Here is a 54,927-nt window from a genome sequence, read left to right on the forward strand (position 1 = left end):
GTCACCTATGAGTGTGAACCTTACCGTCGGTTTTTCTTTGGTTACTTTCTTTTGCTGAAACAAAAGAAAGTGACTCACCGTTAGGTGAACTCTTTGCTAGACGGACTAGCGGCCAAGGTAAAAATGATTCAGCAAAAGCCAGCAAGAGCCAGCAAGAGCCAGCAGAGGCCAGCAGAACCTGCATAAAAATCACTCCAAAAAATCCCGCCGGGTCAGCTGATACTTAGCCATTTTGTCGTATAAGGTTTTGCGGGCGAGACCGAGTTCCTGCATCACGTCTTTGATCGAACCGTGGTGCTGATTCAGCGCCTCTTCGATCAGACTTTTTTCGTAAGCTTCGACCCGTTGTTGTAGCGACATCAGGCTGCTGATGCCATCGCTCGGCGCGTCGGTTTTACCAAAACAGACGGCGGGGCCAAGCAGCACATAACGTTCAGCCATATTACGCAGTTCGCGTACGTTGCCGGGCCAGTCGTGTTGTTGTAGTTGCTGCACTTGGGCAGGTGTCAGTGGTTGATATTCTTTGTGGAAACGCGCGGCAGCGACCAAAGCAAAATGACTGAATAGCAACATCAGGTCGTCGCGCCGGTCGCGTAATGGCGGCAGGCGGACTTCAACCAGGCTTAAGCGGTAATACAAATCGGCACGAAAAGCGCCGCTGGCGGCCAGCTGTTTTAAGTTGGTTTTGGTGGCGGCGATAATACGCAGGTCCAGCGCCACCGGCTGATTGGAGCCAAGCCGGGTAACACGACGCTCTTCCAGTACGCGTAATAACTTCACCTGCAGTGACAGCGGCGTGCTTTCGATTTCATCGAGAAACAAGGTGCCGCCGTTAGCGAATTCAAATTTGCCGGCGCGTTTTTTCTCGGCGCCGGTATAAGCGCCGGCGTCGGTACCAAACAGTTCGCTTTCGATTAATTGCTCCGGAATAGCACCGCAGTTGATGGCGACAAAATTATGCTCGCGCCGGCTGCTTTGTTCATGCAAATACCGCGCGACCAGCTCTTTGCCACAGCCGGTTTCACCAAAAATCAGCACGTCGGCCGGCGCGTCCAGCACGGCATCGAGCACACTGCGCAGCTGCACCATCGCCGGGCTTTGACCCAAAATACGCATGCCGGGTTGCTGCGCGCGGGCGACCGAAGCTTTTAAGGCGCGGTTTTCCAGCACCAGCGCACGTTTTTCTAAAGCACGCTGCGCTACTTCCAGTAAATGGCTGTTATCAAATGGTTTTTCTAGAAAGTCATAAGCGCCTTGCTGTAGCGCTTTGACCGCGAGCGACACAGCACCATAACCGGTCAGTACCACCACCGGAATTTCGGCATCGATGGCGTGAATGGCCTGCAGCAAATCCAGCCCGTGCATCGCCGGCATATGGATGTCGGTAATGACGATTCCGGCAAAATCCGCCGTTAATTGTTTTAACAGCGCACCCGGGTTGGCCGTGGTACTGCACTGCAGCCCCTCGAGGCGAAACAGCTGCTCGACGACGGTGCGGATCTCCGCTTCATCATCGATAAACAGAATTTGCGGCATAGCTTCAGTGGCAAAGTGAGTAGCAGGGTGCGGCATTAGCAGGTTTCCATCGGTAACAGCGGCAAGGTGACACACAACTCAGCGCCGCCTTGCGGGTGATTGCGCACTTCCAGTTTGCCGGCAAAGGACTGGATAATACGCTGCGAAATCGACAGGCCAAGCCCTAAGCCGTCGCGTTGTTTGGTGGTGAAAAAGGCTTCAAAAATCCGTTCCAGATGATGCGGTTCAATGCCAGGGCCCTGATCTTTTAACAGAATTTGCACCTGTCCGGCCGCGGTCTTGACCGCGACCGCCATTGCGGCGTCGCTTTGTTGTTGCATCGCCTGTAGCGCATTGGTCAGCAGATTAACCAACACTTGCTCGAGCTGGATAGGGTCGCCCAGCACCTGCGGTGCCAGGTCCGGTAGCTGCAGCCGCACTTTCACACCCTGGCGCTGACACTGATGATGCACCAACCCGACCGCGTCCAGCACCAGTTTGTTCACATCGACCGGCTGGTTTTTACCGGCGCTTTTGCGGCTGAAATCTTTAAACTGCGCGACGATATTGCCAAGCCTGGCAATCAGTTGCTGCATCGCCTGCAGGTTTTGTTTGGCCTCGCTGTACATGGCTTTATCGAGCATTTTGGCGGTGGTCTGGCTGTAGCTCGACAGCGCCGTCAGCGGCTGATTCAGCTCGTGGTTCAGCGACGCTGACAAACTGCCGATGGTGGCGAGTTTCGCCGCCTGCACCAATTCCTGTTCAGTGTGCGCCAGCGCGGTTTCGGTTTGTTCACGCTGCTGAATTTGCGCCACCAGTTGCTGATTGCTGGCGGCCAGGTCAGCAGTGCGGGCAATCACACGTTGTTCCAGTTGTCTGGCATGTAATTCCAGCTGCGCCGTGCGTTTTTGCCGCTCGCGTTGCAGACGCCAGCCGAGCAGCAAAATCACAAACAACAGGGAAGTCAAAAGCAGGGCGGCACTGAGTTGCTGATAAGCGTCTGTGGCCGGTGTCAGCACCGTTAATTGCCAGCCGAATTCGCTGAGTTGTTGCGACTGCGCCAGATAATTCTGCCGGTTGGCGCCAAGTGGCATTTGCCACAGTTGCTGCCAGGGCGTCAGCAGCGCCCGGCGTTCGGTCTGGCCGAGCGGTGTGATGGCTTTGGTCAGATAACGTGGCTGTTCTGTGCTGCTCAGTGGTGCGTCATCGAGTTTGGTCAGACGCCAGGCTGGCACATCGGAGAGGAAAATTTCATTGCTCTGGCCTGTGACAATAAAGTGGCTGCCTTTGAGGCCGGCGATTTGTTGTTGCTGCAGTTCCAGTGGTTCTAAGTCGACTTTTGCCACCAGCACAGCGCGTACCGGGCTGGCCGGATCCGTCGCTTCTTGGCGCAGTGGTGCGCTGTAATACACGCCGCGCATGCCGCTGGTATGACCCAGCGCATAATAAAACCCGCTGTTGCCGGCGAGCGCCGCCTGTACATAAGGCCGAAAGCCAAAATCACGGCCAACATAAGAAGTGGTGTCCTGACTGTTGCTGCTCGCCAGCACCAAGCCATCATTGCCGACCAGATACAGATCCGCCACCCCGGCGCTTTGTTGCAGTTCAGCCAGATATTGATTCAGCGCTGCGATATCAGACTGTGCCAGCCACTGCTGCAGCAATGGGCTTTGGCCGAGTGTTGCCGGTAATGTGGCGTGGCGGCCAATGCTGTAGCGCAAAAATGCCGCCAGATTATTGCTCTGACTGACCGCCTGGGCGCGCAAATCCTGATAAATCCAATGCTGGCAGGCTGCTGCGGTCAGCAATAACAGCAACAGATAACACAGCAGCATTGCCGGGCGGGGCATTCGGAGCACAATGAGTTCCTGAAATCAACGTGAGACCAACAGTGTAAGGGCAAGCGGCGCAGGCGGCAATTACGGCTCGGACACGGCCAGAGTCACTGCGCCTTGTTATTTCCAGCGAAACCAGCTAAGCCTGAAGACTCAGATCTGCGTAGTGCACAGGCCGGATAGTCCTGCCTGCAGCTGACAGGTTTCACTTAAGCTCAGGGGGCTGGCGATGGATCTGCTGTTAATTTTTCATGTGGCGGTCAGTGTGATCGCATTGTTGTGGGGCGGGTTGTTCAGCCTGCAGATATTACAAAACGGGCTGACAGAAGCCCGGACCAGAATCTTTTTGTTGCTGACGCTACTCACCAGTATCAGCGGTGTTGTATTACCGGCCGACAAATTATTACCGTCGCATCTGTTTGTCGCTCTGACACTGTTGTTACTGGCCGTTGCGCTCTATGCCCGTTACTCTGCCGGGTTACAGGGACGCTGGCGGCCGATCTTTCTGATCAGCAGCTTACTGACGTTTTATCTGAATGCATTTGTTGCGGTGGTGCAGGCCTTTATGAAGATCCCGGTGTTGCAGCCGCTGGCTCCTACCCAGACTGAACTGCCGTTTATCATCGCGCAATTGTTGCTGTTGCTGGCCTTTGGCTGGTTAATTTTTCGTTCTTGCCGGCCCGGTCCAACACAATCCTGACCCACCATCCGCTGTTCCAGACCGGCGCAGTCATGCGCCGTGCTGTTACTTGCCCGTAATTCCTGTTAATTTCAGTAATATCCCACGCATTAGTCGCCTTTCGCCGGGACTTGGCCGCATCTGCTGATCGCGACCGACCTTTCCCGCGTTTTGCTTGGGCAGAATAGCGGCATTATTTGACAAGAGTCAGCCGCGTCGCAACTTTTCGGGAGTACTTTCATGCAATTATCTCTGGTCTTATTGGCCACCCTCGGGCTGCTTGCTACCTTGAACTCTGCGACGGCTCAGCAACAACCGCAAGCGGGTGTCCCTGTGGTGGTTGCTACGGTGACCATACAAGATGTGCCGGTCTGGCTGCGCGGTATTGGTCAGGTCAAGCCACAACAAAGCGTCGAGATTAGGCCTCAGGTCGATGGTTTATTGCAGCAAGTGCTGGTGCGCGAAGGCGAGATGGTCGCAGCCGGTCAATTATTAGCGACGCTGGACGACCGTGCGATCAAAGCCGCACTGGCACAGGCCAAAGCGCAGCGCGCTGTGGTCGAAGCCAAACTGAATGTGGCAAAACGCGATTTACAGCGTTACCAGAATTTAAGCCAAAGCCAGGCGATTTCGGCGCAGCAAAAAGACCAGCAGCAAGCCAATGTGCAGCAACTGCAGGCCGAACTGCAAAGTGTCGATGCGCAAATCAATGCCCAGCAGGTGCAATTATCCTTCACCCAAATTCATGCGCCTATCAGCGGTCAGGTTGGTATTCGCAATGTCGACGCCGGCAACTATGTGCGGCCGTCTGATACACAAGGCTTGTTTTCCGTGGTGCAGCTTGACCCGATCAGCATCGAAATGGCATTGCCGCAGGCGCACTTACCACAATTGCAGCAACTGATGCAGCAAGTGCGGCGGCAGCAGGCGGTGCCGGTGGATGCTTTTGTGCAGGATGGCGGCGAAAAACTGGCGAGCGGCACTTTGGCGGTAGTGGATAACAAAGTCAGCGCCGGCAGCGGCACCATCCGGATCAAAGCTGATTTTGCTAACCCGACTCAGGCGCTGTGGCCAGCGCAAACTGTAGTGGTGGCGCTTCGCAGCAAATTATTAGCGCAGGCGCTGACCATTCCGGTCAAAGCGCTGCAACAAGGCCCGCAGGGTGCTTTTGTCTGGACTGTCGATGGCGACAAAGCCAAAGTGCAACCAGTGCAGGTGCTGGAAAGCACTGAGACTGTGGTTGTCGTCAGTGGCGTCAGTGCCGGCCAGCAAGTTGTCGTGGACGGCCAAAGCCGGTTGCGGCCCGGTGCCACTGTGCTGATTAAAACTGCCGCCGAACAGGCGCAAGCGGCTAAAGCGAAGAAACAAGCCAAGCAAGCCGCGGCGGAGCATGCAGCATGAATAGCCGCAGTATTTTTGCCTGGTGTATGCAGCACCCGATCGGCACAGTGCTGCTGACCTGTGCCTTAGTATTGATGGGTATTCTGGCTTTTCCGCGCCTGTCGATTGCGCCTTTACCAGAAGCCGAATTCCCGACCATTGAAGTCAGCGCGCGGTTACCCGGCGCCAGCGCTGAAACTATGGCCTCCGCCGTCGCCACGCCGTTAGAAGTTGCGCTTAGTTCAGTACCCGGCATCACCGAAATGACCTCCAGCAGCGCGCTGGGTTCGGTCAATATCACGCTGCAATTTGTACTGGAAAAAGACATAGACGCCGCCGCGCAGGAAGTGCAGGCCGCGCTGAATCAGGCCGCCGGCCGCTTGCCGGATATGCCGAATCAGCCGACCTGGCGCAAAGCCAACCCGTCGGACAGCCCAATTTTAATCATTGGCGTCACGTCAGAAACCCTGTCGCGCACGCAAATCAGCGACATGGCCGAAACCGTGCTGGCGCGCCAGCTCAGTCAGATTTATGGTGTTGGCGAGGTGTTTATCGGTGGCCAGCAAAAGCCGGCCATTCGCATTCAGGCGCGGCCGGAAGTGCTGGCGGCGAATAATCTGACACTTGCAGATATCCGCGCTGTGGTGCAAAAAGCCAGTGTCAATCAGCCCAAAGGCGCGTTATTTGGTGCCAACCGGGTGTCAACATTGGCGGTCAACGACCAAATCTTTAGTGCTGGAGAATATGGCCAGCTGATTGTGAAATACGACAACGGCAACCCGGTGTATCTGCGCGATGTGGCGAATGTGGTGGCCGGCGCCGAAAACGACTTTTTGCAGATTTGGCCCAATGGTGAATCCGGTGTCGCACTGATTATCCGCCGTCAGCCGGGCGCCAATATTGTCGCCACTGCCGATGCCATTCAGGCGGCGTTGCCGCAGCTGGTGTCGGCGCTGCCGGCCGATATTAAAGTTGAAGTCTTTAACGACCGTACCCGCACTATTCGTGCATCGCTGGCCGAAGTGGAGCTGACGCTGGCGATTGCTGTGGTGCTGGTGATTGCGGTGATGGCGGCATTTTTAAAGCAGTGGTCGGCGACTTTAATAGTCACGGCTGTGCTGTTGGTGTCGCTGATTGCCACTTGTGCTTTTATGTACGTCGCCGGCTTTAGCCTGAATAACTTAACCTTGGTGGCGATTGTGATTGCCGTTGGCTTTATTGTCGACGATGCCATAGTCGTGATTGAAAATATCCATCGGTATCTCGAACTTGGCCTCAGTAAAACCGAAGCGGCACTGAAAGGCGCACAAGAGATTGGTTTTACAGTGATTTCTATTTCAGTGTCGCTGATCGCGGCTTTTATTCCGCTGCTGTTTATGGGCGGCATTATCGGCCGGTTGTTTTTGGAATTTTCGCTGACCGCTGCCGCCGCTATTCTGATTTCAGTAGTGGTGTGTCTGACATTGGCGCCGACGCTGGCGTCGATTTTTATGGATAAAGCGCCACATCACGACCCGAATCATCCGGGGCTGTTTGACCGGCTGGCGCGGCGTTATGACCGCGTGTTGACCTGGGCCTTAGCGCATCAGCGTGTGATGCTGACTGTGTTTGGCTTGACGCTGGCCGGCAGTGTGCTGAGTTTTATCGCCATCCCCAAAGGCTTTTTCCCGCTGCAGGACACCGGTTTTGTCATTGGCTCTACTCAGGCGGCGTCGGACATTTCTTATCAGGACATGGTCGCCAAACATAAACAGCTGGAAGAGATTTTACGCAAAGACCCGGATATCACCGGCTTTAACCACGCAGTCGGTGGCAATAACTCCAGTGGCTCGGGCCGGATCTGGATAGTGCTGAGCGACCCGGATGACCGCGATGCCAGCGCCAGCGAAATTATCGACCGGTTACGGCCGCAGTTTGCGCAAATCCCTGGTTTACAGGTGTTTTTACGTGCCTCGCAGGACATTAACCTCGGCGCTAACCAGGGCCGCGCGCAGTATCAATATGTGTTAAAAGCGCTCGACAGCGACGAGCTGGCCAGCTGGACCAATCAGCTCACGGCAAAACTTCGACAAAACCCGTTGTTCACCGATTTGTCGAACGACCTGCAGTGGGACGCCAATATTATCCGGCTGGAACTGGACCGCCAGGCCGCGGCCCGGCTTGGTTTTACCGCAGCCGACCTGGATCAGGCTCTGTATGACGCTTTTGGCCAGCGCCAAATCAGCGAATATCAGACCGAAACCAATCAATATAATGTGATTCTGGAAGTCAGCCCCGAGCAACGCGGCCGCGCAGAGAGCCTGAATTATTTTTACCTGCGCTCGCCACTGACCGGCGACATGGTGCCGCTGCTGAGCTTTGCCAAAGTGCTGCCAGCGCAAAGTGGCCCTGTGGTGATTGCGCACCACGGCATGCAGCCGGCGGCGAATATTTCCTTTAACCTCGCAGCTGGCGTGGCGCTTGGCGATGCGGTTAAAGCGCTGGAACAGGCGCGGGTTGAGCTGAATATGCCTCCGGCGGTGCTGGGCACCTTCCTGGGCGCGGCGCAGGCGTTTCAGGATTCGCTCGCCAGTCAGCCGTTGCTGATCTTAACCGCCTTGCTGGCGGTCTATATCATCCTTGGTGTGTTGTACGAGAGTTTTGTCCACCCGCTGACGATTTTGTCGACGCTGCCGTCGGCGGCGATTGGTGCTATCGGTTTGCTGTGGTTGTGGGGGCTGGATTTCTCCATTATGGCGCTGATTGGCATCATTTTGCTAATTGGTATCGTGAAGAAAAACGGCATTCTGATGGTCGATTTTGCGCTGCAGGCGCAGCGTGAGCAGGGTTTAAGCGCGCGCGATGCCATTCATCAGGCCTGTCTGGTGCGGTTCCGCCCCATCATGATGACGACGCTGGCGGCGATTTTAGGCGCAGTGCCGCTGCTGCTTGGTTTTGGTACTGGCTCAGAGCTACGGGTGCCGCTGGGTGTGGCGATTGTGGGTGGCCTGGCGTTTAGCCAAATCCTCACTTTGCTGACTACGCCTGTGGTGTTTCTGACTTTGGATAAACTGTTTTTGCAAAAACGCCGGCAGGCTTAATTGGTTTGCCGGGTCATCTGCTGTGATACAGCACATTATGTTTTTTCATGATGTGCTGTAGCCGGCGCGACTTCGCTTGACAAGTTTCGCTGTCCCCAATCATGCTGTGTAAAGCTTTTCTGCGGCCGGCTTCTCTGACAAACCCGACGCTGAAAAGCCACATCTGATTCCACCAGCAGTGTTATCAAATCGCGTTTTATCCGGTCTCATCAGCAGAAGGCAGGGGCGATTTATGCTGTATCCAATCATGCATGCAGTCGGCAGCACCGTGTATTTCATGTTGTTTCTGCTGTTTTTATGCGCCCGGCTGGTGCCGCGCACTAACCCCGGGATCACCTTTTGGGCTTTTGCCGCCCTTGCTGCCTGTTGTGCCCGCCTTGCGATGTTATTGCTGCCGACTGAACCCGACGCGGCGAGCGGTTTGCTGTGGTATGCCGGTTTTATCGCGCTGGAAAAATTGCTGCTATTGCTGGGGGCCTTTCGTTTTTTTGGTGCTGTGCTGTTACCCAGCGGACGGATGGTGACAGACCGCTGGTTATACGCCGCTGTGGTGTTATTGCTTTGCTGGATTGCGGCTTATGGCGGATTGTTATTGCCCAGAGTGGCTTATGACATCGGCCTTGCCACCTTTAACGTACTGGCGTTGCTGTTGCTGGCCAGCGCCGTCTATCGTAGCCGCATCCGGCTGCCGCAGTGGATCAGGCGGGCTTTTGTCAGCGTGGTGTTATTGTTGACGCTGCACTGGAGCCTGATTGTGCCGCTGTATATCTGGCTGCTGCCGGACTGGCGCCAGCAGGGGTTTGTGTTTGGTACTGTGCTGGCGCTACTGCAATATTTGTTGCTGTTAACGGCGGTGATCATGCTGTTCTGTCGCCGGCTGACCGAATCTGAGGCCAAAGCGCTGGAACTGGCGTATCAGGACCCGTTGACCGGATTGAGTAATAAGCGTTATGTCGATGTGTTATTCGGTCAGGCGCTGCAGCTGGCGAACCGGCCGCACCAGGCGCTGGCGGTGTTTTATATTGACCTCGATAAATTCAAACCCATTAACGACAACGCCGGGCATAAAACCGGTGATTTAGTGCTGCAGGAAGTGGCGCGCCGGCTCAAAGCCAGCCTGCGCAGTACCGACATCTGCGCCCGCATCGGTGGCGACGAATTTGTCGTGATCGCAACTCAAATCGAGCAGGAGCAGTACGTGCAGGAGATCGCCGCCAAGCTGCTGAAACAAATGCAACAACCGGTCGAGATTGACGGCCACAGCTATGAACTCGGCGCCAGCATCGGCGTCAGCCTGCACCCGCGCCACGGCCTGGAACTGGCCGAACTGCTGGAAAAAGCCGACAGCGCCATGTATCAGGTGAAACAACAGGGCCGCAACGGTTACCGGCTCTACAGCGGCGAAGAACGGCGGGGATGAACCCCGCTTGCTCCGCCGGTCAATGCCGCATAAGCTGCGCTTATCACTGCTACCAAACAAAACCTGATGATCGCGTCAACCCAGCAAATCCAGACCTTACTACAACCGCAACTACAGCAATCGTTGCCAGGTTTTTCGCAGCGTGCCGCCTGCCATCAATTGCAGCCCTGGGTACAGCTGTACTGGTCTTTGTCTATTCCACCGGACAGCGGCGAGGTGCCAAGCCATGCCTTGTACCCGGATGGTGGCAGCAATCTGACTTTTGAATGGATACCGGGCCAGTTACCCAAAGCCTGGTTGCAGTATGACCCGAAACTGACCCACAGCCAGTTTCGCGCCGGCCAGCGTTTATTCAGTGTGCGTTTTCAGCCGACCGGCGCTTTTCAGCTGCTCGGCATCAGTCCGGCGGAATTAACCGCACCGCAGCTTGATTTGCAACTGGCGAATGTACCGGGGCTGCACCAGTTATTGGACCTGTTAGCAGGCCAAACCGATGCCAGTGCGCAAATGAACGCCGTCGAATGCTGGTTATTGGCGTTGGCCGAAAACAACATCTCAGGCCAGCAGCTGGTGCAACAAAGCCTGCAATTGCTGCAACAACCGGCGGCAGATTTACAGCATTTGTATGAGCAGTTGCCAAAAAGCCGGCGCCAGTATGAGCGGCGTTTTAAACTCGAAACCGGTTTGTCACCGGCGCAATTGCAACTGATGCTGAAGGTGCGGCTGGCGCGTTTTATCCTCAGTCAAAACCCGGCCTGTGACCTCGCCAGCGTGGCGCAGCAAGCCGGCTTTTACGACCAGGCCCATCTGCATCTGCATTTCAGTCGCCTGACCGGCCAGACGCCTGGCCAGTATAAAAAACGCAAAATGTCGCAAATCTCCAAGGCCGGGCGTTAGCGTATTCATACACTGGGCACCTCAACTATTGGAGGTGTTTATGTCAGAACGTATCAGCCGGACCCAAGTCTATAAAATGCAGCCGGCGCTGCTGCAACATCTGGTCGCCTTAGCCAAAGCGGCTGAAGCATCAGGCCTGCCGCACAGTCTTATCCACCTAATCAAAATCCGCGCGTCGCAATTAAACGGCTGTGCTTTTTGCCAGCATATGCACGCCAATGAGGCGCGTAAAGACGGCGAAAAACAACAGCGGCTGGACGTTTTGCCGGCCTGGCGGGAAGTAGGCGCGGTGTTCACGCCGGCCGAACAAGCCGCTTTGCGCTGGACCGAAGCGCTGACTTTGGTAGCGCAACAAGGTGTGTCGGATGCAGATTATGCCGCAGTAGCAGCAGAATACAGCGAAGCACAGATCCTTGATTTAAGCGTGTTAATCGTCACAATCAACAGCTGGAACCGCATCGCCGTGGCCTTTCATTTTCAGCCGGATTTTTAACACAGGGGATTTTCGATGAAGCACATAACGACTTACATCACAGCGGCCGGATGGCGTGCGCTCTGCGTTTTAATGCTGCTGACGCTGTCAGGCTTGGCCAGCGCCGCAGTGCCGGCCTATCGCACAGTGCCGCTGCAGGCTTTTCCCGGCGAGCAAATCAGTAACCTCAGCAGTTTAGATACCAGTAAACCCGTTTATATCAAGATGTGGGCGACCTGGTGCCAGCCGTGCATGCAGCAAATGCCGCATTTTCAGAAGCTGTATCAACAGTTTGGCGACAAGGTGAATTTTGTCGCGGTGAATATCGATATCAACGAAGCGCCTCAGGACATCCAGCAAGTCGTCAGCAAGTTCGGTCTGACTATGCCGGTGTGGCGCGATGTCGAAGGCAAACTGGCGGTGCAGCTGGGCTTAGTCGGCACGCCATTTTCCGTGCTGTTGAACACTGCCGGTGAGCAGGTTTACAGTACCCATGAGTCAGACCAGGCGCTGGATGGTTTTCTCGCCCGTTTAGCGCAAGGCCAGCAGTTACCACCGGCGTCCAGTGAAGCGCTGACTGCAGCAGCGCAACAACAGCGATTAAAACCGTTTTTAACCGGCGAACATCTGCTGTTTATCAGCGCCACCTGGTGCGACTGGTATTTAAAAGAATCCCGCCCGGCCATGTCGGCGCAGTGCCAGCAGGCGCAGCAGCAATTAAACACGCTGGCCGCCAAATTACCCAAAGCGCGCTGGACCGGTATCGTCAATCATCTGTGGACCGACGACAAAGCCTTAGCCGAATTTAACGCGCTGTACAAGATGCAGGTGCCATTTCAAATTGACCACAATGGCGTGTTATTTCAACACTTTAACGTGCGACAAATTCCGGTATTGTTAAAGGTATCGAATGGCAAAGTGCTGCAGGAAATCACCGATTTCAGCAACCCGGCACAAGTGCTGAGTCAGCTGGCGCAAGGTGCAAAAGGCTAAGACGCCAGGTATGTGAATAAGCGGCAGGTAACTAAGTGACAGGCGAACAAGGAGAATTTCAGATGTACACAATCACCGGAACCTGCCTGTGTGGTCGCTGCTTTTGTGGAGCAGTATCTTGTGAAATTCAGCTGTCACAACCCGCAGCGGCCTGTGCCCCACGCCGCTGCGATTGCGACTTCTGCACCAGCCGTAACCTGCAGTATCTGTCCGACCCCAAAGGCCAGCTACGCATCCAAAGCCCCCAGCCGCTACAGCGGCTGCAACAAGGCTCAGCCCAGGCCGAATTCCTCGCCTGCAGCCAATGCCAAACCGTCGTCGCCGTCTGCTATCGCGAAGCAGAGATCTGCGTCGGCGCCATTAACGCTTCACTGCTGCAGCCGCTAAATCAGTTCGCCGAGGCTGTGACAGTGCAGCCACGATTATTAGCCGCAGACACCAAAACCGAACGCTGGAAACAACTGTGGACACCGCTGGTGGTGGAAGAGGGAAGTGCCTGAGGGGAATGGGTGAGGTGAATAGAGGGTTTATTCGCCTCATTTGGTGAGTAGATTAGTGTCGGGTCTTCAATCACGTCAGCCTTGACCAAATGCTACTGCGCAAACACATGTTGATGGTGATAAGCGAGATAAGGCAGATGCGCTTCGCGCAGTTTTAACTGCATATTAGTACGAATACCCAAGACATCAGGTTGCTCCAGCAGTGGGGACAAAATAATGTCGCCGCTCTGAGCGAAGCTGATAAAACCTTTGTCAAAAGCTTTGTCGAGATTTGCCAGCAGCAATAAGCCGTTATTCGGGTCCAGACGTTCCAGATTATTGGCGGCTCGCCAGGGTTTGATATGCGAAGCGATTAGCATCGCCGGCATTGGATAGCCAGTGACAGCGCAACCTTGCCATTGCTGGAGCAGGTGTTCACGAAAACGGCCCTGACCTAAACGTGTGTTCATCAACACGGTTTTTTCGGTGGGTGACAAACTTGGGGATGCCATTATTTCGTCCACATCTGCTGCGACGTCCACCTGGCCTAAGTCTGCTAAAAACTCGCCATAACTTTTTAAGGCGCTGCTGTACATCTTTTTGCCACGTTCATCCTGAGCTTTAAACTCTGCCAGTTCGCGCAATGGCGTAGTGGTGCGCTGATATTGGTGGAATGAGCCAAGGTCTGTGAGATTTCTGTCGATCAGGCCATGTGCTTTGGCCATTTTGCTCAGATTACCTTGCACTGCTTGCAGGTAATTGCTGACGGTTTTTTCCGATTTACCCAGGCTCTGCGCCCAGCGCTGATAAAGCTCCGGCAAACGTGTCAGATTCATCGTCAGCGCTAAACGCAGGTCACTGCAAATAATACTGCTTTTGAAAAATTCAAAAAGCTCAGCATCAAGGCTGGTGTAAGCGATTTTGCTTTTACTGAAACGGTCGACAGTACTGGCATCAACACCGGGTTGATAATTCAGATGCCAGAAGCCGTCTGAGCGTAAATGGAAAAATGGGTTTTCCGGCGTGTCAGCATCATTTCCTGCCCGCAACCTCTGAAAATGGCTGCTGAAACAGTGCTTTAAGGCGTCATTGAATTCAATTTTGTTTTGATGGATAGCGCCGATACTGATTAAATCCATCACTGCCAGTAACATACAGACTTTATGTGGTTTGCTGTGGCCGTTTTGCCGGAGTGTATTCAGGTCTTGAAATTTCTGCAGGTAAAACTCGAGACTCATCCGTGGCTGACCTATTTATCCCTTTTTCAGGACCACAGTCTGCCATGCAATATCGCTGCGGCCAAGGGCGTCGCTGACTAAATCACTGACAAAGACCGATGTCAGTGCCAGCTGATGCTGTTGTACCAGCGCGAGAATTTCAGCGCTGGTTACCGGATAACTTAGACGGCCGTCATTAAAACTGCCGTGGCGCAGTGTCAGGACCAGCAAGCCGTCGTGCGCTAATAAACTACATAACACTGGCAGAGCCTGATGCCGTTCGTCAGGCGACAGATGCATCCAGACTGCAGAAAGCAATACTAAATCAAACTGTTGATGCAGAGTCTGTACTTTAGTCAAGCCAGGCAATAAATCCGACAACCATTGAATAGGTAGCTGTTGCGAGAGTTTTTGTGCCTGTTCACGCAGTGCATCAGCTGGTTCAACTGCAGTAACAGCAAAACCCAGGCCAGCCAAAAAACGTGCATCCCGGCCTGAACCCGCACCAACATCAAGGGCGTTACCGGGCTTGATGTTATTCAGCAACGCTAACCAGTGCTGATGCACTTCTTCTGCGTTGACCGACTCATATTGATGGACAAATTCTTTTGCTTTGTCGTGGTATAGGCTCATGTAAGCATCACTGTATGGTCTCGGTTTTTGTATGGGCTGAACTGCAAATAACTAATAATCAATAGTTTAACTGTTGTATTTGTATTCATATTATTAGTATTTGCCAGTTTGCCCACGGCATAAAAATAAGCCTTTCTTACTCAATAAGGTTCCAATCAAGCCGTCGGCCACACTGGACGTTGTCAGAGTATCAGTTTTTGCTGCTCAACCAGACAAAAAGTAAGTTTGCATTTAATAACCAAATAAGTATTGTTTTGTGCACTAATTGTTTGTCTGTAGATTGCTATAGGTCTACAATTTATAACTTAAAAAGTTATTTTGTGTGCACAAATGAAAAAGACCGATCAGTTACTGTTCGTTTTTGCCAATGCCGTGAAAGCCGGCGGTGGTATTCATAATGCTGCCGAGCTTGCCTTTATGCTGGAACAACCCTGTACGCCGGCGTTTATCAAGTTTCTGGCTGATCGGGTCAAAAGCGGGCAGCTCAGACGTGTGGTGAAGGGCTTGTATGAGAGCGCCCTGACACCACCGGAGCCAAACACTGCTATTTATAAGATCATCAAAAAGTTGCGTAGTGATGTGCTCAGCTACATCAGCCTTGAGAGTCAGTTAAGCCATACCGGTGATATTTCGCAGGTGCTGATGGATAGAGTCACTGTCGTGACTAAAGGCCGTAGTGGCACTTTTAACACGCCTTATGGTGTCATTGAATTAACCCACACGAAAAAGCCGGTTGGGCAGATTATGCCTAACCTGTATTTTGACTCTGAGATCAACATGTATCGCGCCAACACCGAACAAGCCCTGACCGATCTGAAACACTGTCAACGCAACCTGCATATGCTGGAACAATAACCGGAGAAATTGCTGGATGTTGAAACAACAAATTCGTCAAATTGTGCAAGCGAATCCAGACTATGCCGCTATCACCCCGGTGATTGAGAAGGAGATTTTGCACCACGACATCATGGCGGTGCTGATCAAGCAAGGCGCCATGCAACGGCTGACCTTCATCGGCGGCACCTCTTTACGGATGTGTTTTAACAGTGCCCGTTTGTCAGAAGATCTCGATTTTAATGCCGGCCATCACTTTAAACCGACGGATTTTGCTGGCCTGGAAACAGATATTCAGCAGTATCTGCAGGACAAATATGAAACCGAGGTATGGGTGAATAAACCCGCCGAAGAGACTCAGGGCGACACAGTATCGTGGAAAATCAGTATTGTGAAAGAGGCTAACCGGCCGGATTTACCACGGCAAAAAATGCATATCGATATTTGTGCTATTCCTTCGTTTGACGTCGAAAAAAGAGCACTGCTCAACCACTACAACATCGTGGTACCCACCGAGGGTATTTTGGTGCCGGTACAATCACTGCAAGAGACGCTGGCGGATAAATTTATTGCCGTGGCTTACCGCGCCAGAAGAATTAAACCTCGTGATATTTGGGACATTGTCTGGATCAAGCAGCGTGGGGTTTCACTTTCAAATGAACTGGTCGGGAAAAAGTTAGCGGCCAGAAACAAACCACAAGACGATTTTAAAGCTGCCCTGGCGTTGCAGTTAGACAAATTACAACAGGATGACGAAGTTCGAACTGATTTTAACGCAGAAATGAGCCGGTTTATTCCCAGTCAACTCAAACAGCGAACGCTTGATAACCCGGAATACTGGGCTTATGTGCAGGCCGAGGTGAGTGAGATGGCGGTCGCGTTACTGCAAAACCCCGTGCCGAAAAACAAATTTAATATGGGGATTTGAGGCGGATTTATTTGCCCCTGCGATGGTCGTCTGATTGAGGTAAATAGATGTACTATTCACCTCAATCAGCAGAAGTTCTGCTAATGTGATGCTGACAACTGGTGCGCCGCCGGAACCATCACTCCACGTTTTGGATCTGCTCCCGCATCTGCTCAATCAACACCTTCAACTCTACCGCGGTATTGGTGATCTCCGTCGAAATCGCTTTTGACGACAAGGTATTCGATTCGCGGTTAAATTCCTGCATCATAAAGTCGAGACGACGGCCGATGGCGCCGCCTTGTTTTAGGTGATGGCGGGTTTCTTTGATGTGGGCGTCGAGGCGGTCGAGCTCTTCAGCGACGTCGGATTTTTGTGCCAGGAAGGCCATTTCCTGCTCGAGGCGGTTTTGGTCCATCTCGGCTTTGATTTCCTGCAGGCGTGTCAGCATTTTGTCGCGTTGCCACTGCAGTGCTTGTGGCAGATGCACACGTAAGTTGGCAACGTGTGTGGAGATTTGGTCGAGGCGGTCGCGGATCAGCTGTTCAATCGCCACGCCTTCGCGGCCGCGGCCGGCGAGGAAATCTTTCATGGCGATGTCAAAACCAGCCAGCAGTTCGGCCTGCACGGAATCCATGTCTTCTTCTTGTGTTTCCATCACGCCGGGCCAGCGCAGGATGTCGGCGATATTCAGCTGGGCTTGCGGGCTTTGCGCGGCCAAAGCGCTGGCGGCTTTCATTAGCTGGCCGGCAAAGGTTTCGTTAATTTTTAAATCGCTGCTTTGCTGCGCCGCGTTATAACGCAGGTTCACTTCCACTTTGCCGCGTTGCAGGCTCTGGCGCAGTTTGTCGCGCAGCAGGCTTTCCAAACCCCGGAATTGCTCAGGTAACCGAAAATAACTCTCGAGATATCTTTGGTTAACGGAGCGGATCTCCCAAACGGCGTTGCCCCAGGTCGTTTTAATTTCGTGACGGGCAAAAGCGGTCATGCTGTGGATCATGCGATTATCCTTGTGTACATCAAAAAACATGGAAAAACCGAGTATACCCACAAAGCCGCGCAGAAGGCCAATCCGCCGTCTGCACGAAAAAAGCCGGCTGTGGCAGAGATGGCGGTATGGCGGTGAAAGCCCTATAATGCCGGCATCATTTTTCGCCAAATCAATGGCCATCGAGGTTTCCCATGCGTCCAAGCGGCAGAACAGCCAGTCAGATCCGTCCTATCAGTTTCACCCGTCAATTTACTGCCCACGCCGAAGGTTCGGTGCTGGTGGAGTTTGGCAACACTAAAGTGCTGTGCACTGCGTCTGTTGAAGAAGGCGTGCCGCGTTTTATGAAAGGCCAGGGCAAGGGCTGGATCACCGCTGAATACGGCATGCTGCCGCGGGCCACGCACACCCGCAACGACCGTGAAGCTGCCAAAGGCAAACAGGCCGGCCGCACTATGGAAATCCAGCGTTTAATCGGTCGCGCGCTGCGCGCCGCGGTTGATTTAAAACTGCTTGGTGAAAATACTATTACTTTTGACTGCGACGTGATCCAGGCCGACGGTGGTACCCGCACCGCAGCCATCACCGGTGCTTGCGTGGCTTTATGCGATGCGCTCAATTTCATGCGTGCCAAAGGCCTGATCAAAACCAACCCGCTGAAATATATGGTCGCTGCCGTGTCTGTTGGTGTTTATAAAGGTGAACCTATCGCCGATTTGGAATATGTCGAAGATTCCGCTGCCGACACTGACATGAATGTAGTGATGACCGAAACCGGCAAACTGATTGAAATTCAGGGCACTGCTGAAGCTGAGCCATTCAGCTTTGAAGAAATGCAGGCGATGCTGGCGCTGGCGAAAGACGCAATTCGCGAAATCGTCGACGAACAAAAACGTGTATTGGCATAACAAATCTGTCTTTAAGGTCTTCCGATGAAAGCTTTTCAACAAGAATTTATTGAATTTGCCCTGTCGCGTCAGGTGCTGAAATTTGGTTCATTTACGCTGAAATCCGGCCGCACCAGCCCGTATTTCTTCAACGCCGGTTTGTTTAATACTGGCGGTGACCTGGCGAAATTAGGCCGCTTTTACGCGGCGGCGCTGGTCGATGCCGGTATTGATTTCGACGTGTTATTTGGCCCGGCTTATAAAGGTATTCCAATTGCCACCACCACAGCTGTGGCGCTGGCAGAACATCACAACCGCGACGTGCCTTATTGCTTTAACCGCAAAGAAGCCAAAACCCATGGCGAAGGCGGCAGTCTGGTTGGCTCGCCACTCAAAGGCCGCATTATGCTGGTTGATGACGTGATCACGGCGGGCACTGCGATTCGGGAATCGATGGAAATCATTCAGGCGCAAGGTGCGGCACTGGCGGGCGTATTGATTGCGCTGGACCGGCAGGAACGCGGCAAAGGCGAACTGTCGGCCATTCAGGAAGTGGAACGTGATTTTGGCACCAAAGTGGTGTCGATCATTGGCCTGAAAGACCTTATCCAATACCTGGAAGGCAAACCAGAACTGGCGCAGCATCTGGATGCAGTCAAAGCATACCGTGCCGAGTTTGGTGTTTAAGGCAACGGGTTGTCTTCAGGAATTGTTAAGTTTAAGCTGCGATAACTACATCCCTTCTTTCAGCTTTGAAGGCCAGCGTTGCTGGCCTGCTTGTTTTTAGCGGAGTCTGTGTTGATCAACAAACCAAATGGCAGCGGTTTTGGCCGTATTCTCAAAGCCACTGAATGTTCGCGTAAAGGTTTTGTCGCCGCCTGGCGTTTTGAAGCGGCGTTTCGGCAGGAAGCTGTGCTGGCCATGCTGATGTTCCCGCTGTCGTTTGTACTGGCCGAATCAGTTGGCCATTGGGCGTTGCTGGTGGGTGTGTTACTGCTGGTGCTGATTGTTGAACTACTCAATTCCGCCATTGAAGCGCTGACCGACCGCGTCAGCCTCGAGCGCCATGAACTGTCTGGCCGTGCCAAAGACATGGGCTCAGCGGCTGTGACTTTAAGCCTGACTATTGTCGCGCTGGTGTGGGGCGCCGCAATCTGGCAACTGCTGCAATAACCTGAAGTTCGCCTGCATTAGGAAATGCTGATGCGGGAAAGCGCACCGCTGTGCTATGGTGATATTTTCCTTCATCAGGAACTGTCCATTTTATGGTTTGGCGCAGTGTGCTATTCGTTTTCTGTCTGTTACATCTGCCCGGTTTTGCGGCAGAAACCTTTTGTTATGACACGCCGGGTAATAGCGCCGACCAGCCAGTGATTGTTGCCGGGCAGCGTATTTATGGTCAGCATACAGCGCGGATCGCCGGTTGGGTGTTGCAGCAAATACCACAAGCCACTTTTGTCCATTTACCGTGGCAGCGCTGCCTCAGTCAGGTCCGCGAAGGCCGAATCACCGGTATCTTGTCGATTGGCTGGACAGCAGAGCGGGCGCAGTGGTATCAGTTTCCTTTGGCAGATGATAAACCGGATCCAGCCATGGCATTGTACGAGGTGCCCTATCATATTTATGTGCACCGCGACAGCAAGGTGCAGTGGGATGGCCAGCGTTTTATCGGTCTGCAATATGGCCTGATCACTTTTAAAGGTTATCTGACGGAACAGCGCCTGCGCGAACTGCAGGCCTTGTCGCCGCTTGATTTGGATATCAATCAGGCAGTTGATTTAGTGCTGAACCATCGCATTGACGGGTATGTGATCCCGCCCGGTACAACCTATCAGCAATTTTCGCAACATGCAGGGTTTGCCAAAGTTCGCCGGCTACAGCCGCCGTTATTGACGATCCCACTGTACTTCGCGTTTTCTAAAAAATATTGTCAGGACAACATCAAAGGCTGCCAGCAGGTCTGGCACCATCTGGCGGCACAGCGCCAAAACTGGGAAGCCGCACAGCAGCAGGCGCCCACCAATCCTCAATAAGTCTTCAGTTGCCAGCGCTGCGGTAACAGCGGCAATCCCTCTGCGGTATACAGTGTCAACATGGGCATCGGCATCAGGCCATACACCAGCTGTCGTGCATGCTGCGGTAACTGTGTCGAAATCGGTTCTGGCAATTGGAGCAGTAACTGGCGGCGGTCGGCGCTGAATCTTGCCGGCACTGCTATCCAGCCGTTATTGCCATCATCTGTGTAAAAACCTGCGATGGGCGCATCTTTTTCGCTGGGTTCTGACTCGGGCCTGCTGTGCCAATCCGCGGTGGGCAACTGCAACACCAGCTCACGCCGTGGTGACGTGAGGGAATTTGGCTGCAATTGAGCCAGCAATAAACCGTTGCTTTGATGGCGCATACAAAGCGCCAGCCGGCGCGCCAGTTCGGCCTTAAACGGTGGATGAATATCATTTGCCGCACCTAAATCGGCGGCGCTGACCAGCATGCAATGCGGGTTTGAGGCGGCAACTTGCTGCTGCGCCAGCCGTACCTGCACAAAACCCTGTTGCGGCGCTGGCAAATCGCCACGACCAAAACCGGCGATTTGCACTAACAACAGTGGAAACTCCCAGCAGGCCACCTGGCGGCAACTGTGCAGCCAGTGCTGCAGCTTGCCGGCATAGCGGGCGACGTCTTTGCCCATCGCATCCTGTTCACCCTGATACCACACCAGTGCGCTGAAAGGCTGCTGCAACCAGGGCCTGAGCCGGGCCGCAAACAAAGCGCCGGGTTGCCAGGCTTGACTGGCGCTTGCGCCGTCAACGTGTTTAGTCCAGGCGTCGATGGCAGAACCAGGCCAGCTGAGCTCGACCAGCCCCAGCATCACGTCGGCTTCTGCCGGTTGATAACACTGACTGAAGTGATACAGCAGCGCCGGCCAGCGGGCACAGTGTTCTGGGCTCAGCGCCAGCCATTGGCCATGCGCCTGAAAATCAGTGTGGTCACTTTGATGGCAACGCAGCCGTTGCCGATTTTGCAGCTGTGCCATGGCGGCTGACAGTTGTTCAGGATAACGCGCCAGCGGCCAGCCAACATTAGATTGGCCGGCAAAAAGCAGCAGTTCGCCAAACCACAGATCGTCCAGCTGCAGCAGGTGATTGTCAGTAATAATGCGCAGCGTCCAAGGGCCGGATGGCGGCTGCGCGTCGATGGCGATAGCAAAAGCTCCGGCAGCGTCGCTGTGGCCACTGAAGGTGATACGGACCTGATCATGTTGTAGCTGCACAGTCAGTGGCACGTTGGCGGTTGTCTGACCGTAAAGCCGCAGCGTTTTGCTGTGTTGCAATACCGCGCCGGATGACCAGGGCTGTGACAGTCGGATCACTGTTAATCCTGTGCAAACAGGGCCGCTTTTAATGCAGGCCACTGGCTGGCGAAACTCAGATGAGGGGCTTCTTTAAAACCGCTACGCACATACTGGTGCAGCCGGCCTTCGATAAAGGCCAGCAGCAAATTGGCCACCGCTGCTTCGTCGCCATGACGTTTGCCGGTACCGAGTTTGCGATCGCGCAGGCATTGTTTCAGCTGTTTTTCCAGACTATCGAGTAACAAAGTGACGCGTTCGCGCAGCCGTTCCTGCTCGCCCTGTAAGGCTTCGCTGGTCAGCAGCCGGCACAAGCCGGGCCTGCGCCCGGCAAATTGCAGCAAGGCTTCCAGCATCAGCTGAACGCGTGCTTCGGCTTGTTTGTGGGTTTGGAAAATAACGCGGAATTCCTGTTGTAGCTCTTGCTCCATCAAATCGAGCAGGCCTTCAAACATCCGCGCTTTACTGGGGAAATGACGGTATAACGCCGCTTCGGTGACACCCACCTGCGTCGCAAGCGCGGCGGTGGTAATACGCTGACCGGGGCTTTTTTCCAGCATCACGGCCAGCGCATCCAGAATTTCCGCTTTGCGGTTGCTGCTTCTGGGCGTCGACATCAGCTGTTATGACCGGCCTGAATGGCCAAAACCACCTTCGCCGCGCTCAGAGGTATCAAATTCTTCGACGAGTTCAAATTGCGCCTGTACCACTGGCATAAACACCAGTTGAGCGATGCGGTCGCCCGGTTGGATGGTGAAGGCGTTTTGGCCGCGGTTCCAGGTGGAAATCATCAGCTGGCCCTGATAATCCGAATCGATGAGGCCTACCAGATTGCCTAATACGATGCCGTTTTTATGGCCCATTCCAGAGCGCGGCAGAATGGTCGCACATAAGTTCGCATCACCAATATGAATGGCGAGGCCCGTCGGGATCAGTTCAGTCTGGCCCGGCAATAAAGTCAGCGGCGCATCTAATAAAGCGCGTAAATCTAAACCGGCCGAACCTGGCGTAGCGTATTCTGGTAGCGGATATTCAGTGCCAATGCGCCGGTCGAGAATTTTCAGTTCAATGCTTTTTTTCATCTTGGTATTGCTCATAAATCAGGGAAATTAAGGCTTGGGCCAGCTCGGTTTTACTGCGCTGCCCCAGTGGGAATTCGCTTGTTTTGCTGTAAACCGTGATGGCGTTTTGTTCGCTGTTAAAGCCAAGCGCCGGATCAGACACGTCATTGGCACAAATCAGGTCGAGGTTTTTCTTCTGCAGTTTTTGACGGGCATAGTCGGCGACTTTTTCCGTTTCGGCGGCAAAACCAACGGTAAAAGGCCGTTGGATAGTGAGCGCCGCGACGCTGGCGATAATGTCCGGGTTTTTCACTAACTGCAGCGTCAGGCCGTCATGGTCGGCAGTTTTTTTGATTTTCTGTGACGCCAGGGTCGCCACGCGAAAATCAGCCACTGCGGCACAACCGATAAAAATGTCGCTCTGTGGCGCTTGTTGCAGGCTGCTGACATACATCTGTTCTGCCGTGGTGACATCAATTCGCGTTACACCGGTTGTCGTGGCGAGTTGCACCGGGCCGCTGATCAGCGTCACGTCAGCACCCAGCCCGGCAGCTGCAGCGGCGAGGGCGTAACCCATCTTGCCGGAACTGTGGTTGCTGATGTAGCGCACCGGGTCAATCGCTTCACGCGTTGGCCCGGCAGTAATGGTCACCTTCACGCCTTGCAGTGGTTGTTGCGCCGGTGCTGCCAGCACGCCAATCACGGCATCGACCAGCTGCAGCGGTTCCAACATCCGGCCCGGGCCGACATCGCCACACGCCTGCTCACCGGCATTAGGTCCAAATATGTAAATATTTCGTGAAATTAAAGTTGATAAATTGGCTTGGGTCGCTATGTTTTTATACATCTGCTGATTCATCGCCGGCGCGATGGCCAGCGGTGCGCTGCTCGCCAGAATGCAGGTGGTCAGCAAATCGTTAGCCAGGCCATGGGTGATGCGGGCGATAACATCGGCCGAAGCTGGCGCCACTAAAATGAAGTCGGCCCATTTCGCCAGTTCGATATGGCCCATGGCAGCTTCGGCCGCCGGGTCCAACAATGACTGACCAACCGGATGGCCGGATAACGCCTGCAGCGTCAGTGGGGTAATAAATTCCGCCGCTGCCGGGGTTAAAATCACCCGGACTTCGGCGCCACGCTCTTTCAGGCGGCGAACTAAATCGGCAGATTTGTAAGCAGCGATGCCACCGCTGATCCCAAGCAGGATCTTTTTGCCAGCAAGGATGTTGTGCATAAGAAAACCATCAGCCAGAAACTGGCCGATAAGATACCACGAACTCAAGGACGAGTGATCATGACCATCAAGCATTGGCCGGCGGCCGAACAACCCCGCGAGAAATTATTAAGTTATGGTGCCGGCGCTTTGTCCGACGGTGAATTGCTGGCGATTTTTCTTGGCCATGGCTGTGCTGGCCTCGACGCCGTGGCGATGTCACGCCAGCTGCTGCAGGATTTTGGTGGCGTGCGGGCGTTTTTCGCCGCGCCACGCGGCCAGTTCTGCCGCCATAAGGGCCTTGGGGTACATCGGTATGTGAAAACTCAGGCGGTGCTGGAGCTGTGTAAACGCTGTTTATACCAGCATCTGCAACGCGATACGGTATTTTCCGACCCTGGTATGGTGAAACATTATCTGCAGTACAGCATCGGTTTGGAAACGCGCGAAGTCTTTATGACTTTGTATTTAGACAGCCAGCATCGGCTGATTAAAGCCGAACCGCTGTTTTATGGCACGATTGATGCGTCTCCGGTCTATCCGCGTATTGTAGTTCAGAGCGCTTTAGCGCATAATGCCGCCGCCGTTATTTTGGCTCACAATCATCCATCCGGAGTTGCTGAGCCGAGTCGTGCTGACAGAGCAATAACGGAACGCCTGACCCAAGCTATGGCTTTGGTCGACATCAAGTTATTGGATCACTTTGTGGTCGGCGACGCGGAGGTAATATCCTTTGCGGAACGCGGCTGGCTTTAAGATCTGACAGGATCAACACGATCTTCGTTTAAACCTCGGGCGGAATCGCTTGAGTTTTGCCGGCTTATCGTGTATAAATTGCGCCCTTTCAGAAATCCGGGGCATTCTTCTTGGCCGGAAGGATGACGATAGCTCGAGCTGAAGTAATTTTGGAGATACATTGACATGTCTAGAGTGTGCCAAATCACTGGCAAAGGTCCGATGGTAGGTAACCGTCGTTCACACGCCAACAACGCAACAAAGCGCCGTTTCCTGCCTAACCTGCAAACTCACCGTTTCTGGGTTGAAAGCGAAAACCGTTTCGTCACGCTGCGCCTGACAACCAAGGCTATGCGTATCATCGATAAAAATGGTATCGATGCCGTTTTAGCTGATCTGCGTAAGCAAGGTCAAAAGGTTTAAGGAATTAGCAAATGCGCGATAAGATCCGTTTAGTTTCTTCTGCTGGTACTGGCTTTTTCTATACAACTGATAAGAACAAGCGCACCATGCCAGAAAAAATGGAAATCAAAAAATTCGATCCAAAAGTGCGTAAGCACGTGATTTTCAAAGAAGCGAAAATCAAATAATCGGATTTATTTCCAAAAGCAAAACCCGGTCCTGTACCGGGTTTTGTTTTTTCTGCAACCGCTAAAAGTAAAATCGCTGATACTGTGCCGGTTTGGTTTGAATATAACCGCCGCTACCGAACAGAAATTGGCGGAAGCAAAGCTATCCGTTACACTGCCGGACATTCGTTCCTGACACCTTAACCTTATGCTGCGATTATCCCGTCAATCCTGGAACAATCTGATTATTTTCGGCGTGCTGGCGCTGTTTTTCCTGTTTTATATTGCGCCCAGCCATCTGGCTTTTATGTTAAACCGCGATGCTGCAGTGACGATGTTGGCGCCGGGACAGCGCATTTTGCAGTTGCAGTTTCCGCAAGCCACATTAAAACAAGCCGGGCCTGTCTGGCGTTTTGAACCACAGCACAGTGCCATAGCGCCAGATACGCTGTTACAGCAGTGGCAGCAGTTTGTGTTGCCGGCGCCGCAACAGGCCGGCAATCAGATTCTGGCGCAGGTCTGTCAGGTGCGACTCTTCCAAAGTGGAGAGGCAGAACCAACACTGTGGGAATTTGTACTGGACCAACAGCAATGGTATCTGCAGACTCAGCAGTGGTTATTCCCTGTCACTAAGGCCACTGCAGACCAACTGTGCCCGCCGTCTTTACGTTAATCTGGAGTTGTTATGCCTGAATTACCAGAAGTTGAAGTCTCCCGGTTAGGCATCACGCCGCACTTAAGCAACAGAACTATCCGCCGTATTGATGTGCGTCAGCCGATGCTGCGCTGGCCGGTGCCAGCTGAAGTGATCACACTGACCAATACGCCTGTGCTCAGTGTCAGCCGCCGCGCTAAATACCTGCTGATTGCGGTGCCGGGCGGCAGCATTATTTTGCACTTGGGGATGTCCGGTAACCTGAAGATTTTGAGTGCTGATACACCGGCCGGCAAACATGACCATGTTGATATTGTGTTGGATAACAATACCTTATTACGCCTGAACGATACCCGTCGTTTTGGTGCTGTGCTGTGGCAGGCGAGTGGTACTGAGCATCCGTTATTAACCACTTTGGGGCCGGAGCCGCTGACATCGGCGTTTCACGCTGAGCAGTTGTTCGCGCAGTGCCAAAAACGCGGCAGCGCTATCAAACTGGTGCTGATGGACAATCATGTCGTGGTTGGCGTCGGCAACATATACGCCAATGAATCTTTGTTTAAAGCCGGCATTTTGCCGACCAAACCGGCCAATCAGTTAACCATGGCGCAGTGCGCCGTGTTGGTGGAAGTGGTGAAACAAATCCTGGCGCAGGCGATTACCCAAGGCGGCACCACGTTAAAAGACTTCAGTCAGGCCGACGGTAAACCCGGTTATTTTAAGCAGGAACTGCTGGTGTATGGCCGTGGCGGTCAGGCTTGTGTCGGTTGTGACAGCATGCTTGAAGAAATTCGTTTAGGCCAGCGCAGCACCGTGTTTTGCCGGCACTGTCAAGCCTGAAACTAAAACGGCCGTTTGGCAATTAAGCGCCAACGCCAGCCGGATAATTCCGGGTTGTCACTGACCGGTTTGGCTAAATCGATGCTGATCACACTGCCACGGCTGGAGTGGCTGGGTAACAGCCGGATACCGATGCCGTAACCGGCCAGGTTTTGTTCATCATCAGGCCCGGCCGGGCGCTGTGGATTGTCCCAGGCACGGCCGGCGTCGACAAAACCAGCCAGCGCCACATCCAGCAGCTGCCAAACGTGCCAGTGCGTGATGTAGCGATATTCCAGTGACGCTATCGCGGCTTTATCGCCGGTTTGGTAGTAGAGCGGAAAAGCACGCATGCCTTCGTCACCGCCTATGGTCATGCGCTGGTCACGAAACAGGTTTTTGCCGACTGACCATTGCAGCTGCGCGATCAGCACTTGCTGGTCCGACAAATGTCGCACATAACGCAGCTCACTTTGAAAAAGTTGCTGTTCCTGCAATTGATTGCGGTGTAACTGCGAATAACTCAGCCGGCTGACCAGCCAGCTGATGTCATTGATCTCAAAGTTCTTTTGTACACTGGCCTGCCAATGCCAGCCACCCTGATCGGCACCGATACTTTCCAGCAAACGGCCAAGTCGCAGCGAAGCCTGCCAGCCGAAATTGACGTCTTCGACCCGGTTCCATAAAAAAAAGTTGGTCAGCTCACGGTAATCCGATTGCAGAAACTCCCAGCTAAGCCAAACCTGAGATAAATCACGGTTGTCCGGTGGCGCCTGGGTACTGTCGTTGTTGCGGTCAAATTTGCGTTCATCCAACGTCACACCAGTATTCAGGTGCTGTACGCTGTCTTTGTCGCGCCAAAAACTCCAGCCACTGCTCAGTTCGATCAGCTGCTGATTACTTTTGTATTCGTTATAGACATCGCCGCGGGCATATTCACTGATATCTTTGATTTCTTTGAAGATATCCAAGTTGTAGGCGCGTTCGGACGACAGCCGGTAAAAGGGTTTTGCCAGATTGAGCCGGTAACTTTCACCATCCGAAGTGTCGGCATATTGCATGGTGGTTTGCCAGTGGCTGCCACTGATATTCGGGCTTTGAAACTGCAGCTTGTAGCCGTCGCGCTCGCTGTCAGTGAAATATTCAATCTGCGCCTGATTGCCGGTGCCCCACAGATTGTCTTCCGCCAGACCCAGATTAGCTTTGGTCGCTCCACCGGTATGACCCAGTGAAATACGCGGTAGTAACGACCAGTTGTCCCAGCTGCGTACTGTCACTTCCACGGTTTGACTGGCTGGGCAATATGCCGAAACAACGATATCGGCATGGCGCAAATACCGGCGGGAACGCAGCAACCGCTCAGTTTCGGCCAAAACGCTGAGATTCAGTGGTTCACCTTCGCTGAATAACAAATCCTCGCGTAGGGCGGTTTCGGTGGTGATGACGTGGTAATCGTTGGCAAAGCGGTGAAACCAGACGCTGTGTTTGCTGCTGAGGTCAAAAATGTCATTACGTTCAAAACGGATCTGGCCGATGTTCCAGTGCTGGACGTTTTTGGGTAATGCTTCTGTGGTTTTGAGCGGCACACAGGCTTCTGCTGCCTGCAGCTGGCTTGTGCTCAGAGACAGTAGTAATCCTAAGTAGCTACAGAATAAGGCTTTTGCCGATCGGATCCGTCGCACCACAGCTTCCTTTTGTTCCGGAACGATGCGGCTCAGTTAAAGTGGTTTGGCCAAGAAATGCAAGAGGGAAGTGTAATTGTCACGCTTGAGAACACAGCTCTGCCGGCTGGCAGAGCTGTGGTGGCGGCTTACATTTTGCCGTCTTTTTTCTTCAGTGATTTTAATAAAGCGACCTGGCTTGGTGATAATTTAATCACGCTGCCCGGATATGCGCGGCCGGCGGGATAATCCCACTCGCGTGGACGGGATTCTTCGACAATTTTCTTGAAGTTGGCGCAGACAGTATTGGTTGGTTTGGCGCCCAGTTTTTTGGCATAGGCTTTCAGATATTCATCTGAGGCGCCTTCATTGGATAATAAACAATACCCTTCGGTTGAGTACATAACCTCTTCTGCTTCTTCCGCAAAAGCGATGTTGCTGGTCAGAGCCCCGGCTGCCAGCAGGATGATAAGACTTTTTTTCATAGTTTTCCTCTTGTTATAACTGCACGTCAAAAATGACGTTCTGTTTAACCCTAGCTGCTCAGATTTATTTTGCCAGCTTGTACCCAGATGAATTTTTCTGATTTCTTGCGGCTGTATAGAAAAGCCGCTAAACTGCCGGCCAAACCAAGGGGTGCAATCGCTGAGATGCCGCAAGGCAAACCCTTAGAACCTGATCCGGGTCATACCGGCGGAGGGATGGTGTGAACACTTCCAGCTGCGCGCGCGTGATCCCGGTCTTTACCGGAGTAAGTTGATGTTACGTGCATTCTCGCCTTTTTCTGTCGGTTCTTTTTCTTCTGTAAATCTGCAGCGTTCGCCGTTTTTACCGGCGTTATCGGTCGTTGCCTTGTTTGTGTCTGGTGCTTTACATGCTGAAGAACAGGCTGTTTCTGTGCAGGATGTTGAACGGATTGAAGTGCGTGGTGATTTCCGTCAAACCAATCTGCAAAAATTACCAGGCAGCGTCGTGGTATTGGGCGATAGCGATATCAAGCGCCAGTCGGCGCAACATCTTGATGATTTACTTGCCAATATTGCCAACTTAAATGCCTCCGCCGGTGCATCGCGCAGCCGGTTTTTGCAGATGCGTGGTGTCGGCGAACGTAGTGAGTTTGTCGACAACATCAATCCTTCAGTAGGTCTGTTGGTTGATGGCATCGATTATTCTGCGCTCGGGTTGTTATCACTGGCCGACACGGCGCAGCTCGAAGTATTCCGCGGCCCTGAAGCAACCCGCTTTGGGGCTAATGCGCTGGCCGGGATGCTGAACCTGCAAACAGCGGATCCGGTGTTCGCCAGCGAAGGCCGGCTGCAACTGACTACGGCGAATTACGACAGCTGGCAAGCCAACGTGATGTTAAATCAGGCACTGAACGAGCAATTGGCTGTGCGTCTGGTCGCCGACCGGCAAAAATCAGACGGCTTTATCCGCAATGATTTCCTTAAGCGTGAAGATACCAACGGCATCGATGAAACCACCTTCCGGCTGAAAACCCGTTACCAGCCGACTCAGGATCTGACGCTGGACTGGTTATGGAACCACCATGATATTGACAACGGCTACGATGCATTTTCACTGGACCGCAACCGCACCACGCTGTCAGACCAGCCAGGCCAGGACAAACAAGATGTCGATGCCAGCGCACTGAGACTGCAGTATCAGGGTTTTGCCAGCGTGGATAGCCTGACACAGCTTAGTGTGCTTAAGGCGGACACTGATTATGGTTACGACGAAGACTGGGGTTATGTTGGTCTGCATCCGGACGAATATTCCTCAACTGACCAATATCTGCGTGAGCGTGATTTCCTCAGTCTGGAACAACGTTTCATCAGTAAAAATCAACCAGGCCACAACTGGGTGGCAGGTTTGTATGCCAGCCAGCAAACAATTGATTTAACCCGTTTATACACCTGGCTTGATCAGAATTTTATCAGTGATTTTGAACGGCAGAACCTGGCCCTGTATGCCGAAAATCAACAGCAACTGGCGCCGGATTTAACCCTGACTTATGGCGGCCGTGTTGAGCAATACCAGGATGAATACAACGACAATAATGGCATCGCTACCGACGGCGATGACCAGATGTGGGGCGGTAAACTGAGCCTCGCTTATCAGGTCAGCCCACTGAGTCAGATTTATGGCTTAGTCTCAAAAGGTTATAAAGTGGGTGGCGTCAATGGTGAAGCCCTGGCAGAAACACTGAATCCAAAACTGACCGGGTTAAAAGATTTTTTACTGAGCAAAGCGACTTTTGCACCAGAACAGCTGATTAATGCGGAGTTTGGTGTCAAAGGCCAAAATGCTGATCACAGCCTGGTGAGCAGGGTTTCAGCATTTTATATGTGGCGTGATGACATGCAGCTCAAAGCCTGGATTAACCAGGGCACCAAGTTTGTCGGCTACATCGATAATGCCTTCAGCGGGCGCAACTATGGTCTGGAAACCGAAAACCGCTGGCAGCTCATGCCCGCGCTGGTTCTGCATTTCAGTGGTGCAGTGCTTAAATCTGAGATCCGTGGTTTTGTCACCAAAGGTGGCCTCGATATGAGTGGCCGCGCACAGGCCCAGGCGCCGGAGTATCAGTTCAGTGTGGGGGCGGATTGGTCGCCAATGGAAGCACTGCAAATCTCGGCACAGTATGCCCATAAAGATGGTTACTACTACTCTGACTCGGAGAATATCCGCGCCTCACACAGTAATTTGCTGAATCTGCGCGCCAGCTATCAATGGTCGCAGTGGGAACTGGCACTGTGGAGCCGCAACTTATTGGATGAAACTTATGGCGTGCGTGGATTCTATTTTGGTAACGATCCACGCGACGGTTACACCGACCACCTGTACGAGCAGTTTGGCGAACCACGCCGGATTGGCCTGACTGCCACTTATCAGTTCTGAAGCTTTTAAAAGGATATCGCAATGCAACTTTCAGTCGAAATCAGCAAATATCCGCTGACCAGCGATTACATCGAACCTATTAAAGGGTTTATCGACGAGCTGAACAAAGAAGCCGGTCTCTATGTGCTGACCAATACTATGAGCACGCAGGTGTTTGGTGAATACGATACGGTGATGGCGGCGCTGCAGCGTTGTATCCGCTGGTCATTTGAACGTTATGGCAAAGTAGTTTTTGTCGTGAAGTTCCTGCACGGTGATTTGCGGCCATGACGGAACTCTGGCAACAGCTGCTGGATCAGTGGCAATTGCAGACGGCGCTGGAGCTGATTGCGACAGTGCTGGCGCTGTCGTATACAGTATTGGCTATTCGTCATAGCCTGTGGTGCTGGCCGGCGGCATTGGCCAGTACTGTGCTGACGCTGCAAATTATGCTCAGTGCCAATCTGTATACCGATGCGCTGCTGCAGCTGTATTACGCCGGTATGGCGCTGTATGGCTGGTGGAACTGGCAGCAGTTACGTAGCCAGAGTGGCAAGGCGCAGCAAGTCGTCGAGTGGCGCTGGCAGCAACATCTGTGGCTGATTAGCCTGACGGCGCTGGCGGGGTTGAGTCTGGGTTTTCTGATGCAGCAATACACTTCTACCGATTTTGCCTGGCTGGGCGCGCAAATCAGTTGTTTTGCCGTGGTAACAACTTACCTGGTAGCGAAAAAAGTGGTGTCGAACTGGCTGTATTGGATAGTGATTGATGCGGCGTCGATTTATATGTATCTGCAAAAAGATCTGTATTTTTTCAGTGCGCTTTTTGTTATTTATACGCTGACCGCAGCTTCGGGATATTTCGCATGGCGCAGCAACTACCGGCAACAGCAACTGAACAACGCATCTGGCATCTGTGTCAGCGGCTAGAGTTTTTTGCTAATCACCTGCCGCTGGCGCTGCAAAAGCTGGCGGCCAGCAGCACCAATGACAATTATTATGTGCATACGCAGCGTGGTCATTATTTGGTGCGGCATTACAAACCCGGTGTGGCCGGAGTCTGCCGGCAGCAGGAATTGCGCTGTCAGCATGCGGCGGCGGCTGTAGGCGTAGCGCCGGCACCGCTCTGTCTGAACAACCATCAACGCATTTTAATCAGCGATTTTCTGACCCACAGCCGGCATTTCGACTGGGAACTGCATCATAACCACATGTTGCAGCTGGTCGAAAAACTGGTGCGGCTGCACAAGTTAAAAGTGCAGACGGCGGTGCTGGACCCTTTTGTGTATCTGCAACAACTGCGCGACAAAGTCGAGCACCAACCCTGGTCGGAACAGGATGAACAGGACTGGCAGCGTTTACGCCAAGCGGCCAGTTTATTTGCTCAGCTGCCAGGTGATTTGGTGTTATGCCATATGGATTTGCATAGCGGCAATATTCTGTTGCAGCACCAACAACTGTGGCTGATTGATTACGAATATTGTCAGCAGGCGGACAGTGCTTTTGATCTGGCGGCTTTGTGTCTGAATTTACAGCTTAATGCGTCGGAACAGCAGCAGTTACTGAGTCTTTACCTGCAATTTCGGCCAGATGCGCGTCAGGCGCTGACGCAGCGGCTGCAGTTTGCGACTTTGTTATATAGCGGGTTTTGTTGGTTGTGGTACAAATCTTTGGGAGGCGGGGCTGAGAAAGCAAAACTGGCGCAAATCATGTTACGCCAGTTGCAGATACCGTCTTCAGATACCGCCAAGCCGCTCAGCTAAGACTTTATAGCGTTTGACGTCTTCCTCCTCAAACATCGGTTTTCCTGCGTCGTCCTTGCCTGCCGGAACTAATAAATTTTCCCGTGCCAGTCGTTCGACCCGGATATCCTGAATTGATAAAAAAGCCGCAACTTCGGCTACAGTCATTAAAGTCATGATGATTTCCTGCGTGATGTATCTCATTAATATAAGCGTAGAAATTCTGCTTTGTGAATACTGAATGCCGGTACAGTGGTCAACTTAAGCGATTAAGTCCAGAAATAATCCTTAGTTACACTTTTGTCGTCTGCAATAGCCGGGTTTTAGCCGTATTCCTCTGGGCAGGGTTGTGGCGGATATGTTAAATAAGCAAGGGTGTAAATGCATGCGCATGAAGCAAAAAAATAACAGGAAGCAAAGATGGCGAACAAAGCAAACTTACCTTGGGCTACATTACTCGGGGCCAGCGCCGTGCTGATCAGCGGGCTGAGTCAGGCCAGCCAGCCGGTACAGGCACCAGTGGCGGCAGAAGTGCCCTATACCGTGAAATCGCCGAATGGCGACCGGGTCGACCCTTATTACTGGATGCGCGATGACAAACGGCAGGATCCCAAAGTGCTGGCGCATCTGCAGGCAGAAAATGCTTATTACCAGCAATATGCCGGAAAATATCAGGATCTGACCAAGACCCTGACCGACGAAATCATCGGCCGGGTCAAGCAAGACGACAGTTCAGTGCCGGCGAAAAAAGGCGACTACAGCTTCTATACCCGCTTTGAAACCGGTCAGCAATATCCGATTTACTTACGCAAAGTGCTGAAAACCGGCGAAGAGCAAGTGCTGCTTGATGTGAACAAAATGGCAGCTGGCAAAGATTTTTATCAGATTGGCAATTACGCTGTGAGCCCAGACCAAAAACTGCTGGCTTATGCTGAAGATACCAATGGCCGTCGTCAGTACACAGTGCGCGTTCGCGATTTGACCACCGGTAAAGACCTGCCAGACAGTATCAGCGGTGTTGAAGCGTCGCTGGCCTGGTCGTCTGATAGCAAGCATCTGTTTTATATCGAAAAAGACAAACAGACCTTGTTAGGTAACAAAATCCGCCGCCATCAGCTCGGTGACGCAGTCGCTAAAGACGTGCTGATGTACGAAGAAAAAGACAACAGTTTCTATACCGGTATTGGTAACAGCAGCGACGACCAGTTTGTGGTGTTGTGGCTTGGCAGTACTGTGTCTTCTGAAATTCGCGTGTTACCGGCCAATCAGCCAACCGGCGAATTTAAAGCGCTGGCGCCACGCCAACGCGATTTTAAATATGAAGCTGACCACTTAGGCAAACGCTGGATCATCAGTACCGACTGGAATGCACCAAATAACCGCATCATGGCGGTGGCGAACGATCAAATCGGCGATCGCTCACGCTGGACTGAATTACTGCCGCACGACAAAAAAGTGTTTATTGAATCATTTCAGCTGTTTAACGATTATCTGGCCATCAATGAGCGCAGTGAAGGCATCAACCGCATCCGTGTGCTGCCGTGGCAGAATCCGGCCAAAGCCAGTTATATCAGCTCAGATGAACCGGTTTATGTTGCATCAACGGACGTGAATCTGGAGCAAAATACTGAGTGGCTGCGTTATAGCTATACCTCGCTGACCACGCCGAATTCAATTTATGAAGTGAATTTAAAAACCGGCGAGAAAAAACTGCTGAAACAACAGGAAGTGCTGGGTGGGTTTGACCGCGCCAACTACGTGACCGAGCGGGTTTGGGCAGAAGCACGGGATGGTACTAAAGTGCCGGTGAGCCTGTTATACCGCAAAGGCTTCAAAAAAGATGGCTCAGCACCGCTGTATCAATACGCTTATGGTTCTTATGGCTCTTCAACGGCACCGAGCTTCCGCTCCAGCGCGTTGTCATTAGTTGACCGCGGTTTTGTCTATGCTATCGCCCATATCCGCGGCGGTCAGGAGATGGGCCGTCATTGGTATGAAGATGGCAAGTTACTGAAGAAAATCAACACCTTCACCGATTTTATCGATGTGACAGATTATCTGGTCAAACATCAGTATGCGGCGAAAGATAAAGTCTTTGGCATGGGCGGCAGTGCCGGCGGTTTATTGATGGGTGCTGTCGCCAACATGGCGCCGGAAAAATATCGTGGTTTAGTTGCACATGTGCCTTTTGTGGATGTGGTGACTACTATGCTGGATGAATCTATCCCGCTGACGACCAACGAGTTTGACGAGTGGGGCAATCCGAAACAAAAAGCTTATTACGACTATATGCTGTCCTATTCACCTTATGATCAGGTGAAAAAACAGGCGTACCCGGCACTGCTGGTCACCACCGGTCTGCACGATTCACAGGTTCAATATTTCGAACCGGCGAAGTGGGTTGCCAAACTCAGAACCCATAAAACCGATGCACAGCCATTATTATTCCGCACCAATATGGAAGCGGGCCATGGCGGTAAGTCTGGCCGGTTCTCACGCTTAAAAGAAGTGGCTGAGGAATACGCCTTTGTGCTGTCGCTTGTTGAAAACAAATAATCGCTTACCGATAAGGTAAATTATTCCGTGTTAAACCCGGCCCCGTCGCCGGGTTTTTTATTGCGCCTCTGAGTTTTTCACTGCATTGCTTTTACCAACCCAGCCAACGGTCGCGTCGGTTTATTGGTCGCAATTTTCAGCCAGTATTCATAATTGTCATATCGCTGCCATAGACATTTTTCCCTGAACTCAGGTATAAGAAACTGACCTCGTTGATGTTTTTCGGGACTTTTGCCTGCTTGCTCTCCCGTTTGCACAGGCGAAACAGTGCAATTACGCTACATTCAAAGCGGGTTGTAAGCTGTTAACGAATAAATCAGATAATAACAAGTGAGATCCTTTATGAAACCATCAGGCATGGCGCTTGCGCTTTACAGCAATTTTCTCGGGCAGTCGCCCAACTGGTACAAACTCACCATTATCGCTTTTATGTTTCTGAATCCATTAGTCTTTATTCAGAATCCTTATGTCGCCGGCTGGTTGTTAGTGCTGGAATTTATCTTTACGCTGGCGATGGCGCTGAAATGTTACCCGTTGCAGCCCGGTGGTTTATTGGCTATTCAGGCGATTGCGATGGGCATGACCAGCACTGAAAAGGTCATGCACGAAGTGTCGGTGAATATCGAAGTCATTTTGCTGCTGGTGTTTATGGTGGCGGGGATTAACTTCGTCAAAGACTTGCTGTTGTTTGTGTTTACTAAATTATTGTTGCGGGTGAAATCCAAGACCGGTATTTCACTGGCATTTTGTATTCTGGCCGCCTTTTTATCGGCATTCCTTGATGCGTTAACTGTGGTCGCTGTGGTGATTAGTGTTGCTGTTGGTTTCTACGCGATTTATCACAAAATCTCTTCCGGTAAGACTTTTCTCGACAATCATGACCATAACGCCGACACCGAAGTACGTGAATTGTCACGCGACGATCTGGAGAATTTCCGTGGCTTTCTGCGTAATTTGCTGATGCATGCCGGTGTGGGGACTGCGCTGGGTGGTGTTGCCACTATGGTGGGTGAACCACAGAACCTGATTATTGCTGAAGCAGTCGAGTGGGGTTTTGCTGAATTCGCGTTGCGGATGTGTGCGGTTAGTGTGCCGGTTTTGATCTGTGGTCTGCTGACCACCGCATTGGTCGAAAAGCTCAAATGGTTTGATTTTGGTTACAAAATGCCCGACGCAGTGCGGGCAGTACTGGTCGATTACGATGCGCACCAAAGTGCCAAACTGACTGCCTCTGATATTTCAAAGCTGTGGGTGCAAGGAGTTATCGCGGTTTTACTGGTGATTTGTCTGAGCCTGCACATTGCTTCTGTGGGTCTGATTGGTCTGATGGTGATTATCCTGGCGACTACCTTTTGTGGTGTGACGGATGAACATGCGATTGGTAGTGCCTTTAAAGAAGCATTGCCTTTTACCGCGTTGTTGGTGGTGTTTTTCGCGGTGGTTGCCGTGATTATTGACCAGCATCTGTTTACCCCGATCATCAGCTGGGTGCTGACTTTTGACGGTCAAATGCAGCTGGCGGTGTTGTTTATGGCCAACGGCGTCTTGTCGATGGTCAGTGATAACGTCTTTGTCGGCACTGTGTATATCAACGAAGTAAAAGCGGCCTGGGAAGCTGGCCGTATCAGCCGTGAACAGTTTGAAATGTTAGCCATTGCCATCAACGCCGGTACCAACCTGCCAAGCGTTGCGACGCCAAATGGTCAGGCCGCTTTCCTGTTTCTGTTGACCAGTGCGCTGGCACCGTTAATTCGTTTGTCTTATATGCGGATGGTTTGGATGGCACTGCCGTACACCATAGTGTTGGCTGTAGTGGGTTTAGCCTGCACTGTGTTTGTGTTGCCAGAAGTGACACATTATTTCTACAGCGTGGGTTGGATCCATCATTATGTGCCTGGAGCGGCGCATTAATTTATCGCTGAAAACGGGGTATTCACCGGCCTGAATGCCCCGTTGAGCGTGACGGGTCTTGAAAAGTGCCTGTCCCACCCAGACTGGCATCATGGTCTGGTTTAATTTGTGATGTGATACTGTGCGGGCTTAGAGCTGGTTTCAGCATTCACATCTGCTGAAGAGGTTCTGGCATGGCGTTATTATTACCCTGGATTTTGTCCATCCCTCTGCTCAGTATTGTTATTCTGCTTTCTTTTCGCACATTAACCCGCAATCAACAAACTCTGACCGCTTTGTTGGCACCTGTGATTGGCCTGCTGCTGTTAGCACCAATGATCCCGGATTTGCTGCAAGGTGCAGTGTTTCAACAGCAATGGCAGTGGTTGCCGGTGTTGGGATTACAGTGGACGTTTCGGCTGGATGCCTTAGCGCTATTGTTTAGTCTGCTGATTTTCGGCATTGGCTTGCTGGTGATTTTTTATGCCCGTTATTACCTGAGTAGCCATGACCCGATGGCGCGGTTTTATGCCAGTCTGCTGCTGTTTATGCTGGCGATGCTGGGGATTGTGCTGTCCGGCAACGTGTTGCAGCTCTGGATGTTTTGGGAGCTGACCAGCATCAGTTCATTTTTACTGATTAGTTATTGGTCACACCGCTCTGATGCGCGCAAAGGCGCCCGTCTGGCGCTGACAGTGACGGCGGCTGGTGGCCTGGCGTTATTGGTCGGTCTGATTTTACTTGGTCAGGTCGCCGGCAGTTATCAGCTTGATGTGATCTTAAGTAAAGGTCCGCAGATTATTGCGGATGCGCAGTATCCGCTGATTCTGGTGTTGATTTTACTGGGTGCTTTTACCAAGTCGGCGCAGTTTCCGTTTCATTTCTGGTTGCCAAACGCCATGGCGGCACCGACCCCGGTCAGTGCTTATCTGCATTCGGCGACTATGGTCAAAGCCGGCATTTTTTTATTGATCCGGCTGTATCCGGCGATTGCGGGCACTGATTTGTGGTTTAGCCTGGTCAGCCTCGCGGGTTTACTCACCTTATTAACCGGCGCTTATTTTGCGTTGTTTCAGCATGATATCAAAGGGTTGTTGGCCTATTCGACGATTTCACATCTGGGTTTAATTACGCTGTTACTGGGCCTGGATACTGATTTAGCCACTGTTGCTGCGATTTTCCACATCATCAACCATGCGGTGTTTAAAGCCTCGTTGTTTATGGCGGCTGGGATTATCGACCATGAAACCGGTTCGAGGGACATGCGAAAAATCAACGGCTTATGGCATTTTATGCCGGTGACCGCCAGTCTGGCGATGGTGGCAGCCGCTTCGATGGCCGGGGTACCGCTGCTGAATGGCTTTTTATCCAAGGAAATGTTTTTCAGTCAAACCCTGCACCAGAGTGTGTTGGGGGCGCTGAGCTGGTTGTTGCCGCTGCTGGCAACGCTTGCGGCGGTGTTTTCGGTGGCGTATTCAGCCCGTTTTATTCACGATGTGTTTTTTAATGGTCAGCCGATTGGCCTTGATAAAGTCCCCCATGAACCGCCGCGTTATATGCGGGTGCCGATGGAAGTCCTGGTGGCCTTGTGTATTGGTGTCGGTGTGTTCCCGCAGTGGCTGGTGGGTGACATCCTGCTGGCCGCCTCTACGGCAGCCTTACAGCAAACGCCGCCGGCGTACAGCCTTGCACTATGGCATGGCCTGAATCTGCCACTGCTGATGAGTACTGTGGCTTTTGTCGCCGGTATTGTGCTGTATATCAACCGCAAAGAGTTGTTCCTGTTTCAGGCTGGTTTTCAGTCGACACTGGCGATTTATCGTTTTGAAGCGCTGATCCAACGCTTAGTTTCGCGCTGCCGGCAGCTCAGTCAGTGGGCTGAGCCTGGCCGACTGCAATGGTATATCGCTGTGATGTTGTGGGCGACCGTCGTGTTGGCCGGTTATCCGCTGTTGCAGCTGCATTCTCTGCAAGGTGAACGCGCTTTGTTAGCCACTGACTGGTTCATCGCGGTGTTAGTAGTGCTGATGATCATGGCCGCATTCGCCACTGTAGCCTGGCAACGTCAGCGTTTATTGGCGCTGGTGATGATTTCCGTCGTCGGACTGATGTTAAGTTTATTGTTTATCCGTTTTTCCGCACCAGACCTGGCCCTGACCCAGCTGGCGGTTGAAGTCGCGACTGCCGTGTTGCTGATGCTGGCGTTGTATTTTTTGCCGCATCGCAGCCCGAAACAAAGCGCACACTCGACATTATTACGCGACCTGGTGCTGGCCGGCAGCTGCGCTATTGTGGTGGGCAGCTTGGCATACCTGATGCTGACACATCAGGCGGATTCGGTGTCGGCGTATTTCCTGGCCAATGCCAAATCCGGCGGCGGCGGAACAAATGTGGTCAATGTGATCCTGGTGGATTTCCGCGGCTTTGATACCTTTGGCGAAATAACCGTATTGGGTATTGCTGCGCTGGGTATTTATAAACTGCTGACCGGCATTCCGCGTTTTAAACCCAGTGCCGACGCGGACGGCCGTAGTTGGGCGCTGGACGCACATCCACTGTTGTTGCGGGTAGTCTCGCAAGGTTTATTGCCGTTGGCGCTGCTGGTGTCGGTTTACCTGTTTTTCCGTGGCCACAATTTACCGGGTGGGGGGTTTGTCGCGGGTCTGGTCACTGCGGTGGCGTTGATCCTGCAGTACATCGCCCATGGCGTGGATTGGGTCAAACCGCGGTTAAACCTGCAGTTCTCGGCCCTGATCGCCAGCGGCATTTTGATTGCCTGGCTGACCGGCGCTTTCAGCTGGTTGTTCGGCAAACCCTTTTTAACTTCCTGGTTTGATTATTTTGATATTCCGCTGCTCGGGCAAATCGAGCTGGCCAGTGCTATTGCCTTTGATTTGGGTGTGTACCTGACCGTTGTAGGCTCAACGCTGCTGATCCTGGCCAATCTTGGCAAACTGACCACCCGGCATAAACCAGAACACAGAGGACAAATCTGATGGAGCTGCTCATCGCTATTGCTATTGGACTGTTGACCGGATGTGGTGTCTTACTGATCCTGCGCAGTCGTACTTTTGCCGTGATGCTGGGGCTGACCATGTTGTCTTATGCCGTCAATCTGTTCATTTTTGTCAGTGGTGGCCTGACTGCCGGAGCGGGCGCTGTGCTCGGAGCATCTGAGCAATATGCCGACCCGCTGCCGCAGGCCTTAGTGCTGACAGCTATTGTAATTGGTTTTGCCATGACCGCTTTTCTGGTGGTGCTGGCGATCCGCGCCCGGGCTGAGCTGGGTCACGATGAAGTCGATCTACAAAAACCAAATACGCGGGGAGGTGCCTGATGCAACATCTGGCAATCCTGCCTGTTCTGCTGCCGGCATTGTTTGCGGTGTTATTGTTACTGCAACCGCAGCAGGCGGCTGTCAAAACCCGGCGTATTGGCAGTGTGCTGGCGATGCTGTTGAATCTGTTGGCCGCGACGGCGTTACTGTGGCAACAAACCAATGTGCCGGCCAGTCATTATTTACTCGGAAACTGGCCGGCACCCTTTGGCATTTTATTAGTTGCAGATCAATTATCGACGCTGTTTGTCTGGTTGACGACCCTGCTGACCCTGACGGTTGCGGTCTATAGCTGCGCCGGCGACGATGAAAAAGGCGCGTATTTTCACCCGTTACTGCACTTTTTGCTGATGGGGCTGAACGGTGCTTTCCTGACCGGCGACCTGTTTAATCTTTTTGTATTTTTTGAAGTGCTGTTGATTGCCTCTTACGGTTTGCTGGTACACGGCGGCGGCAAAAAACGCATCCAATCGGCGTTACATTATGTGGTGCTGAACCTGGTGGGCTCGGCGTTGTTTTTACTGGCGCTGGCCTTGTTGTATGCGATGCTTGGGTCTTTGCATATGGCAGATATGGCGCAGCGCATCGCGGCGTTAACGCCGTCTGAAACGCTGGGCGTCAAAGCTGCAGCAGGTTTATTGCTCATTGTATTTGGCTTAAAAGCGGCGTTGCTGCCGTTACATTTCTGGTTACCGGCGGCTTATAGTCAGGCGAATGCCCCTGTTGCGGCAGTGTTTGCTGTCATGACCAAAGTCGGCGTTTATAGCCTGCTGCGGGTCTTTGGCCTGCTGTTTGGCGCCAGCGCCGGCGCTTTATCTGGTTATGGCGATGCGGTGCTGTGGTGGGGCGGTTTACTGACGATGTTACTGGCTGCTGCCATGGTGCTCTCTGCAGTTGATTTAAAGAAACTATCGGCCGCTTTGGTGTTGCTGTCGGCGGGTACTTTGCTAGCCGCACTTGGCACTGGTCAGCCTCAGGTTAAAGCCGCAGCGCTGTATTATGCGGTGCATTCCAGCTGGATTGGCGCCATTTGGTATCTGCTGTCGGATCGGATTGCCCGTCAGCGGGGCAGTGTTGGCGACCGGCTGGTACCCGGGCCACGTTTGCCGCAAGCGGCCTTATTGGGTTGGCTCTTTGTGTTCAGTGCTTTGGTGGTGATTGGTATGCCGCCGTTTTCTGGTTTTGTCGCGAAGTTATGGCTGATCCAGGGGCTTACGACCAGCAAGCATGGCATGTTACTGATTGGCATGTTACTGCTCAGTAGCCTGGCAGTACTGGTGGCATGCAGCCGTGCCGGCAGTGTGTTGTTCTGGCGCGCACAGCCGCCAGTTGCGACAGCGGTGCAAACTATTGCCCCTTCAGAGCGGACACCGCTGATTGCCACCGTGCTGCTGCTGTTAGCCGGCTTGCAACTGGTCGTTTTTGGTCAGTGGTGGACGCAGTTCTGTGCTGATGCCATAGCGCAGTTGACGGCTGTGAGTGGAGGTTATTGATGCGAAAGAGTTTATTTGCCACACCGCTGCGCAGTGCCTTGTTATTCGTGGTTTGGTGCGCTTTGCATAACAGCCTCTCGCCTGTGGTGTTGCTGAGTGGCTTGATCCTGGCGTTGTTGATCCCGTGGCTGAGCCGCGGTTTTCGTGAAGCACAGCCCAACATCAGACGTTACGGTTTGTTTGGTCGTTATCTGTTAATGGTGTTGTGGGACATTGTGATTGCCAATTTGCAGGTGGTGAAAGTCGTGTTGGGGCGCAATAGTGCGCTGAAACCTGGTTTTGTCTTGCTACCGCTGGATGTGCGTGAGCCTTTGCCGCTGACCATTCTGGCAGCCACGATTTGCCTCACTCCTGGCACAGTCAGCGCAGAACTTTTGCCGCGCCAGGCTGGCGATACCCCCCGGTATTTATTGCTGCATGTGCTGGATTTGCAGGATGAAGAGGCGCTGATCCGCGAGCTGAAACAACGTTATGAAGCGCCGTTGCAGGAGATATTCGCATGTTCAGTCTGATTTTGCTCGGCGTGATGACAGTGATTATTCTGGCGCTCTGTCTGAACATGCTGTCGCTGTTACGTGGTCCGGCTGTGGCTGACCGCTTACTGGCGCTCGATACTATGTATATCAATAGCATCGCTTTGTTATTGGTGTACGGCATCTATGCCAGCAGTCAGCTGTACTTTGAAGCAGCGTTGCTGATTGCAATGCTGGGTTTTGTCAGCACTGTGGCCGTGTGTAAGTTCCTGTTGCGCGGCGATATTATCGAATAGGAGGCGTGATGACCGCATTAGAGTGGCTGATCAGTGGATTATTATGTGCGGGGGCTTTGTTTGTGCTGCTGGGCTCTGTGGCGCTGCTGAAATTGCCAGATTTTTACACCCGCCTACATGGTCCGACCAAGGCAACCACTTTAGGACTGGGGAGTCTGGTGTTGGCGTCTCTGGCTTTTTTTAATCTGCAGCTGCAGACTTTGAGTTTACAACAGCTGTTGATTGCGTTGTTTTTGTTTATTTCAGCGCCTGTGACTGCCCACATGCTGATTAAAGTGGCGATGCATCACAAGCTGAAACATCATCAAAATACTCAGGGTGTGGACAAACTGCCGGCAGACTAGTCTGCCGGTGCTTGCACTAATTGCGGGAATGTCAGTTTTCGTCGAAGCCGGCGCGGATCAACATGGTGACTGCAGTTAAAGCGGCTTCAGCCTGGGCTCCTGTCGCGACCACATCAACATTCTTGCCTTTGCTGCTGGCGAGCATCAACAGCGCCAGCACACTGCTGGCATCTGCACTACGGCCTTCCTGCTGCAATTCAATTTTGGCATCAAACTGCATACAGAGCTGTGCCAGCTTGGTCGCGGCGCGGGCATGTAATCCCAGTTGATTGACGATAGTGACAGTTTCTTTAAAGCTATTTGCCATGGTGACGGACTAACTCCCGGTGACGGATTTGTACGTCTTCGCGTAAGGCACGGAAACTCTCCGCCAAAGACTCGACAATATAAACAGAGCGGTGCTGGCCGCCGGTACAGCCAATGGCAATAGTCAGATAACTGCGGTTATTGCGTTCCAGATGTGGCAACCAGGTGCTGATAAAGCTGTTGATTTGCCAGGTATATTTGGCCACAACCGGCTGCGCTTCCAGGTAGTCTTTTACCGGCTGGTCCAGGCCGGTCAGAATTTTCAGCTCAGGTTCCCAATGCGGATTGGGTAAGAATCGCGCATCAAACACAAAGTCGGCGTCTTTGGGAATGCCATATTTAAAACCAAAGGATTCAAACAACATCACCAGCCGGCCGGTTTTTTGGCCCAGGATCCGCTCGCGCAGCTGTTCGGTTAACTGATGCACGTTCAGTTCAGTGGTGTCGATGTATAAATCCGCGCGGCTGGATATTGGATCCAGCAGTTGTTGCTCCCGCTGAATCGCCTCATCCAGCGACATCGCCTGGTGCGACAACGGATGCAGCCGGCGGGTTTCACTGAAGCGTTTAATCAGACTGGTATGGTCGGCATCGAGATATAAAATTGTCAGCTCGACCTTGCGCGGCAGGTAAGACAGGATCTCGGTCAGTTCTTCCGGTTCCTGCGGCAGGTTCCGTACATCGATGCTGACCGCAACCCGCTCATACTGGCCCATCACCGCATTGGCGAGGGTCGGCAGTAAGTTGACCGGGATATTGTCGACACAGTAGTAGCCCAGATCTTCCATCACCCGTAATGCTACGGATTTACCAGAACCCGATCTGCCGCTGACTACCAGGAGTTTCATTTGGCGGTTCCTGTGTCGGCGCAGCTTAACAATAGCTGGTACAGCGCCTGGTCAGAACCGGCATGACGAATTTTGCGGGTGATCTCTTTTTGACTTAGCAAGCGGGCGATACCGGCGAGTGTGGTCAGGTGGGTTTGGCATTGATTTTCCGGGATCAGGATGGCGCAGAAGATATCCACCGCCTGATTATCAATGGCATCAAACTGGATGGCATCCTGACTGACAACAAAAACCAGCACCGGTGACGTCACGCCTTTGAGCTTGCCGTGTGGAATGGCGATACCACCACCAATCCCGGTCGACCCCAGCTTTTCCCGTGCCATCAGAGCCTCGAACACAGTCGATTCGGCGAGCTCCGGCATATGCTGGTGCGCCAGTTCCGCAATGTATTCAAGGATGCGTTTTTTACTATTAAAAAGGACCGCACTTTTTGTGCAGTCCTCCGATAACATTGAGCTTAGGTTCATAAATCCAGAGTTCAGTGACGAGAAATTTTCTCTTTGTGTTTGATGACCTGACGATCCAGTTTGTCGATCAGGAGGTCAATCGCGGCGTACATATTATCATCTTCACACTGCGCAAACACCTCTCCGCCGTTTAAATGCAGTTTAGCCTCGGCGATTTGTTTTAACTTCTCGACATTGAGCACGACATGCACATTGTTGATATGGTCAAAATGTCTCTCAAGTTTGGCAAATTTGCTGTCTACATATTCTCTCAGTGCTGCAGTAATTTCTACATGACGACCAGTTAGATTAATTTGCATAGACATTTCCTTCTTAGATGAGCACTTACTTAAAGCAAGCTCTTGCGCTGATTAGACGGCGGAATATAAAGCGATTCCCGGTACTTGGCGATGGTTCGCCGCGCCACGTTAATCCCTTGCTCCGACAGGATCTCGGCCATTCTGCTGTCACTCAGCGGTTTGGCCGGATTTTCCGCTGCCACCAATTTCTTAATAAAGGCCCGGATAGCTGTAGACGAACATTCGCCACCGCTCTCTGTACTGACATGACTGGAAAAGAAGAACTTAAGTTCAAAAATTCCGCGCGGAGTATGCATATATTTCTGGGTGGTGACCCGGGAAATGGTTGATTCGTGCATGCCGACCATCTCTGCCACATCATTGAGCACCATAGGCTTCATGGCTTCTTCGCCGTGTTCAAAAAACGCCTGCTGTTGCTGCACTATACAGTTGGCCACTTTTAATAACGTTTCGTTGCGACTTTCCAAACTTTTCAGAAACCACTTCGCTTCCTGCAAATGGGAACGAATAAACTGACTGTCTGATGAGTTACGCACTTGCCGCGACATCGCCGCGTATTGTTCATTGATTCTGATTTTAGGAAAGGCATCCGGGTTCAGTTCAACCATCCAGCGGCCTTTCACTTTTTTTACTGACACATCGGGAATGGTGTATTGCTGCTCTTCCCGGATCACGTCCGCTCCCGGGCGCGGGTTCAGACTGTGGATGAGCCGCATCACTTCGCGCAGATCATCTTCTTTCAGTTTAGACACACGCATCAGAGAACGGAAATCGCGATTGGCTAAATATTCGCTGTGATGCTTAATAATCTCACAAGTTTCTTTCAGGAAAGGCGTGTTTGGATCAAACTGACGTAATTGAATTAATAAACATTCCTGAATTGTACGGGCGCCGACACCAACAGGGTCAAATAACTGAATGCGTTTAAGTACGGCTTCGACTTCGTCGGCTTCGATATCGTCCAGCCCCAGTGATTCGAGCACTTCTTCACAGCTAATCGTCAGCAAGCCGTTTTCATCGATGGCTTCGATAATAATTTCGGCGATGGCACGGTCGGTTTCACTAAAGGGCGTTAACTGCATCTGCCAGCGCAGATAGTCCTGCAATGTTTCAGTGGTTTCGCCCTGAAATACCATGTCTTCATCGGGTGAGCCTGTGCCGGCAACTGGTGCGGCGCTGACCATGTCATCCCAGTTGCTGTCGAGCGGTAAATCTTCTTTGATATTCTGTTCGGTCATCGACTCGCTGCTGTCCGGGATCTCCGGTTCAGCGTATTCGTCGGCGGTATTGTGTTCAGCACCAGTATCGGCGGATTGCGGTTCATTGCTACTTGCGTTGGATTCGGAAAAACTGAATTCATCTTCAGCTTCAAGCAGCGGGTTGGCGTCCAGCGCTTCCTGGATTTCCTGTTGCAATTCAATGGTCGACAGCTGAAGCAGCTTGATAGCTTGCTGCAGCTGAGGCGTCATTGTTAGTTGCTGTCCAAGCCGAAGTTGTAAAGATGGCTTCATGTACTTCTTGTCACTCCTGACGACCAGTTGGGAACTGGTTTTTTGCTAACTATAGCCTGAATTGATCCCCGAGGTATACATCCCTGACTTGCTGATTGGCCAATACTTCAGCGGGTGAACCGGATGCAATCAACTCCCCATGACTGACGATATAGGCGATCTCGCAAACATCAAGGGTCTCGCGGACATTATGATCGGTGATCAGCACACCGATGCCGCGATTGCACAAATGCTGAATGATTTTTTTGATATCCAGCACTGAAATCGGGTCAACGCCGGCAAAGGGTTCGTCCAGCAGGATAAAAGCCGGATTGGCGGCTAGAGCCCGGGCTATTTCAACGCGGCGGCGCTCACCACCGGACAGGCTCATGCCAAGACTGTTGCGGATATGGGTGATATTAAACTCGTCCAGCAATTCGTCAGCGGTTTGTTCGCGCTGGTCTTCGGTCAGATCTTTGCGCGTCTGCAAAATCGCCATCAGGTTATCAAACACTGTCAATTTACGGAAAATAGAGCTTTCCTGCGGTAAATAACCTATACCCTGCCGCGCTCTGGCGTGGATAGGGTCAAAGGTAATGTCCTGACCACCGAGGGTGATTTGACCTTTATCGGAGGGGACCAGGCCAACAATCATATAAAAAGTGGTCGTTTTGCCTGCACCGTTTGGGCCTAACAGGCCAACGATCTGACCGGCACCCACTTCCAGACTGACGTCTTTAACTACCTGCCGGCCTTTATAACTTTTAGCCAGATGAGCGGCGACGAGCTTTTTCACGCTATTTTCCTTCCGAGGTAAAGATAGTCGTGACCCGCTCTTTGCCTTCTTCACTTTCGGCGCTGAGTTGTTGTTTCAGCAGGTCATATTCAATTTTGGCGCTGCGGACCAGACTGCCGCTTTGGGTGATTTCCGCCTTGCCGGTTAGGGTTAACACCCGGGTCGCCATGGCATAACGGATTTCTTCCGCGCTGGCCTGAATCGGTTTATCGCCATCCAGTACCTGGGAATACACTGCTGGCTTACCCACTGCGATAAATACTTCTTTGCCTTCGCCGCCTGAGCGGTCAACAGTCAATTTGTCCGCTTTAATCAGCAAAGTGCCTTGTTTAACAATGACATTGCCGGAGTACACCAGCATCTGCTGTTTCAGACTGGCCTCGTTACGATCGGCGTTGACTTCAATAGGTTCACTGAAATCAGTGGTTTTGGCGAACACAGCCGTGCTGAGACAAAGAACCAGTAGCGCGCTCAGCTTATTGATTTTCATGTTGATATACCGTCCCCTGATGCTTAAACAAACGCAGTTTCTGCGTGATTAAATCGGCCTGCAAGCCCTGGCCATGGATTTGAAAACTCTGGCCTAACACCAGTACCGGATGATCGGTTTGCAATAACTGGGTATCAAGCAGCATTTCCAGCTGTTCAGTCTGGATTTGCCGGAACATTTCGTCCTGATGCAGATTGTCGACCTGGACATTTTGCTCCAGTATCACTTTGTTGTCCTGATAAAACACGCCCTGCGCACTGCTGATTTGCCAGCGTGGCAGCCGTTCTTCATACAGAGTATAAGCGGGCTGCTCAAACTGGATCTGGCCTAGCTGTTCAAAGTGGGCCATTTGCGCGGCCTTGACCTGGCCGGATAAATTGCCGTCTTTGTCAAAGCTGCGCCGGGTCAGCTGATAGGCGACAAAATCGGGGACCAGTTCGCGCTCCACTGCGGCATGTTTTGGTGTGTCTGCCGCCTCAATCCAGCTGTATAGCACCACACCGCCGGTGAGCACCAGAAATAACCAGAACAGTTGCCGGATCATGTGCTGCTTCCTGAAAATGTACCGAACTGATGCTGACTGAGTAGTAAAAAGTCACAAAGTTCACGCACGGCACCAAAACCGCCGGGCAGGCTGGTGGTGAGTAGGGCGTGACGTCTGAGTAACGGATGCGCATCCGCCACGGCCACTGCCAAACCAACGTGCTGCATCACGGCCCAGTCCGATAAATCATCACCAATATAAGCAATCTCGGCATCTTCAAGTGCAAGCTGTTGTTTCAGCTGCAGATAGGCCGGCATTTTGTCTTCCTGACCCTGAAAAATATGCTGCACTGTTAACGCCTGCATACGTTTTTCGACAATGGCTGAGCGCCGTCCGGTGATAATAGCGACTTCGATACCGGCCTGACGTAACGCTTTGACGCCATAACCGTCACGGGTGTGAAAGGCTTTGAGCTCTTCGCCATCATTACCCAGATAAATCCGGCCATCGGAAAATACCCCATCGACATCACAAATCAGCAGTTTGATCTGCGCCGCTTTGGCCTCGACGTCTTTGCCGACTGGCTGATACATTTCGCGATAAGTCATAGCCATCAAATCACTCCAGCCCGCAGTAAGTCGTGCATATTTAAGGCGCCAACCGGGATTTGCTCAGCAGTGACGACCATCAGTGCATTGATTTTCTTCTGTTCCATAATCTTCAGCGCTTCTGCTGCCAGCATTTCTGCCCGGATTGTGACACAGTTTCGTGTCATTACACTGGAAATCAACGTCTGATGAATGTCGATGCGCTGGTCCAGAATACGGCGCAAATCGCCATCGGTAAAAATCCCGGCGAGCCGGCCTTGTGCGTCAAGAATGCCGGTCATGCCCAGACCTTTGCGGGAAATTTCCAGTAACGCTGCGGAAATGGTCGCGTTTTCGTCCACCAGCGGGATTTGTTCATGGTCATGCATAATATCGCTGATCCGCAGCAACAGCCGCCGTCCCAGGCTGCCACCCGGATGCGACAGCGCAAAATCGTCGGCGGAAAAACCACGGGCTTCTAATAAGGCTACCGCGACGGCATCACCGAGCGCTAAAGCAGCCGTGGTGCTGGCCGTCGGCGCAAGGCCAAGCGGGCAGGCTTCCTGTTCCACCCGGGCGCACAGATGAATGTCAGCGAGCTTGGCTAAAGTGGAGTCGGGATTGCCGGTGACGGCGATGATGGCGATGCCCAGCCGTTTCAGCACCGGTAACAGCTTCAGGATCTCTTCGGTTTCGCCTGAATTGGACAGCGCAAACACAATATCCTGCTGTGTGATCATGCCAAGGTCACCATGGCTGGCTTCGCCGGGATGGACAAAAAACGCCGGGGTACCGGTGGATGCCAGTGTCGCCGCGATTTTGTTACCGATATGGCCGGATTTGCCCATACCGGTCACAATGACCCGGCCTGTTGTGTCGAAAATCAACTGGCATGCATGATTAAAGTTTTGATTAATATAACTTTTGAGACCAATTATCGCTTGAGATTCAATGTCCAGTACGCGGGTCGCTGTCTCGCAAAAATTCATACTTACCTCAATCTTCAGGCCCGGTTTGGCCTTGTGGCGGCGGTTCTATTAAGCTGATATTCAGTTAAGGCCGGCAAAATGCGAACTATACGCAATTCGCCTGGTACCGGGCTGAAAGCAGGCGCCGAACCTGCGGGCATTTTCCAGTTTCTGCCGGATAATTGCAAAAAAACCTGTAAAAACCCGCTGCAGAGCTATACGTCAGAACCCTTACCGCGTCTGGCCCTTTGTTGCAGGGCAGGGTTCAAATTCAATCCGGTGCACAAGACTGTAAACAGTTCGAAATTCTGCAACTGATACTTACAATTTTTCAACGCGACGCTTGCGGCGAAACCAGTTAAAATACGGCGATTAATTAGGCATTTGCCTTGCATAGTGCATGGAGTCCCCGTATATTGCGCCGTTTTTTCCCGCCTGCCGTCGCAGGAAGCGGAAAGAGCTCTCCGGCCAGGAATGTGCACTGCGAGAAATAAATGGAGTTTGGTTTGGATAAACCATTGGTTGATATTCAGAATTTAACTTTCCGCCGCGGCGACCGTGTCATCTATGACGACATGAGTATGCAGTTTCAGCGCGGCAAAGTGACTGCCATTATGGGGCCCAGCGGTATCGGTAAAACCACTTTGCTGCGGCTGATTGGCGGTCAGTTAAAACCGGACAGCGGCAAGATCCTGTTTGAAGGCGCTGATATTCCAAAGCTCAGCCGGCAGGAACTTTATCAGGCCCGCAAAAAAATGAGCATGTTGTTTCAAAGCGGCGCGCTGTTTACTGAGATGTCGGTGTTTGACAACGTCGCTTTCCCCATCCGGGAACATACCCGTCTTCCGGAGGCTATTATCCGCACTATGGTGCTGATGAAGCTGGAAGCTGTCGGTTTGCGCGGTGCGCGTGATCTGATGCCGGCTGAACTCTCTGGTGGTATGGCACGCCGGGCCGCTTTGGCCCGCGCAATCGCACTGGACCCGCAACTGATTATGTATGACGAGCCATTCGCTGGCCAGGACCCTATTTCTATGGGCGTGATAGTGCGGTTAATCCGTTCGCTGAATGATGCGCTGGGTCTGACCTCTATTGTGGTTTCCCATGATGTCGCTGAAGTGATGAGCATCGCTGATTATGTTTATGTAGTGGCAGAACGCCGCGTCATTGGCCATGGCACGCCGGAGCAACTGCGCCAGCACGAATCACCGCTGGTGCAGCAATTCCTGCAAGGTCAGGCGGACGGTCCAGTGCCGTTCCACTTTAAAGCCGCCGATTATGCTACTGAATTAATGGAGTTAAGTCGCTGATGCTGAAGCAAATCCAGCAGTTAGGTGCCAACACACTCGGGACATTGCAGGGGCTTGGCCGTGCAACCCTGATGTTATTTGGTGCCTTATGGGGTCGGCCAAGACCGCTGAAAAACTGGCATCTGTATATGAAGCAGATTTATGTCGTCGGTGTCTTGTCGCTGTTGATTATTCTGGTCTCCGGCCTGTTTATCGGTATGGTGCTGGCGCTGCAGGGGTACACGGTACTGGCGAAATTTGGCGCTGAACAAATGTTAGGGCCGCTTGTCGCTTTAAGTCTATTGCGTGAACTCGGGCCTGTGGTGACGGCGCTGTTGTTTGCCGGTCGGGCAGGCAGTGCGCTGACCGCTGAAATCGGTCTGATGAAAGCGACAGAACAATTGTCCAGCATGGAAATGATGGCCGTAGACCCGTTGCGTCGTGTTATAGCGCCACGCTTTTGGGCCGGTGTGATCAGCATGCCACTGTTGGCGCTGATTTTTAATGCAGTCGGTATCCTCGGTGGGCATCTGGTAGGTGTTGATTGGCTCGGTGTCGACGGTGGCGGCTACTGGTCTGCGATGCAGGCTAATGTTGACTTCCAGCAGGACGTAGTCAACGGCGTGATTAAAAGTATCGTGTTTGCTTTTATCGTGACTGTGATTGCGCTGCACAAAGGTTTTGATGCGGTCCCGACATCGGAAGGCATCAGTCAGGCGACGACTCAGACTGTGGTGACGGCATCCTTAGCCGTACTGGGTTTTGATTTTGTATTAACCGCTGTCATGTTTGGTGGATGAGAAATGACATCACGTAAATTAGAGTTATTTGTAGGTTTTTTTGTCGCACTGGCGATTGCCGCTTTATTACTGTTGGCGCTGAAAGTGGCCAATACAGGCGTCGCGGGTTCAGATCAGAGTTACCAGCTGCTGGCGAAGTTTGAGAATATCGGCGGACTGAAAGCGCGCTCGCCGGTCAAAGTGGGTGGTGTTGTGGTGGGCCGTGTGGCGTCTATCCAGCTGGATCCGGAATCCTTTCAGCCGGTCGTGACGCTGGACATCAACAGCAGCTACAGCAATTTTCCGGAGACCAGCTCACTGGCAATTCTGACGTCTGGCTTACTTGGCGAACAATATATTGGTTTACAGCCTGGTTTTGTCGACGAGAACGTTGAAATTCTGAAGAACGGTGACTACATCGAAGACACCAAATCCGCCATCGTGCTTGAAGAGCTGATTGGCCAGTTTTTGTTTAATCGTGGGAATCAATAATGAAAACCTTATTTAAAGCTTTGGTTGCGGCCACTGCGTTGCTGGCCTTCGCGCCGGTACAAGCCGCCGATGTTGCTGTCACGAAATATGACGACCCGTACAAAATGATGGAAGTGCTGGCTGATAAAACTTTCCAGCGCATCGCCCGTCAGCAACCTGAGATCAAAAAAGATCCGGAAATTCTGCGCACTATCGTGACTGAAGAGCTGGTGCCATACATTGACAGCCGTTATGCCGCCGGTTATGTCATCGGCAATGCGGTTAAACTGAACACAGTACCGAAACAGGATTTTAATACCTTCGTGACTGCGTTTCAGAATTATATGGTCGGCACTTATGCCGGGGTTTTTACCCAGTATCGTGACCAGAAAGTGATGATTGAGCCGGGTCAGCCGATTGAAGCGCAGAAGAAAATTATCACGATCAAAACCCGCGTCATCGACCCGGGTAAACCTGATATCAAAATCGAGTTTAAGCTGCGACGGGTGAAAGATGCCAACAACTGGCTGGTGTTTGACATGGTGGCTGAAGGTATTTCGTTGCTGGACAGCAAACGCTCTGAGCTTGGCAGCATGATTCGTCAGCAAGGTTTAGTCAGCGTCGCCGCCTTGCTGGAAGAAAAAGCTAAAGCGCCTATCAAAGCCCCTGAGAAAGCGAAAAATGCTTGAGATCCGTCAAGAGCCGCAAGGACTGGTCTTCAGCGGTGAGCTGAACCGGGACACTGTTGTTCAGTTCTGGCCTTTTAAGCCACTGCAGAATCTGCAGGGTTCAACGGTCTTTGATCTGGCAGGCCTCAAACATGTGGATACTGCAGGCCTGGCCTGGCTTATTCAGGTGTTGTCGCAGGCTAAAGCCAAATCACTGCAGGTGCAGTTACGCGGCATGCCCGAGCAACTGCGCTCTCTGGCATTGGTCAGTGATGTTTTAAGCCTTTTACCGACAGAAAGCTGAAATGCATCCTGAGGCAGGATATAATCACTACCCGGCTTAAACTGCCGGGTTTTCTTTTTTGGCGAAGGTCCTGCTTGTCCGGACAGTCGCGACATCACCACAGTGGCACAAGGGTATCCAGATGGATTGTAAAGAGATTGAACAGCGGTTGCTTGAGCAGCTGCAACTTTCTGAAGTGTATGTAAAAACTGATGGCAGCCACTATTCTGTTACCGCCGTGGGCGACTGTTTTGACGGTCTGAGCCGGGTCAAACAACAGCAGCTGGTTTATGCGCCGCTGATGGCCGACATCGCCAATGGCAGTATTCATGCCCTGCAAATTAAAGCCTTCACGCCCACTCAGTGGCGTCGCGAAAAACTTCTCAATCCGCCGGTGTAACTACAGATGCAACAATTTCTTGTTAAAGGTGGCGCCCGCCTGCAGGGCCAAGTGTCAATCTCCGGTGCTAAAAACGCCGCGTTGCCGATCATGTTCGCGACTTTATTGGCGGAACAGCCATCCGTGATCAGTAATGTGCCAGCGCTGAAAGATATTGATACCACGTTTAAGTTACTGCGGATGTTTGGCGCTGTCGTTGAGCGCGAAGCGGACCGCGTGACAGTCGATGCGACCAACATCACCAGCCAGGTCGCACCTTATGAGCTGGTGCGGACGATGCGGGCTTCTATTCTGGCGCTGGGTCCATTACTGGCACGTTTTGGTTATGCCGAAGTGTCGCTGCCCGGCGGCTGTGCTATCGGTGCCCGGCCGGTGAATTTGCATATCGATGGTCTGCGTAAAATGGGTGCACAAATTGTCGTTGAGCATGGTTATATCAAAGCCCGTGCTGAGCGGCTGAAAGGCGCGCATCTGGTGATGGACATGGTCAGCGTGACCGGCACTGAAAACCTGCTGATGGCTGCAACACTGGCCGACGGCGTGACTATTATCGAAAACGCCGCGCGCGAGCCGGAAGTGGTTGACCTGGCTAACTACCTGATTGCGCTGGGCGCGAAAATCAGTGGTGCCGGCAGTCCGACCATCCGCATTGAAGGTGTGCCAAGTTTAAAAGGCGCCAGCCATAAAGTATTACCGGATCGGATTGAAACCGGAACATTTCTGGTTGCTGCTGCGGTGACCGGTGGCGACGTGACCTGTGTCAACACAGATCCGGCTGAGCTGGAAGTGGTGCTGGAAAAACTGCGGGAAGCCGGCGCTGACGTCACGACAGGTCCGGATTGGATCCGGCTGAATATGACCGGTCGCACGCTGAAATCCGTCAATGTCAAAACCGTACCGCACCCTGGGTTCCCAACCGACATGCAGGCACAGTTCACTGTGTTAAACGTCGTCGCTGAAGGCGTTGGCGTGGTCACTGAGACGATTTTTGAAAACCGTTTTATGCATGTGCCGGAA

General features: G+C 52.5%; 60 protein-coding genes and 1 riboswitch (1 of these 61 only partly in view). Of the genes, 38 read left to right on the forward strand and 22 right to left on the reverse strand.

What is annotated here, in order from left to right; all coding sequences use genetic code 11:
• Window positions 1-189: 189 nt before the first annotated feature.
• Both ABNT34_RS03730 and ABNT34_RS03735 read right to left on the reverse strand, forming a co-directional pair.
• Entirely contained in the window at window positions 190-1,572 is a 1,383-nt protein-coding gene (locus tag ABNT34_RS03730; protein ID WP_348728930.1) for a sigma-54 dependent transcriptional regulator, read from the reverse strand.
• Window positions 1,572-3,365: an ATP-binding protein gene (locus tag ABNT34_RS03735; protein WP_348729212.1), complete on the reverse strand. Its 1,794-nt coding sequence runs from the start codon at window positions 3,363-3,365 to the stop codon at window positions 1,572-1,574. The genes ABNT34_RS03730 and ABNT34_RS03735 overlap by 1 nt, the downstream gene beginning before the upstream one ends.
• 214 nt (window positions 3,366-3,579) lie before the next feature.
• Between ABNT34_RS03735 and ABNT34_RS03740 the strand changes: the two genes are divergently transcribed.
• The 8 genes from ABNT34_RS03740 (at window position 3,580) to ABNT34_RS03775 (ending at window position 12,771) form a co-directional block, all read left to right on the forward strand.
• Window positions 3,580-4,050, forward strand: coding sequence for a hypothetical protein (locus ABNT34_RS03740; protein WP_348728932.1), 471 nt, complete (start codon window positions 3,580-3,582; stop codon window positions 4,048-4,050).
• Between the two features lie 219 nt (window positions 4,051-4,269).
• Window positions 4,270-5,430, forward strand: a complete 1,161-nt coding sequence (locus ABNT34_RS03745; RefSeq protein ID WP_348728934.1) for an efflux RND transporter periplasmic adaptor subunit — start codon at window positions 4,270-4,272, stop codon at window positions 5,428-5,430.
• The gene (locus ABNT34_RS03750) at window positions 5,427-8,489 is read left to right on the forward strand and encodes an efflux RND transporter permease subunit (RefSeq protein WP_348728936.1); all 3,063 of its coding nucleotides are present in this window, start codon (window positions 5,427-5,429) and stop codon (window positions 8,487-8,489) included. Before ABNT34_RS03745 ends, ABNT34_RS03750 begins: the two co-directional genes overlap by 4 nt.
• A 232-nt stretch (window positions 8,490-8,721) precedes the next feature.
• Window positions 8,722-9,909 (forward strand): GGDEF domain-containing protein, encoded by a 1,188-nt coding sequence (locus ABNT34_RS03755; RefSeq protein ID WP_348728938.1) that lies wholly within the window; start codon window positions 8,722-8,724, stop codon window positions 9,907-9,909.
• Window positions 9,910-9,975: 66 nt separating this feature from the next.
• Entirely contained in the window at window positions 9,976-10,806 is an 831-nt protein-coding gene (locus ABNT34_RS03760; RefSeq protein ID WP_348728940.1) for a helix-turn-helix domain-containing protein, read from the forward strand.
• Between the two features lie 40 nt (window positions 10,807-10,846).
• Window positions 10,847-11,299 (forward strand): carboxymuconolactone decarboxylase family protein, encoded by a 453-nt coding sequence (locus tag ABNT34_RS03765; RefSeq protein ID WP_348728942.1) that lies wholly within the window; start codon window positions 10,847-10,849, stop codon window positions 11,297-11,299.
• 15 nt (window positions 11,300-11,314) lie between these two features.
• On the forward strand, window positions 11,315-12,271 hold the full coding sequence (locus ABNT34_RS03770; protein WP_348728944.1) for a TlpA disulfide reductase family protein: 957 nt from the start codon (window positions 11,315-11,317) through the stop codon (window positions 12,269-12,271).
• Window positions 12,272-12,333: 62 nt separating this feature from the next.
• Window positions 12,334-12,771 carry a hypothetical protein gene (locus ABNT34_RS03775; protein ID WP_348728946.1) on the forward strand — a complete coding sequence of 146 codons (438 nt, stop codon included), beginning with the start codon at window positions 12,334-12,336 and terminating at the stop codon, window positions 12,769-12,771.
• A 92-nt stretch (window positions 12,772-12,863) separates the two neighbouring features.
• Here ABNT34_RS03775 and ABNT34_RS03780 read toward each other — a convergent pair whose 3' ends face one another.
• Both ABNT34_RS03780 and ABNT34_RS03785 read right to left on the reverse strand, forming a co-directional pair.
• Window positions 12,864-13,988 carry an HNH endonuclease gene (locus ABNT34_RS03780; protein WP_348728948.1) on the reverse strand — a complete coding sequence of 375 codons (1,125 nt, stop codon included), beginning with the start codon at window positions 13,986-13,988 and terminating at the stop codon, window positions 12,864-12,866.
• Window positions 13,989-14,003: 15 nt separating this feature from the next.
• Window positions 14,004-14,600 carry a methyltransferase domain-containing protein gene (locus tag ABNT34_RS03785; RefSeq protein ID WP_348728950.1) on the reverse strand — a complete coding sequence of 199 codons (597 nt, stop codon included), beginning with the start codon at window positions 14,598-14,600 and terminating at the stop codon, window positions 14,004-14,006.
• A gap of 330 nt (window positions 14,601-14,930) precedes the next feature.
• On the opposite strand from ABNT34_RS03785, the gene ABNT34_RS03790 reads away from it, so the two are divergent.
• Together ABNT34_RS03790 and ABNT34_RS03795 are read left to right on the forward strand one after the other, a co-directional pair.
• Window positions 14,931-15,455, forward strand: a complete 525-nt coding sequence (locus ABNT34_RS03790) for a hypothetical protein (RefSeq protein WP_348728952.1) — start codon at window positions 14,931-14,933, stop codon at window positions 15,453-15,455.
• A 16-nt stretch (window positions 15,456-15,471) separates the two neighbouring features.
• Window positions 15,472-16,362 carry a nucleotidyl transferase AbiEii/AbiGii toxin family protein gene (locus tag ABNT34_RS03795; RefSeq protein WP_348728954.1) on the forward strand — a complete coding sequence of 297 codons (891 nt, stop codon included), beginning with the start codon at window positions 15,472-15,474 and terminating at the stop codon, window positions 16,360-16,362.
• Window positions 16,363-16,480: 118 nt separating this feature from the next.
• Here the strand turns inward: ABNT34_RS03795 and ABNT34_RS03800 are convergent, their stop codons facing one another.
• Window positions 16,481-17,341 (reverse strand): YicC/YloC family endoribonuclease, encoded by an 861-nt coding sequence (locus ABNT34_RS03800; protein ID WP_348728956.1) that lies wholly within the window; start codon window positions 17,339-17,341, stop codon window positions 16,481-16,483.
• 182 nt (window positions 17,342-17,523) lie between these two features.
• On the opposite strand from ABNT34_RS03800, the gene rph reads away from it, so the two are divergent.
• From rph to ABNT34_RS03820, 4 genes are all read left to right on the forward strand, one after another.
• Window positions 17,524-18,237, forward strand: a complete 714-nt coding sequence (rph, locus tag ABNT34_RS03805; RefSeq protein WP_348728958.1) for a ribonuclease PH — start codon at window positions 17,524-17,526, stop codon at window positions 18,235-18,237.
• A gap of 24 nt (window positions 18,238-18,261) precedes the next feature.
• Window positions 18,262-18,903 carry an orotate phosphoribosyltransferase gene (gene pyrE / locus ABNT34_RS03810; RefSeq protein ID WP_348728960.1) on the forward strand — a complete coding sequence of 214 codons (642 nt, stop codon included), beginning with the start codon at window positions 18,262-18,264 and terminating at the stop codon, window positions 18,901-18,903.
• Window positions 18,904-19,017: 114 nt separating this feature from the next.
• The gene (locus tag ABNT34_RS03815; protein WP_348729214.1) at window positions 19,018-19,389 is read left to right on the forward strand and encodes a diacylglycerol kinase; all 372 of its coding nucleotides are present in this window, start codon (window positions 19,018-19,020) and stop codon (window positions 19,387-19,389) included.
• A gap of 92 nt (window positions 19,390-19,481) precedes the next feature.
• Entirely contained in the window at window positions 19,482-20,249 is a 768-nt protein-coding gene (locus ABNT34_RS03820; RefSeq protein ID WP_348728962.1) for a hypothetical protein, read from the forward strand.
• On the opposite strand, the gene ABNT34_RS03825 is transcribed toward ABNT34_RS03820, so the two are convergent.
• From ABNT34_RS03825 to coaBC, 4 genes are read right to left on the reverse strand one after another with little or no spacing between them, the layout of a single operon-like run.
• Window positions 20,243-21,583, reverse strand: a complete 1,341-nt coding sequence (locus ABNT34_RS03825; RefSeq protein WP_348728964.1) for a sialate O-acetylesterase — start codon at window positions 21,581-21,583, stop codon at window positions 20,243-20,245. The two genes, ABNT34_RS03820 and ABNT34_RS03825, sit on opposite strands and share 7 nt — an antisense overlap.
• A 2-nt stretch (window positions 21,584-21,585) precedes the next feature.
• Window positions 21,586-22,179, reverse strand: coding sequence for a nucleoid occlusion factor SlmA (gene slmA / locus ABNT34_RS03830; RefSeq protein WP_348728966.1), 594 nt, complete (start codon window positions 22,177-22,179; stop codon window positions 21,586-21,588).
• Between the two features lie 6 nt (window positions 22,180-22,185).
• Window positions 22,186-22,644, reverse strand: a complete 459-nt coding sequence (gene dut, locus ABNT34_RS03835) for a dUTP diphosphatase (RefSeq protein ID WP_348728968.1) — start codon at window positions 22,642-22,644, stop codon at window positions 22,186-22,188.
• Window positions 22,628-23,857, reverse strand: coding sequence for a bifunctional phosphopantothenoylcysteine decarboxylase/phosphopantothenate--cysteine ligase CoaBC (gene coaBC / locus ABNT34_RS03840; protein ID WP_348728970.1), 1,230 nt, complete (start codon window positions 23,855-23,857; stop codon window positions 22,628-22,630). Before coaBC ends, dut begins: the two co-directional genes overlap by 17 nt.
• A gap of 60 nt (window positions 23,858-23,917) precedes the next feature.
• On the opposite strand from coaBC, the gene radC reads away from it, so the two are divergent.
• The 5 genes from radC to mutM all read left to right on the forward strand — a co-directional run bounded on the left by radC (window position 23,918) and on the right by mutM (window position 26,635).
• Window positions 23,918-24,592, forward strand: a complete 675-nt coding sequence (radC, locus tag ABNT34_RS03845; RefSeq protein WP_348728972.1) for a DNA repair protein RadC — start codon at window positions 23,918-23,920, stop codon at window positions 24,590-24,592.
• Between the two features lie 165 nt (window positions 24,593-24,757).
• The gene (rpmB, locus tag ABNT34_RS03850) at window positions 24,758-24,994 is read left to right on the forward strand and encodes a 50S ribosomal protein L28 (protein WP_031566724.1); all 237 of its coding nucleotides are present in this window, start codon (window positions 24,758-24,760) and stop codon (window positions 24,992-24,994) included.
• A gap of 11 nt (window positions 24,995-25,005) precedes the next feature.
• Window positions 25,006-25,161, forward strand: a complete 156-nt coding sequence (gene rpmG / locus ABNT34_RS03855) for a 50S ribosomal protein L33 (RefSeq protein WP_031566726.1) — start codon at window positions 25,006-25,008, stop codon at window positions 25,159-25,161.
• Between the two features lie 187 nt (window positions 25,162-25,348).
• Window positions 25,349-25,813: a hypothetical protein gene (locus tag ABNT34_RS03860; RefSeq protein WP_348728973.1), complete on the forward strand. Its 465-nt coding sequence runs from the start codon at window positions 25,349-25,351 to the stop codon at window positions 25,811-25,813.
• Window positions 25,814-25,825: 12 nt separating this feature from the next.
• Window positions 25,826-26,635 carry a bifunctional DNA-formamidopyrimidine glycosylase/DNA-(apurinic or apyrimidinic site) lyase gene (gene mutM, locus ABNT34_RS03865; protein ID WP_348728975.1) on the forward strand — a complete coding sequence of 270 codons (810 nt, stop codon included), beginning with the start codon at window positions 25,826-25,828 and terminating at the stop codon, window positions 26,633-26,635.
• Between the two features lie 2 nt (window positions 26,636-26,637).
• Here the strand turns inward: mutM and ABNT34_RS03870 are convergent, their stop codons facing one another.
• Complete coding sequence (locus ABNT34_RS03870; protein ID WP_348728977.1) at window positions 26,638-28,296, reverse strand: hypothetical protein; 1,659 nt, start codon at window positions 28,294-28,296, stop codon at window positions 26,638-26,640.
• A 128-nt stretch (window positions 28,297-28,424) separates the two neighbouring features.
• Window positions 28,425-28,760 carry a hypothetical protein gene (locus ABNT34_RS03875; protein WP_348728978.1) on the reverse strand — a complete coding sequence of 112 codons (336 nt, stop codon included), beginning with the start codon at window positions 28,758-28,760 and terminating at the stop codon, window positions 28,425-28,427.
• 137 nt (window positions 28,761-28,897) lie between these two features.
• Window positions 28,898-28,994: riboswitch (TPP riboswitch) on the forward strand.
• 40 nt (window positions 28,995-29,034) lie between these two features.
• Here ABNT34_RS03875 and ABNT34_RS03880 point away from each other — a divergent pair.
• The 4 genes from ABNT34_RS03880 to ABNT34_RS03895 are packed head-to-tail and all read left to right on the forward strand — an operon-like array spanning window position 29,035 to window position 32,917.
• Complete coding sequence (locus ABNT34_RS03880; RefSeq protein ID WP_348728980.1) at window positions 29,035-31,176, forward strand: TonB-dependent receptor; 2,142 nt, start codon at window positions 29,035-29,037, stop codon at window positions 31,174-31,176.
• Window positions 31,177-31,197: 21 nt separating this feature from the next.
• Window positions 31,198-31,446, forward strand: coding sequence for a YkoF family thiamine/hydroxymethylpyrimidine-binding protein (locus tag ABNT34_RS03885; RefSeq protein WP_348728981.1), 249 nt, complete (start codon window positions 31,198-31,200; stop codon window positions 31,444-31,446).
• Window positions 31,443-32,084 (forward strand): nicotinamide riboside transporter PnuC, encoded by a 642-nt coding sequence (pnuC, locus tag ABNT34_RS03890; RefSeq protein WP_348728983.1) that lies wholly within the window; start codon window positions 31,443-31,445, stop codon window positions 32,082-32,084. The genes ABNT34_RS03885 and pnuC overlap by 4 nt, the downstream gene beginning before the upstream one ends.
• Window positions 32,021-32,917, forward strand: a complete 897-nt coding sequence (locus ABNT34_RS03895; protein ID WP_348728985.1) for a phosphotransferase — start codon at window positions 32,021-32,023, stop codon at window positions 32,915-32,917. The genes pnuC and ABNT34_RS03895 overlap by 64 nt, the downstream gene beginning before the upstream one ends.
• On the opposite strand, the gene ABNT34_RS03900 is transcribed toward ABNT34_RS03895, so the two are convergent.
• Entirely contained in the window at window positions 32,891-33,073 is a 183-nt protein-coding gene (locus ABNT34_RS03900; protein WP_348728987.1) for a helix-turn-helix domain-containing protein, read from the reverse strand. The two genes, ABNT34_RS03895 and ABNT34_RS03900, sit on opposite strands and share 27 nt — an antisense overlap.
• Before the next feature lie 243 nt (window positions 33,074-33,316).
• Here ABNT34_RS03900 and ABNT34_RS03905 point away from each other — a divergent pair, with 243 nt between their 5' ends.
• The 8 genes from ABNT34_RS03905 (at window position 33,317) to ABNT34_RS03940 (ending at window position 43,285) form a co-directional block, all read left to right on the forward strand.
• Entirely contained in the window at window positions 33,317-35,452 is a 2,136-nt protein-coding gene (locus ABNT34_RS03905; protein ID WP_348728989.1) for a S9 family peptidase, read from the forward strand.
• A 342-nt stretch (window positions 35,453-35,794) separates the two neighbouring features.
• Window positions 35,795-37,363: a sodium/proton antiporter NhaB gene (nhaB, locus tag ABNT34_RS03910; RefSeq protein WP_348728991.1), complete on the forward strand. Its 1,569-nt coding sequence runs from the start codon at window positions 35,795-35,797 to the stop codon at window positions 37,361-37,363.
• A 173-nt stretch (window positions 37,364-37,536) separates the two neighbouring features.
• Window positions 37,537-40,338, forward strand: a complete 2,802-nt coding sequence (locus ABNT34_RS03915; protein ID WP_348728993.1) for a monovalent cation/H+ antiporter subunit A — start codon at window positions 37,537-37,539, stop codon at window positions 40,336-40,338.
• A complete protein-coding gene (locus ABNT34_RS03920) occupies window positions 40,338-40,679 on the forward strand; it encodes a Na+/H+ antiporter subunit C (RefSeq protein ID WP_348728995.1) in 342 nt (113 codons plus the stop codon). Before ABNT34_RS03915 ends, ABNT34_RS03920 begins: the two co-directional genes overlap by 1 nt.
• Window positions 40,679-42,172, forward strand: coding sequence for a monovalent cation/H+ antiporter subunit D (locus ABNT34_RS03925; protein ID WP_348728997.1), 1,494 nt, complete (start codon window positions 40,679-40,681; stop codon window positions 42,170-42,172). Before ABNT34_RS03920 ends, ABNT34_RS03925 begins: the two co-directional genes overlap by 1 nt.
• Window positions 42,172-42,684, forward strand: a complete 513-nt coding sequence (locus ABNT34_RS03930; RefSeq protein WP_348728999.1) for a Na+/H+ antiporter subunit E — start codon at window positions 42,172-42,174, stop codon at window positions 42,682-42,684. The genes ABNT34_RS03925 and ABNT34_RS03930 overlap by 1 nt, the downstream gene beginning before the upstream one ends.
• Window positions 42,672-42,941: a K+/H+ antiporter subunit F gene (locus ABNT34_RS03935; protein WP_348729001.1), complete on the forward strand. Its 270-nt coding sequence runs from the start codon at window positions 42,672-42,674 to the stop codon at window positions 42,939-42,941. Before ABNT34_RS03930 ends, ABNT34_RS03935 begins: the two co-directional genes overlap by 13 nt.
• Window positions 42,942-42,949: 8 nt before the next feature.
• Window positions 42,950-43,285, forward strand: a complete 336-nt coding sequence (locus ABNT34_RS03940; RefSeq protein WP_348729003.1) for a Na+/H+ antiporter subunit G — start codon at window positions 42,950-42,952, stop codon at window positions 43,283-43,285.
• A gap of 31 nt (window positions 43,286-43,316) precedes the next feature.
• On the opposite strand, the gene ABNT34_RS03945 is transcribed toward ABNT34_RS03940, so the two are convergent.
• From ABNT34_RS03945 to ABNT34_RS03990, 10 genes are read right to left on the reverse strand one after another with little or no spacing between them, the layout of a single operon-like run.
• On the reverse strand, window positions 43,317-43,592 hold the full coding sequence (locus ABNT34_RS03945; RefSeq protein ID WP_348729005.1) for an HPr family phosphocarrier protein: 276 nt from the start codon (window positions 43,590-43,592) through the stop codon (window positions 43,317-43,319).
• Window positions 43,582-44,439 carry an RNase adapter RapZ gene (gene rapZ, locus ABNT34_RS03950; protein ID WP_031566769.1) on the reverse strand — a complete coding sequence of 286 codons (858 nt, stop codon included), beginning with the start codon at window positions 44,437-44,439 and terminating at the stop codon, window positions 43,582-43,584. Before rapZ ends, ABNT34_RS03945 begins: the two co-directional genes overlap by 11 nt.
• Window positions 44,436-44,906: a PTS IIA-like nitrogen regulatory protein PtsN gene (ptsN, locus tag ABNT34_RS03955; protein ID WP_031566771.1), complete on the reverse strand. Its 471-nt coding sequence runs from the start codon at window positions 44,904-44,906 to the stop codon at window positions 44,436-44,438. The genes rapZ and ptsN overlap by 4 nt, the downstream gene beginning before the upstream one ends.
• An 11-nt stretch (window positions 44,907-44,917) precedes the next feature.
• Window positions 44,918-45,205 carry a ribosome hibernation promoting factor gene (gene hpf, locus ABNT34_RS03960; RefSeq protein ID WP_031566773.1) on the reverse strand — a complete coding sequence of 96 codons (288 nt, stop codon included), beginning with the start codon at window positions 45,203-45,205 and terminating at the stop codon, window positions 44,918-44,920.
• Between the two features lie 29 nt (window positions 45,206-45,234).
• Window positions 45,235-46,716, reverse strand: a complete 1,482-nt coding sequence (locus tag ABNT34_RS03965) for an RNA polymerase factor sigma-54 (RefSeq protein ID WP_348729008.1) — start codon at window positions 46,714-46,716, stop codon at window positions 45,235-45,237.
• A gap of 49 nt (window positions 46,717-46,765) precedes the next feature.
• Window positions 46,766-47,491, reverse strand: a complete 726-nt coding sequence (lptB, locus tag ABNT34_RS03970; protein ID WP_031566776.1) for an LPS export ABC transporter ATP-binding protein — start codon at window positions 47,489-47,491, stop codon at window positions 46,766-46,768.
• A gap of 1 nt (window position 47,492) precedes the next feature.
• Window positions 47,493-47,981: a lipopolysaccharide transport periplasmic protein LptA gene (lptA, locus tag ABNT34_RS03975; RefSeq protein ID WP_348729010.1), complete on the reverse strand. Its 489-nt coding sequence runs from the start codon at window positions 47,979-47,981 to the stop codon at window positions 47,493-47,495.
• The gene (gene lptC / locus ABNT34_RS03980; RefSeq protein WP_348729012.1) at window positions 47,968-48,525 is read right to left on the reverse strand and encodes an LPS export ABC transporter periplasmic protein LptC; all 558 of its coding nucleotides are present in this window, start codon (window positions 48,523-48,525) and stop codon (window positions 47,968-47,970) included. The genes lptA and lptC overlap by 14 nt, the downstream gene beginning before the upstream one ends.
• Window positions 48,522-49,079: a 3-deoxy-manno-octulosonate-8-phosphatase KdsC gene (kdsC, locus tag ABNT34_RS03985; protein ID WP_348729014.1), complete on the reverse strand. Its 558-nt coding sequence runs from the start codon at window positions 49,077-49,079 to the stop codon at window positions 48,522-48,524. The genes lptC and kdsC overlap by 4 nt, the downstream gene beginning before the upstream one ends.
• The gene (locus ABNT34_RS03990) at window positions 49,079-50,041 is read right to left on the reverse strand and encodes a KpsF/GutQ family sugar-phosphate isomerase (RefSeq protein ID WP_348729016.1); all 963 of its coding nucleotides are present in this window, start codon (window positions 50,039-50,041) and stop codon (window positions 49,079-49,081) included. The genes kdsC and ABNT34_RS03990 overlap by 1 nt, the downstream gene beginning before the upstream one ends.
• A gap of 473 nt (window positions 50,042-50,514) precedes the next feature.
• On the opposite strand from ABNT34_RS03990, the gene mlaF reads away from it, so the two are divergent.
• The 7 genes from mlaF to murA form a co-directional block, all read left to right on the forward strand.
• Window positions 50,515-51,330 carry a phospholipid ABC transporter ATP-binding protein MlaF gene (gene mlaF / locus ABNT34_RS03995; RefSeq protein WP_348729018.1) on the forward strand — a complete coding sequence of 272 codons (816 nt, stop codon included), beginning with the start codon at window positions 50,515-50,517 and terminating at the stop codon, window positions 51,328-51,330.
• Window positions 51,327-52,109, forward strand: a complete 783-nt coding sequence (gene mlaE / locus ABNT34_RS04000) for a lipid asymmetry maintenance ABC transporter permease subunit MlaE (protein WP_348729216.1) — start codon at window positions 51,327-51,329, stop codon at window positions 52,107-52,109. The genes mlaF and mlaE overlap by 4 nt, the downstream gene beginning before the upstream one ends.
• Before the next feature lie 3 nt (window positions 52,110-52,112).
• Window positions 52,113-52,580, forward strand: coding sequence for an outer membrane lipid asymmetry maintenance protein MlaD (mlaD, locus tag ABNT34_RS04005; protein ID WP_348729020.1), 468 nt, complete (start codon window positions 52,113-52,115; stop codon window positions 52,578-52,580).
• The gene (locus tag ABNT34_RS04010; protein ID WP_348729022.1) at window positions 52,580-53,248 is read left to right on the forward strand and encodes an ABC transporter substrate-binding protein; all 669 of its coding nucleotides are present in this window, start codon (window positions 52,580-52,582) and stop codon (window positions 53,246-53,248) included. The genes mlaD and ABNT34_RS04010 overlap by 1 nt, the downstream gene beginning before the upstream one ends.
• Complete coding sequence (locus ABNT34_RS04015) at window positions 53,241-53,531, forward strand: STAS domain-containing protein (protein WP_348729024.1); 291 nt, start codon at window positions 53,241-53,243, stop codon at window positions 53,529-53,531. Before ABNT34_RS04010 ends, ABNT34_RS04015 begins: the two co-directional genes overlap by 8 nt.
• A gap of 121 nt (window positions 53,532-53,652) precedes the next feature.
• Complete coding sequence (locus ABNT34_RS04020) at window positions 53,653-53,910, forward strand: BolA family protein (protein WP_031566804.1); 258 nt, start codon at window positions 53,653-53,655, stop codon at window positions 53,908-53,910.
• Window positions 53,911-53,916: 6 nt separating this feature from the next.
• Window positions 53,917-54,927, forward strand: partial view of a UDP-N-acetylglucosamine 1-carboxyvinyltransferase gene (murA, locus tag ABNT34_RS04025; protein WP_348729027.1) — the 5' portion only. The gene runs 252 nt beyond the window's last position; the window shows 1,011 of its 1,263 coding nt (coding positions 1-1,011); it begins with the start codon at window positions 53,917-53,919; its stop codon lies beyond the right edge, outside the window.

Source organism: Rheinheimera texasensis (assembly GCF_964031785.1).
In the GTDB taxonomy this organism is placed as follows: Bacteria; Pseudomonadota; Gammaproteobacteria; order Enterobacterales; family Alteromonadaceae; genus Pararheinheimera; species Pararheinheimera texasensis_A.

Excerpts from the sequence above, each read along its gene's own strand:
- ABNT34_RS03730 (WP_348728930.1), bottom strand. The coding sequence starts at position 1,572 with ATGCCGCACCCTGCTACTCACTTTGCCACTGAAGCTATGCCGCAAATT.
- ABNT34_RS03735 (WP_348729212.1), bottom strand. The coding sequence starts at position 3,365 with ATGCCCCGCCCGGCAATGCTGCTGTGTTATCTGTTGCTGTTATTGCTG.
- ABNT34_RS03740 (WP_348728932.1), top strand. The coding sequence starts at position 3,580 with ATGGATCTGCTGTTAATTTTTCATGTGGCGGTCAGTGTGATCGCATTG.
- ABNT34_RS03745 (WP_348728934.1), top strand. The coding sequence starts at position 4,270 with ATGCAATTATCTCTGGTCTTATTGGCCACCCTCGGGCTGCTTGCTACC.
- ABNT34_RS03750 (WP_348728936.1), top strand. The coding sequence starts at position 5,427 with ATGAATAGCCGCAGTATTTTTGCCTGGTGTATGCAGCACCCGATCGGC.
- ABNT34_RS03755 (WP_348728938.1), top strand. The coding sequence starts at position 8,722 with ATGCTGTATCCAATCATGCATGCAGTCGGCAGCACCGTGTATTTCATG.
- ABNT34_RS03760 (WP_348728940.1), top strand. The coding sequence starts at position 9,976 with ATGATCGCGTCAACCCAGCAAATCCAGACCTTACTACAACCGCAACTA.
- ABNT34_RS03765 (WP_348728942.1), top strand. The coding sequence starts at position 10,847 with ATGTCAGAACGTATCAGCCGGACCCAAGTCTATAAAATGCAGCCGGCG.
- ABNT34_RS03770 (WP_348728944.1), top strand. The coding sequence starts at position 11,315 with ATGAAGCACATAACGACTTACATCACAGCGGCCGGATGGCGTGCGCTC.
- ABNT34_RS03775 (WP_348728946.1), top strand. The coding sequence starts at position 12,334 with ATGTACACAATCACCGGAACCTGCCTGTGTGGTCGCTGCTTTTGTGGA.
- ABNT34_RS03780 (WP_348728948.1), bottom strand. The coding sequence starts at position 13,988 with ATGAGTCTCGAGTTTTACCTGCAGAAATTTCAAGACCTGAATACACTC.
- ABNT34_RS03785 (WP_348728950.1), bottom strand. The coding sequence starts at position 14,600 with ATGAGCCTATACCACGACAAAGCAAAAGAATTTGTCCATCAATATGAG.
- ABNT34_RS03790 (WP_348728952.1), top strand. The coding sequence starts at position 14,931 with ATGAAAAAGACCGATCAGTTACTGTTCGTTTTTGCCAATGCCGTGAAA.
- ABNT34_RS03795 (WP_348728954.1), top strand. The coding sequence starts at position 15,472 with ATGTTGAAACAACAAATTCGTCAAATTGTGCAAGCGAATCCAGACTAT.
- ABNT34_RS03800 (WP_348728956.1), bottom strand. The coding sequence starts at position 17,341 with ATGATCCACAGCATGACCGCTTTTGCCCGTCACGAAATTAAAACGACC.
- rph (WP_348728958.1), top strand. The coding sequence starts at position 17,524 with ATGCGTCCAAGCGGCAGAACAGCCAGTCAGATCCGTCCTATCAGTTTC.
- pyrE (WP_348728960.1), top strand. The coding sequence starts at position 18,262 with ATGAAAGCTTTTCAACAAGAATTTATTGAATTTGCCCTGTCGCGTCAG.
- ABNT34_RS03820 (WP_348728962.1), top strand. The coding sequence starts at position 19,482 with ATGGTTTGGCGCAGTGTGCTATTCGTTTTCTGTCTGTTACATCTGCCC.
- slmA (WP_348728966.1), bottom strand. The coding sequence starts at position 22,179 with ATGTCGACGCCCAGAAGCAGCAACCGCAAAGCGGAAATTCTGGATGCG.
- dut (WP_348728968.1), bottom strand. The coding sequence starts at position 22,644 with ATGAAAAAAAGCATTGAACTGAAAATTCTCGACCGGCGCATTGGCACT.
- coaBC (WP_348728970.1), bottom strand. The coding sequence starts at position 23,857 with ATGCACAACATCCTTGCTGGCAAAAAGATCCTGCTTGGGATCAGCGGT.
- radC (WP_348728972.1), top strand. The coding sequence starts at position 23,918 with ATGACCATCAAGCATTGGCCGGCGGCCGAACAACCCCGCGAGAAATTA.
- rpmB (WP_031566724.1), top strand. The coding sequence starts at position 24,758 with ATGTCTAGAGTGTGCCAAATCACTGGCAAAGGTCCGATGGTAGGTAAC.
- rpmG (WP_031566726.1), top strand. The coding sequence starts at position 25,006 with ATGCGCGATAAGATCCGTTTAGTTTCTTCTGCTGGTACTGGCTTTTTC.
- ABNT34_RS03860 (WP_348728973.1), top strand. The coding sequence starts at position 25,349 with ATGCTGCGATTATCCCGTCAATCCTGGAACAATCTGATTATTTTCGGC.
- mutM (WP_348728975.1), top strand. The coding sequence starts at position 25,826 with ATGCCTGAATTACCAGAAGTTGAAGTCTCCCGGTTAGGCATCACGCCG.
- ABNT34_RS03875 (WP_348728978.1), bottom strand. The coding sequence starts at position 28,760 with ATGAAAAAAAGTCTTATCATCCTGCTGGCAGCCGGGGCTCTGACCAGC.
- ABNT34_RS03880 (WP_348728980.1), top strand. The coding sequence starts at position 29,035 with ATGTTACGTGCATTCTCGCCTTTTTCTGTCGGTTCTTTTTCTTCTGTA.
- ABNT34_RS03885 (WP_348728981.1), top strand. The coding sequence starts at position 31,198 with ATGCAACTTTCAGTCGAAATCAGCAAATATCCGCTGACCAGCGATTAC.
- pnuC (WP_348728983.1), top strand. The coding sequence starts at position 31,443 with ATGACGGAACTCTGGCAACAGCTGCTGGATCAGTGGCAATTGCAGACG.
- ABNT34_RS03895 (WP_348728985.1), top strand. The coding sequence starts at position 32,021 with ATGGCGCAGCAACTACCGGCAACAGCAACTGAACAACGCATCTGGCAT.
- ABNT34_RS03900 (WP_348728987.1), bottom strand. The coding sequence starts at position 33,073 with ATGACTTTAATGACTGTAGCCGAAGTTGCGGCTTTTTTATCAATTCAG.
- ABNT34_RS03905 (WP_348728989.1), top strand. The coding sequence starts at position 33,317 with ATGGCGAACAAAGCAAACTTACCTTGGGCTACATTACTCGGGGCCAGC.
- nhaB (WP_348728991.1), top strand. The coding sequence starts at position 35,795 with ATGAAACCATCAGGCATGGCGCTTGCGCTTTACAGCAATTTTCTCGGG.
- ABNT34_RS03915 (WP_348728993.1), top strand. The coding sequence starts at position 37,537 with ATGGCGTTATTATTACCCTGGATTTTGTCCATCCCTCTGCTCAGTATT.
- ABNT34_RS03920 (WP_348728995.1), top strand. The coding sequence starts at position 40,338 with ATGGAGCTGCTCATCGCTATTGCTATTGGACTGTTGACCGGATGTGGT.
- ABNT34_RS03925 (WP_348728997.1), top strand. The coding sequence starts at position 40,679 with ATGCAACATCTGGCAATCCTGCCTGTTCTGCTGCCGGCATTGTTTGCG.
- ABNT34_RS03930 (WP_348728999.1), top strand. The coding sequence starts at position 42,172 with ATGCGAAAGAGTTTATTTGCCACACCGCTGCGCAGTGCCTTGTTATTC.
- ABNT34_RS03935 (WP_348729001.1), top strand. The coding sequence starts at position 42,672 with ATGTTCAGTCTGATTTTGCTCGGCGTGATGACAGTGATTATTCTGGCG.
- ABNT34_RS03940 (WP_348729003.1), top strand. The coding sequence starts at position 42,950 with ATGACCGCATTAGAGTGGCTGATCAGTGGATTATTATGTGCGGGGGCT.
- ABNT34_RS03945 (WP_348729005.1), bottom strand. The coding sequence starts at position 43,592 with ATGGCAAATAGCTTTAAAGAAACTGTCACTATCGTCAATCAACTGGGA.
- rapZ (WP_031566769.1), bottom strand. The coding sequence starts at position 44,439 with ATGAAACTCCTGGTAGTCAGCGGCAGATCGGGTTCTGGTAAATCCGTA.
- ptsN (WP_031566771.1), bottom strand. The coding sequence starts at position 44,906 with ATGAACCTAAGCTCAATGTTATCGGAGGACTGCACAAAAAGTGCGGTC.
- hpf (WP_031566773.1), bottom strand. The coding sequence starts at position 45,205 with ATGCAAATTAATCTAACTGGTCGTCATGTAGAAATTACTGCAGCACTG.
- ABNT34_RS03965 (WP_348729008.1), bottom strand. The coding sequence starts at position 46,716 with ATGAAGCCATCTTTACAACTTCGGCTTGGACAGCAACTAACAATGACG.
- lptA (WP_348729010.1), bottom strand. The coding sequence starts at position 47,981 with ATGAAAATCAATAAGCTGAGCGCGCTACTGGTTCTTTGTCTCAGCACG.
- lptC (WP_348729012.1), bottom strand. The coding sequence starts at position 48,525 with ATGATCCGGCAACTGTTCTGGTTATTTCTGGTGCTCACCGGCGGTGTG.
- kdsC (WP_348729014.1), bottom strand. The coding sequence starts at position 49,079 with ATGGCTATGACTTATCGCGAAATGTATCAGCCAGTCGGCAAAGACGTC.
- ABNT34_RS03990 (WP_348729016.1), bottom strand. The coding sequence starts at position 50,041 with ATGAATTTTTGCGAGACAGCGACCCGCGTACTGGACATTGAATCTCAA.
- mlaF (WP_348729018.1), top strand. The coding sequence starts at position 50,515 with ATGGAGTTTGGTTTGGATAAACCATTGGTTGATATTCAGAATTTAACT.
- mlaD (WP_348729020.1), top strand. The coding sequence starts at position 52,113 with ATGACATCACGTAAATTAGAGTTATTTGTAGGTTTTTTTGTCGCACTG.
- ABNT34_RS04010 (WP_348729022.1), top strand. The coding sequence starts at position 52,580 with ATGAAAACCTTATTTAAAGCTTTGGTTGCGGCCACTGCGTTGCTGGCC.
- ABNT34_RS04015 (WP_348729024.1), top strand. The coding sequence starts at position 53,241 with ATGCTTGAGATCCGTCAAGAGCCGCAAGGACTGGTCTTCAGCGGTGAG.
- ABNT34_RS04020 (WP_031566804.1), top strand. The coding sequence starts at position 53,653 with ATGGATTGTAAAGAGATTGAACAGCGGTTGCTTGAGCAGCTGCAACTT.